General features: G+C 75.0%; 51 protein-coding genes (1 of these 51 running past the window's edge). 15 read left to right on the top strand and 36 right to left on the bottom strand.

The window, feature by feature from the left end:
• Window positions 1-88 precede the first annotated feature (88 nt).
• Both mycP and ACH4B3_RS08995 read right to left on the bottom strand, forming a co-directional pair.
• Window positions 89-1393, bottom strand: a complete 1305-nt coding sequence (gene mycP / locus ACH4B3_RS09000) for a type VII secretion-associated serine protease mycosin (RefSeq protein ID WP_398462077.1) — start codon at window positions 1391-1393, stop codon at window positions 89-91.
• A gap of 241 nt (window positions 1394-1634) precedes the next feature.
• Entirely contained in the window at window positions 1635-2408 is a 774-nt protein-coding gene (locus ACH4B3_RS08995; protein ID WP_398462076.1) for a hypothetical protein, read from the bottom strand.
• Window positions 2409-4236: 1828 nt separating this feature from the next.
• Between ACH4B3_RS08995 and ACH4B3_RS08990 the strand changes: the two genes are divergently transcribed.
• On the top strand, window positions 4237-5433 hold the full coding sequence (locus tag ACH4B3_RS08990) for an amino acid deaminase/aldolase (protein ID WP_398462075.1): 1197 nt from the start codon (window positions 4237-4239) through the stop codon (window positions 5431-5433).
• A gap of 54 nt (window positions 5434-5487) precedes the next feature.
• Here ACH4B3_RS08990 and ACH4B3_RS08985 read toward each other — a convergent pair whose 3' ends face one another.
• The 4 genes from ACH4B3_RS08985 to ACH4B3_RS08970 all read right to left on the bottom strand — a co-directional run bounded on the left by ACH4B3_RS08985 (window position 5488) and on the right by ACH4B3_RS08970 (window position 10198).
• Window positions 5488-6534: a DUF2510 domain-containing protein gene (locus tag ACH4B3_RS08985; protein ID WP_398462335.1), complete on the bottom strand. Its 1047-nt coding sequence runs from the start codon at window positions 6532-6534 to the stop codon at window positions 5488-5490.
• A 79-nt stretch (window positions 6535-6613) separates the two neighbouring features.
• Entirely contained in the window at window positions 6614-7432 is an 819-nt protein-coding gene (locus ACH4B3_RS08980; RefSeq protein ID WP_398462074.1) for a 3-oxoacyl-ACP reductase, read from the bottom strand.
• A 5-nt stretch (window positions 7433-7437) separates the two neighbouring features.
• On the bottom strand, window positions 7438-8820 hold the full coding sequence (locus ACH4B3_RS08975) for an aldehyde dehydrogenase family protein (protein ID WP_398462073.1): 1383 nt from the start codon (window positions 8818-8820) through the stop codon (window positions 7438-7440).
• 10 nt (window positions 8821-8830) lie between these two features.
• Window positions 8831-10198 carry a glutamine synthetase family protein gene (locus ACH4B3_RS08970; RefSeq protein WP_398462072.1) on the bottom strand — a complete coding sequence of 456 codons (1368 nt, stop codon included), beginning with the start codon at window positions 10196-10198 and terminating at the stop codon, window positions 8831-8833.
• Between the two features lie 83 nt (window positions 10199-10281).
• Between ACH4B3_RS08970 and ACH4B3_RS08965 the strand changes: the two genes are divergently transcribed.
• The 5 genes from ACH4B3_RS08965 (at window position 10282) to ACH4B3_RS08945 (ending at window position 15510) form a co-directional block, all read left to right on the top strand.
• Window positions 10282-11049 carry a FadR/GntR family transcriptional regulator gene (locus tag ACH4B3_RS08965; protein ID WP_398462071.1) on the top strand — a complete coding sequence of 256 codons (768 nt, stop codon included), beginning with the start codon at window positions 10282-10284 and terminating at the stop codon, window positions 11047-11049.
• A 339-nt stretch (window positions 11050-11388) separates the two neighbouring features.
• Window positions 11389-12870, top strand: coding sequence for an ethanolamine permease (gene eat, locus ACH4B3_RS08960; protein ID WP_398462070.1), 1482 nt, complete (start codon window positions 11389-11391; stop codon window positions 12868-12870).
• Window positions 12871-12903: 33 nt separating this feature from the next.
• Window positions 12904-13596, top strand: a complete 693-nt coding sequence (locus ACH4B3_RS08955) for a gamma-glutamyl-gamma-aminobutyrate hydrolase family protein (protein ID WP_398462069.1) — start codon at window positions 12904-12906, stop codon at window positions 13594-13596.
• 168 nt (window positions 13597-13764) lie between these two features.
• Entirely contained in the window at window positions 13765-14952 is a 1188-nt protein-coding gene (locus tag ACH4B3_RS08950; protein ID WP_398462068.1) for a helix-turn-helix domain-containing protein, read from the top strand.
• 78 nt (window positions 14953-15030) lie between these two features.
• Window positions 15031-15510 carry a hypothetical protein gene (locus ACH4B3_RS08945; protein WP_398462067.1) on the top strand — a complete coding sequence of 160 codons (480 nt, stop codon included), beginning with the start codon at window positions 15031-15033 and terminating at the stop codon, window positions 15508-15510.
• Window positions 15511-15824: 314 nt separating this feature from the next.
• On the opposite strand, the gene ACH4B3_RS08940 is transcribed toward ACH4B3_RS08945, so the two are convergent.
• The 6 genes from ACH4B3_RS08940 to ACH4B3_RS08915 all read right to left on the bottom strand — a co-directional run bounded on the left by ACH4B3_RS08940 (window position 15825) and on the right by ACH4B3_RS08915 (window position 21748).
• On the bottom strand, window positions 15825-17048 hold the full coding sequence (locus tag ACH4B3_RS08940) for an MBL fold metallo-hydrolase (protein WP_398462066.1): 1224 nt from the start codon (window positions 17046-17048) through the stop codon (window positions 15825-15827).
• A 107-nt stretch (window positions 17049-17155) separates the two neighbouring features.
• Window positions 17156-18370 carry a DUF6745 domain-containing protein gene (locus ACH4B3_RS08935; protein ID WP_398462065.1) on the bottom strand — a complete coding sequence of 405 codons (1215 nt, stop codon included), beginning with the start codon at window positions 18368-18370 and terminating at the stop codon, window positions 17156-17158.
• 20 nt (window positions 18371-18390) lie between these two features.
• Window positions 18391-18717: a hypothetical protein gene (locus ACH4B3_RS08930; RefSeq protein ID WP_398462064.1), complete on the bottom strand. Its 327-nt coding sequence runs from the start codon at window positions 18715-18717 to the stop codon at window positions 18391-18393.
• Between the two features lie 200 nt (window positions 18718-18917).
• Window positions 18918-19874, bottom strand: coding sequence for a glycosyltransferase family 2 protein (locus ACH4B3_RS08925; protein WP_398462063.1), 957 nt, complete (start codon window positions 19872-19874; stop codon window positions 18918-18920).
• A 231-nt stretch (window positions 19875-20105) separates the two neighbouring features.
• Window positions 20106-21188 carry a CU044_5270 family protein gene (locus ACH4B3_RS08920; RefSeq protein WP_398462062.1) on the bottom strand — a complete coding sequence of 361 codons (1083 nt, stop codon included), beginning with the start codon at window positions 21186-21188 and terminating at the stop codon, window positions 20106-20108.
• Window positions 21185-21748: an RNA polymerase sigma factor gene (locus ACH4B3_RS08915; protein WP_398462061.1), complete on the bottom strand. Its 564-nt coding sequence runs from the start codon at window positions 21746-21748 to the stop codon at window positions 21185-21187. Before ACH4B3_RS08915 ends, ACH4B3_RS08920 begins: the two co-directional genes overlap by 4 nt.
• Window positions 21749-21973: 225 nt before the next feature.
• Here ACH4B3_RS08915 and ACH4B3_RS08910 point away from each other — a divergent pair, with 225 nt between their 5' ends.
• The 6 genes from ACH4B3_RS08910 (at window position 21974) to ACH4B3_RS08885 (ending at window position 28330) form a co-directional block, all read left to right on the top strand.
• Window positions 21974-22930, top strand: coding sequence for an STM4015 family protein (locus tag ACH4B3_RS08910; protein WP_398462060.1), 957 nt, complete (start codon window positions 21974-21976; stop codon window positions 22928-22930).
• Window positions 22931-23042: 112 nt separating this feature from the next.
• Window positions 23043-24023, top strand: coding sequence for an STM4015 family protein (locus ACH4B3_RS08905; protein WP_398462059.1), 981 nt, complete (start codon window positions 23043-23045; stop codon window positions 24021-24023).
• Complete coding sequence (locus ACH4B3_RS08900) at window positions 24004-25209, top strand: STM4014 family protein (RefSeq protein WP_398462058.1); 1206 nt, start codon at window positions 24004-24006, stop codon at window positions 25207-25209. The genes ACH4B3_RS08905 and ACH4B3_RS08900 overlap by 20 nt, the downstream gene beginning before the upstream one ends.
• Before the next feature lie 31 nt (window positions 25210-25240).
• Window positions 25241-26047, top strand: a complete 807-nt coding sequence (locus ACH4B3_RS08895; RefSeq protein ID WP_398462334.1) for an STM4013/SEN3800 family hydrolase — start codon at window positions 25241-25243, stop codon at window positions 26045-26047.
• Window positions 26048-26052: 5 nt separating this feature from the next.
• A complete protein-coding gene (locus ACH4B3_RS08890) occupies window positions 26053-27447 on the top strand; it encodes an STM4012 family radical SAM protein (protein ID WP_398462057.1) in 1395 nt (464 codons plus the stop codon).
• Between the two features lie 10 nt (window positions 27448-27457).
• Complete coding sequence (locus ACH4B3_RS08885) at window positions 27458-28330, top strand: STM4011 family radical SAM protein (RefSeq protein ID WP_398462056.1); 873 nt, start codon at window positions 27458-27460, stop codon at window positions 28328-28330.
• On the opposite strand, the gene ACH4B3_RS08880 is transcribed toward ACH4B3_RS08885, so the two are convergent.
• From ACH4B3_RS08880 to ACH4B3_RS08870, 3 genes are read right to left on the bottom strand one after another with little or no spacing between them, the layout of a single operon-like run.
• The gene (locus ACH4B3_RS08880; protein ID WP_398462055.1) at window positions 28303-29109 is read right to left on the bottom strand and encodes an SAM-dependent methyltransferase; all 807 of its coding nucleotides are present in this window, start codon (window positions 29107-29109) and stop codon (window positions 28303-28305) included. The two genes, ACH4B3_RS08885 and ACH4B3_RS08880, sit on opposite strands and share 28 nt — an antisense overlap.
• Before the next feature lie 32 nt (window positions 29110-29141).
• The gene (locus ACH4B3_RS08875) at window positions 29142-29399 is read right to left on the bottom strand and encodes a DUF397 domain-containing protein (RefSeq protein WP_398462054.1); all 258 of its coding nucleotides are present in this window, start codon (window positions 29397-29399) and stop codon (window positions 29142-29144) included.
• A gap of 3 nt (window positions 29400-29402) precedes the next feature.
• On the bottom strand, window positions 29403-30269 hold the full coding sequence (locus ACH4B3_RS08870; RefSeq protein ID WP_398462053.1) for a helix-turn-helix domain-containing protein: 867 nt from the start codon (window positions 30267-30269) through the stop codon (window positions 29403-29405).
• Window positions 30270-30406: 137 nt separating this feature from the next.
• On the opposite strand from ACH4B3_RS08870, the gene ACH4B3_RS08865 reads away from it, so the two are divergent.
• Window positions 30407-30844: an ATP-binding protein gene (locus tag ACH4B3_RS08865; protein ID WP_398462052.1), complete on the top strand. Its 438-nt coding sequence runs from the start codon at window positions 30407-30409 to the stop codon at window positions 30842-30844.
• A 109-nt stretch (window positions 30845-30953) separates the two neighbouring features.
• Here ACH4B3_RS08865 and ACH4B3_RS08860 read toward each other — a convergent pair whose 3' ends face one another.
• The gene (locus ACH4B3_RS08860; RefSeq protein WP_398462051.1) at window positions 30954-31832 is read right to left on the bottom strand and encodes an SGNH/GDSL hydrolase family protein; all 879 of its coding nucleotides are present in this window, start codon (window positions 31830-31832) and stop codon (window positions 30954-30956) included.
• A 375-nt stretch (window positions 31833-32207) separates the two neighbouring features.
• Between ACH4B3_RS08860 and ACH4B3_RS08855 the strand changes: the two genes are divergently transcribed.
• Window positions 32208-32978, top strand: coding sequence for a tyrosine-protein phosphatase (locus ACH4B3_RS08855; RefSeq protein WP_398462333.1), 771 nt, complete (start codon window positions 32208-32210; stop codon window positions 32976-32978).
• A gap of 120 nt (window positions 32979-33098) precedes the next feature.
• Here the strand turns inward: ACH4B3_RS08855 and ACH4B3_RS08850 are convergent, their stop codons facing one another.
• From ACH4B3_RS08850 to ACH4B3_RS08805, 10 genes are all read right to left on the bottom strand, one after another.
• Window positions 33099-34520: an aspartate aminotransferase family protein gene (locus ACH4B3_RS08850; protein WP_398462050.1), complete on the bottom strand. Its 1422-nt coding sequence runs from the start codon at window positions 34518-34520 to the stop codon at window positions 33099-33101.
• Window positions 34517-36421, bottom strand: a complete 1905-nt coding sequence (dxs, locus tag ACH4B3_RS08845) for a 1-deoxy-D-xylulose-5-phosphate synthase (protein WP_398462049.1) — start codon at window positions 36419-36421, stop codon at window positions 34517-34519. Before dxs ends, ACH4B3_RS08850 begins: the two co-directional genes overlap by 4 nt.
• A gap of 31 nt (window positions 36422-36452) precedes the next feature.
• The gene (gene hpnH / locus ACH4B3_RS08840) at window positions 36453-37478 is read right to left on the bottom strand and encodes an adenosyl-hopene transferase HpnH (protein ID WP_398462048.1); all 1026 of its coding nucleotides are present in this window, start codon (window positions 37476-37478) and stop codon (window positions 36453-36455) included.
• Window positions 37479-38150: a 1-hydroxy-2-methyl-2-butenyl 4-diphosphate reductase gene (locus tag ACH4B3_RS08835; RefSeq protein WP_398462047.1), complete on the bottom strand. Its 672-nt coding sequence runs from the start codon at window positions 38148-38150 to the stop codon at window positions 37479-37481.
• The gene (gene shc / locus ACH4B3_RS08830) at window positions 38150-40177 is read right to left on the bottom strand and encodes a squalene--hopene cyclase (protein ID WP_398462046.1); all 2028 of its coding nucleotides are present in this window, start codon (window positions 40175-40177) and stop codon (window positions 38150-38152) included. The genes ACH4B3_RS08835 and shc overlap by 1 nt, the downstream gene beginning before the upstream one ends.
• A 127-nt stretch (window positions 40178-40304) precedes the next feature.
• Entirely contained in the window at window positions 40305-41402 is a 1098-nt protein-coding gene (locus tag ACH4B3_RS08825; RefSeq protein WP_398462045.1) for a polyprenyl synthetase family protein, read from the bottom strand.
• On the bottom strand, window positions 41399-42889 hold the full coding sequence (gene hpnE / locus ACH4B3_RS08820) for a hydroxysqualene dehydroxylase HpnE (protein ID WP_398462044.1): 1491 nt from the start codon (window positions 42887-42889) through the stop codon (window positions 41399-41401). Before hpnE ends, ACH4B3_RS08825 begins: the two co-directional genes overlap by 4 nt.
• Window positions 42890-42967: 78 nt before the next feature.
• Complete coding sequence (gene hpnD / locus ACH4B3_RS08815) at window positions 42968-43891, bottom strand: presqualene diphosphate synthase HpnD (protein ID WP_398462332.1); 924 nt, start codon at window positions 43889-43891, stop codon at window positions 42968-42970.
• Between the two features lie 27 nt (window positions 43892-43918).
• On the bottom strand, window positions 43919-44812 hold the full coding sequence (gene hpnC, locus ACH4B3_RS08810; RefSeq protein WP_398462331.1) for a squalene synthase HpnC: 894 nt from the start codon (window positions 44810-44812) through the stop codon (window positions 43919-43921).
• 432 nt (window positions 44813-45244) lie between these two features.
• On the bottom strand, window positions 45245-46009 hold the full coding sequence (locus ACH4B3_RS08805) for a TetR/AcrR family transcriptional regulator (RefSeq protein WP_398462043.1): 765 nt from the start codon (window positions 46007-46009) through the stop codon (window positions 45245-45247).
• Between the two features lie 326 nt (window positions 46010-46335).
• On the opposite strand from ACH4B3_RS08805, the gene ACH4B3_RS08800 reads away from it, so the two are divergent.
• Window positions 46336-46971, top strand: coding sequence for an RNA polymerase sigma factor (locus tag ACH4B3_RS08800; RefSeq protein ID WP_398462042.1), 636 nt, complete (start codon window positions 46336-46338; stop codon window positions 46969-46971).
• A 27-nt stretch (window positions 46972-46998) separates the two neighbouring features.
• Here the strand turns inward: ACH4B3_RS08800 and ACH4B3_RS08795 are convergent, their stop codons facing one another.
• The 10 genes from ACH4B3_RS08795 to ACH4B3_RS08750 form a co-directional block, all read right to left on the bottom strand.
• Window positions 46999-47193, bottom strand: coding sequence for a hypothetical protein (locus tag ACH4B3_RS08795; protein ID WP_398462041.1), 195 nt, complete (start codon window positions 47191-47193; stop codon window positions 46999-47001).
• Between the two features lie 63 nt (window positions 47194-47256).
• On the bottom strand, window positions 47257-48207 hold the full coding sequence (gene fabD, locus ACH4B3_RS08790) for an ACP S-malonyltransferase (RefSeq protein ID WP_398462040.1): 951 nt from the start codon (window positions 48205-48207) through the stop codon (window positions 47257-47259).
• 68 nt (window positions 48208-48275) lie between these two features.
• Window positions 48276-48797 (bottom strand): flavin reductase family protein, encoded by a 522-nt coding sequence (locus ACH4B3_RS08785; protein ID WP_398462039.1) that lies wholly within the window; start codon window positions 48795-48797, stop codon window positions 48276-48278.
• A 119-nt stretch (window positions 48798-48916) separates the two neighbouring features.
• On the bottom strand, window positions 48917-49996 hold the full coding sequence (locus tag ACH4B3_RS08780) for a 3-oxoacyl-ACP synthase III family protein (protein WP_398462038.1): 1080 nt from the start codon (window positions 49994-49996) through the stop codon (window positions 48917-48919).
• Between the two features lie 12 nt (window positions 49997-50008).
• Window positions 50009-50419, bottom strand: coding sequence for an acyl carrier protein (locus ACH4B3_RS08775; RefSeq protein ID WP_398462037.1), 411 nt, complete (start codon window positions 50417-50419; stop codon window positions 50009-50011).
• A gap of 159 nt (window positions 50420-50578) precedes the next feature.
• Window positions 50579-51358 carry an SDR family NAD(P)-dependent oxidoreductase gene (locus ACH4B3_RS08770; protein ID WP_398462036.1) on the bottom strand — a complete coding sequence of 260 codons (780 nt, stop codon included), beginning with the start codon at window positions 51356-51358 and terminating at the stop codon, window positions 50579-50581.
• Window positions 51359-51362: 4 nt separating this feature from the next.
• A complete protein-coding gene (locus ACH4B3_RS08765) occupies window positions 51363-53846 on the bottom strand; it encodes a beta-ketoacyl synthase N-terminal-like domain-containing protein (protein ID WP_398462035.1) in 2484 nt (827 codons plus the stop codon).
• Entirely contained in the window at window positions 53846-55132 is a 1287-nt protein-coding gene (locus tag ACH4B3_RS08760) for a beta-ketoacyl-[acyl-carrier-protein] synthase family protein (RefSeq protein ID WP_398462034.1), read from the bottom strand. The genes ACH4B3_RS08765 and ACH4B3_RS08760 overlap by 1 nt, the downstream gene beginning before the upstream one ends.
• Window positions 55129-55647 (bottom strand): 3-hydroxyacyl-ACP dehydratase FabZ family protein, encoded by a 519-nt coding sequence (locus ACH4B3_RS08755; protein ID WP_398462033.1) that lies wholly within the window; start codon window positions 55645-55647, stop codon window positions 55129-55131. The genes ACH4B3_RS08760 and ACH4B3_RS08755 overlap by 4 nt, the downstream gene beginning before the upstream one ends.
• Window positions 55644-56091, bottom strand: the end of a protein-coding gene (locus ACH4B3_RS08750; protein WP_398462032.1) for a beta-ketoacyl-[acyl-carrier-protein] synthase family protein. The gene runs 821 nt beyond the window's last position; the window shows 448 of its 1269 coding nt (coding positions 822-1269); its start codon lies off the right edge, out of view; it ends in the stop codon at window positions 55644-55646. Before ACH4B3_RS08750 ends, ACH4B3_RS08755 begins: the two co-directional genes overlap by 4 nt.

The raw sequence follows: 56091 nt of genomic DNA, 5'->3' as shown, positions 1-56091 counted from the left end.
CGGACGCGGGACACGCCCGGGGCGGCCCGAACGCCCGGTGCCGGGCGCGGCACCGCGGCAGGGCGCCCCGGCGGCCCCCCGGGCACGGTCAGGGGGAGTCCGGCCGCCGGCCCGGGAAGGTGCGGGCCCGCAGCGCGCGCAGCGGGGCGAGGGATCCGGCACCGCGCCAGACGGCCACCGCGCCGACCAGCAGCCCGGCCCCCGCCACCCCGGCGACCAGGGCCAGCCTGCCCGGCCCGCCGTCCTCCGGCGGGGCGGCGGCGGGCACCGGGCCGGGGCCGAAGTACCGCCCCGGGTAGCCCGCCGCGGCGGGCCGCTGGGGCCGCGGCCGCAGCTTCGCCCCGGCCTTGACGGCCGCCGCCGGGTCCACCAGGCCGGCGCCCAGCTCCTCGCTGTGCCCGCCTCGCGGCCGGTCCTGGGCGGTGTCCGCGAGCAGCCGTTTGACCTGCGCCGGGCTGAGGTCGGGGTGGGCGGAGCGGACCAGCGCGGCGGCGCCGGACACGAACGCGGCGGCGGCGCTGGTCCCCCACCCGTTGTAGTAGCGGCGGTCGGGGTTGGCCACCACCACGTCCACGCCCGGCGCGCAGACCGTGGCGTACCAGCGGCGCGTGGAGAAGGCGGCCCGGTTGCCGAAGCGGTCCACGGCGGTGGCCGCGATCACCCCGGGGTAGGCGGCCGGGTAGGAGACCCGGTCGCCCTTCTCCCCCGCGTTGCCCGCCGAGGCCACCACGATCACGCCCTTGCTCAGCGCGTACTTGACGGCCGCGTCCTCGGCGGCTTCCGGGTGCGCGGACTCGCTGTCGTCCCCGAGGGAGAGGTTGATGACGTCCGCGCCGTGGTCGGTGGCCCACCGGATGCCTTCGGCGAGGGCGCTGCCGCGCACGCCGCGGGCCTCCTTGCGGGCGGGGTCGGTGTCCTCCAGGATCACCCGTACCGGCAGGATCTTCGCCTCCGGGGCGACCCCGAGCACCCCGTCGCCGTCCGCCGCCCCGTGCCCGCGGCCCGCGATGATGCCGGCCATCGCGGTGCCGTGCCGGGCCCACGGCTTGTCGCCGGGGCCGGCGCCGAAACCGACCAGGTCCTTCCCCGGGAGCACCTGGCCCCGCAGGTCCGGGTGGTCCGGGTCGACTCCGGTGTCGAGTACCGCGACGGTGACCCCGGCGCCCTTGGTGGTCTGCCACGCCTCCCGGGCGTGGATGGCGTCCAGGGCCCATTCCTGGGCACGTATCCCGTCCGCCCGGGCGGGCACCGCGGGCAGCAGGACCAGACCTGCCGCGGCCCACACGGCGGCGGTGCGGCGAGCCCGGGTGCGGGTCCGGGTCCGGGTCCGGCGGTTCCTCCCGGCGCCGGGGGTCCCCACGCGCGGCTGCCCGTGGAACGGTCGGACGGTCATCGGCGGGCCTCCGTCGGTCGGCTACGGGCGGTTCGGCTGCCGCCGCCGGCCCCGCGCACCCGGGCCGGCCCGGTGCCGCGGGCCGAGCGGGCGCCACGGGCCGGTCTGGCGCCACGGGCCGGGCGCGGGCCGGGGCGGGCCGGCGCGGGAACGGTGGTGGTGGCGGGGGCCGGGGCCGCGCCGGTGGGATCCGGCCCGGGAGCGGGGACCGGCCCGGGAGCGGTGGCGGCCGGGGCGGTCGTCATGAGCCCGCGCCGCGCGCGGGGTCGGCCGCCGCGCGGAAGGCACGCTCGGCTCCGGCGGCGATCCCCCGGGCGTCGTGGCCCACGCCGGACAGCGCCACGTCGGTGCTCGCGCCGTCCGCGGTCGCCGCCGGGGCGGCCTGCGGCTCGGTGACCTCCCGGCCGTCGGCGAAGCCGGTCACCGCGTACACGACGGCCGGGATGTCGGTGCGGACGTGGATCTGCCAGCTGGCGCGCTGAGCGTCACCGAAACCGGCGGCCTCGGTGCCCTTCGCCGGGTACGTACGGGGTATCAGGTCCGCCCGGCGGTCCAGCTTCTCGGCCGCGAACCGGTCCCGCAGGGCGCGCATGCCGTCCGCGTCCGCCTCGGCCACCAGGATGCCGACGGTGGTGACGCTGGTTCGGGTCTCGTCGGTGTAGGTGGCGCGCAGCAGCCGCTCGCAGCCCACCGGCGACAGGGCCCGGTCGAGCAGCGGGTCGAATCCGCCGCCGCAGCTGCTGTCCGGGGCGACCGCGATCCGTGTCCAGGTGCGGTCGGCTCCGCCCGGGCCCGCCCCCTTGCCGTGCAGCGTGCGCGGGAAGAGGTCGTCCACCGGAACGCTGTGCCAGGCGGTGCGGGCCTCGGCGTACCGGGCGGCCGCCGACGGCCGGCCGTCGGAGTCGCCGGTCAGCCAACTGCCCGCCGCCGCCCCGCCGAGCAGTCCGAGGCCCAGCACCAGGCAGCCGGCGGCGGTCGCGACACGGGCCGCGGTGCGGCGGGGCCGGTCCGCCACCGAGCGGGCGGTGGCCGGCGGGTGCGCCGGAGGTGGCCCGGCGGGTGCGTCACCGGTGCCGCCGGGCGTCGCGGAGCGGTACCAGGGTGCCGCGTCGCCGGTCTCCGGCCCGCGCTCGCCGGACTCGGGTCGGGTGGCGGCGGCCGGTTCGCGGGCCGGCGCCGCGGCGGGCGCCACCGGGACCGGCGCCGGCCCGGCGGGCCGGGGCGGGGCAGCGGGCCGGGCCGCGCCGGCGGGACGGGAGGGGGCGGCGGAACGGGGCGGAGCGCCCGGGGCGGCGGGGCGGGCCGGGGTCGCCGGCCGAGCGTCGGCCGGTGCCGGACCGGCCGCGGGCACAACAGCGGGTGCGGGCCCGGGAGTCGACGGCCGGTCCGTGGTCACCGGGCGGACGGCACCGGCCGGACGCGGATCCGCCGGGCGCAAGTCCGCACCGCCGGAGCCGGGCCCGGCGGCGGCAGAGGAAGCCCCGGCGGAGGCGGACGCCGGGGTGGACGTCGAAGCCGGAGCGCCCGGGGCCGCCCGGCCGGGGGCGGCGGGACGGACCGGGGCGGCCGGCCGACCGTCGGCCGGGGCCGGACCGGCAGCGGGCTCAACGGCGTTTGTGGCACCGGAGGTTGACAGCTGGGCAGGCGACGGCCGGTCCGTGGTCACCGGGCGGACGGCACCGGCCGGACGCGGATCCGCCGGGCGCAAGTCCGCCGGGCGCGCGCCCGCATCCCCGGAACCGGGCCCGGCGGTCGGGGCAGGGGCAGGGGCAGGGGCAGCGGCAGCCGCGGTGGGAGGCGAGACGGAAGCGGTCGCCGGGGTGGACGCGTCCGGCGCCGGGGCGTTCGGGCCGGCCGTCGGGCGACCGCCCGCAGCGCCGGGACCGGGCCCGGCAGGCGCGGCAGGCGCGGCAGGCGCGGCAGGGGCAACCACGGCAGCGGCAGGCGCGGCGGAACCGGGGGCAGCCACGGCGGAGGGGGGCGTGGCGGAACCGGGGAGAGCCGCGGCGGCAGCAGAGGGAGCCGCGGCTGCGGCGGACGCCGGGGTGGACGCGTCCGGCGCCGGGGCGTTCGGGCCGGCCGTCGGGCGACCGCCCGCACCGCCGGAGCCGGGCCCGGCAGAAGCGGCGGGAGCGGCAGGCGCGGTGGGAGCGGTGGGCCCGGCAGGCGCGGCGGTACCCGGGGCCGCTCCGCTCGGAGCGCCCGGACCGGCGGCGTCCGGGGCGGGTGCGCCGGGAGCGGTGGCGCTGGGGGTGCCGCGGGCCGGGGCGGGCGCCGGGGCCCGTCCCGCGCCGGGCGGCGGGACGATCCGTTCCCCGCCCGGAGCCGCGGCCGGGGACACCCAGGGGCTCGTGGGGCTCGTGGGGCGCTGCCGCGGCACCGGCGGGACGGCCGGCGGGCGGCGGCCGGGGTGGCGTCCCGGGGGCGTCCCGGGCGCCGGCGGCGCGGTGGCGGGTATCGCGTCCGTCGCGGCGCCGTGCCGGGTCCGGGCGGCCGGGCGGGACACCCGGCGGGGCAGTACCGGGGTGGGGTCGTCGGCGACCGGCACGGAGGTGCGGGGCGGCGCGGCGGGCACGGGCGGCACGCGGGGAGGCGGCGGGACGGGGCGGGGCCCGTCGGCGTACTCCGCGTCGGTGCTCACCTGCACCCCTCTCGCGCCTTCGGGACCCGGTCCAGCTGGTGTCACGCCGTCGAGCCGCTTTCCGGGCAGCCGACGTATATACGGACATCACGCCGCTGACCTGCCGGTCCCGGCGTGCGCGACACTCTACGGGGGTTCGGGCGGGCCGTGCACCGGCCCGCCCCTCTACCGGCCGGTGATCGTCTTCTGGCAAGCTGCCGTCATGCCCGCCGCCGCTAACGACCGGGTCCGCTACAACCGGGCCACCGCTCATCTCGACGCGCCCGTGGCCATCGTGGACTTGTCCGCGTTCGACGCCAACGCCCGCGATCTCGTCAGGCGCGCCGGGGGGAAGCCCGTCCGGGTCGCGTCCAAGTCGGTGCGCTGCCGGGCGTTGCTGGAGCGGGCGCTGGCGACGGACGGTTTCGCCGGGGTCATGAGCTTCACCCTGGCCGAGTCGCTGTGGCTGGCGCGATCCGGCTTCTCCGACGTGCTGCTGGCGTATCCGTCCGTGGACCGGGCCGGGTTCGCCGCGCTGACCGGGGACCCGGAGCTGGCGTCCGCGGTGACCGTGATGGTGGACGACCCGGCCCAGCTGGATCTCATCGATGCGGCGCGGAGCGGCGGCGAGGAGGTCCGGGTCTGCCTGGAACTGGACACCTCGCTGCGGATGCTGGGCGGCCGGGTGCGGATAGGGGCGCGGCGTTCGCCGCTGCGGAGCCCGGGCGGGCTGGCGCAGTTGGCCCGGATCGTCGTCCGGCGGCCGGGCTTCCGGCTGGTGGGGCTGATGGCGTACGAGGGCCATGTGGCCGGGGTGGGCGACGCGCCGGCGGGCAGGCCGGTGCGGTCGCGGGCGATCCGGCTGATGCAGTCGGCGGCGCGCCGGGAGCTCGCGGAGCGGCGGGCCGCGGCGGTCCGGGCGGTCCGGGCGGTGGCGGAGCTGGAGTTCGTCAACGGCGGTGGCACCGGGAGCGTGCAGCAGACCGCGGCCGAGGACGCGGTGACCGAGGTCGCGGCCGGCTCGGGCCTGTACCAGCCGCGGCTGTTCGACGACTACACGTCCTTCCACGGGCGGCCGGCCGCGCTGTTCGCCCAGCCGGTGGTCCGCAAGCCGGGGGCCGGGGTGGTGACCGTGCTGGGTGGTGGCTACCCGGCGTCCGGGCCCGCCGGATCGGACCGGCTGCCGGTGCCGTACCTGCCGGCGGGGCTGCGGTACGACGGCAGCGAGGGTCCGGGCGAGGTGCAGACGCCGCTGCTGGGCCCGCCCGTGGACGATCTGCTCATCGGCGACAAGGTCTGGTTCCGGCACGCGAAGGCCGGGGAGATGTGCGAACGCTTCGACGAGTTGCACCTGGTCGAGGGCGACCGGGTGGTGGAGACGGTGCCGACGTACCGGGGCGAGGGCCGCACGTTCCTCTGAGCGGGCGGCCCGCCCGGCCGGGTGCCGTCCGGCCCGCCCGGCCGGGCCCGCCGGTCAGACCGCTTCGTTGTCGCCGGGGTCGCTGATCGGCTTGATGCCCTTCACGATCCTGTCCATGTCGGCGAGGGAGGGCGCCTCGTCGTTCACGTCGAAGCCGAACCGCACCACGACGATGGTGCCGGGCACGGACGGGGAGGGGAAGGCGAGCGTCTGGACGTAGCCGTCGTCCCCCTTCCTGGTGTCGACCTTCCAGCGGACCAGGTAGCCCTTCTCCCCCGCGACGGTCACCGCCTCGGACTTGAGCTGCTTGTGCGAGCCGATCCCGCCGTAGCTCTTCTGCTTGGTGTTCGGGTCGGTGCCGTAGGAGTCTTCGGCGTTCGCCGCTATGTCCTCCTTGGCGATGCCTTCCGCGGTCTTGGCCCGGTAGCCCGAGGCGGGGTAGGAGAACGCGCCGCCGCGCACGCAGTTGGCGGAGGGGGCGCCGGGGCAGGGGTAGCGGTCCAGGGTGGTGACGCCGGCGCCGCCGCTGGGGTTGGCGGGGCTGGCCCGCCACCCGTCGAGCACCGGCAGGCTGATGCCGCTGGCCATGTCCTCGGCGGCCCGCGGGTCGTCGGGCGGCGCGGTCGGGGCGTCGGTGGTCGGCTCGTCGGTGGCGTCCGGCGGCTCGTCGCCGCCGGGGCCCTGGTCCTGCGGCGTGCCGGGGCCGGGCGCCGGGGCGGTGGCCGACGGCCCGGTCTTGGCGCTGTCGTCCTTCTTGTCGTCGTCGGTGAGCAGCACCACGCCGCCGACGATCGCGGCGACGACGACCACCGCGGCGGCGGTCACGGCCGCGATCTTCGGGCCGCGTCCGCGCGGTGTCCCGCCGGGCCCCGGCGGGTGGCCCGGGTAGTGGCCGGGCATCTGGCCCGGCGGGTAGCCGGGGGCGGCGGGCGCGAAGGACTGGTCCGCCGGGCCCGGTGTGCCGATCATGGTCGGCGCACTGTGCACGGCCTGGGCGTCCCGGCGGTGGTCGGTCCAGGCCGACCCGTCCCACCAGCGTTCCGGGGCGGGGCCGGGGCCCTGGTGCGTGGGATCGGGGTACCAGCCTGGCGGCGTCGACATGCTCACGGCGACAGCCTAGGGCCGGTACCCGGCTCCGTACACACCCGGCCCGGCTCCGTCCGGCCCGGGGCGGCAGTCGTTAAAGGGGCGTTACATAAGCGCCCGCGATGCCGCCGTCGACGAGGAACTCGGCGGCGTTGACGAACGAGGAGTCGTCGCTGGCGAGGAAGGCCACCGCGGCGGCGATCTCCTCCGGCTCGGCGAACCGGCCGACCGGCACGTGCACCAGGCGGCGGGCGGCCCGCTCCGGGTCCTTGGCGAAGAGTTCCTTGAGCAGCGGGGTGTTGACCGGCCCGGGGCACAGGGCGTTGACCCGGATGCCCTCGCGGGCGAACTGCACGCCCAGTTCGCGGGACATGGCCAGCACGCCGCCCTTGGACGCGGTGTAGCTGATCTGCGAGGTGGCGGCGCCCATCTTCGCCACGAAGGAGGCGGTGTTGATGATCGAGCCCCTGCCCTGCCGCTGCATGTAGGGGATCGCAGCCTTGCAGCACAGGTAGACGGAGGTGAGGTTGACCTCCTGGACCCGCTTCCAGGCGTCCAGGCCGGTGGTGAGGATGGAGTCGTCGTCGGGCGGGGAGATGCCCGCGTTGTTGAAGGCGACGTCGACCGAGCCGTAGGTGTCGTACGCGGTCCTGAACAGCGCCTCCACCTGTTCGGCGTCGGTGACGTCCACCTGGACGAAGAGCCCGCCGACCTCCTCGGCGGCGGCCTTGCCGGCCGTGGCGTCGACGTCGGCGCACACCACCCGGGCGCCCTCGGAGGCCAGCCGGCGGGCGGTGGCCAGGCCGATGCCGCTGCCGGCTCCGGTGACGACGGCGGTACGGCCGACCAGCCGGCGGCAGACCGGGGCGGCCTCCGGCGCGGAGGCGGGGACGTTCTCGTCGGTCGTGGTCATGGTGCTCAGTCCTCCGTGCTGATGAAGACGTTCTTGGTTTCGGTGAAGGCGTGGAGCGCGTCCGGGCCGAGTTCCCGGCCCAGGCCGGACTGGCGGAACCCGCCGAACGGGGTCCAGTAGCGGACGCTGCTGTGCGAGTTGACGGACAGGTTCCCGGCGGCGACGGCGCGCGAGACGCGGATGGCACGGGCCACGTCGCGGGTCCACAGGGAGCCCGACAGCCCGTAGTCGGTGGCGTTGGCCAGCCGTACCGCCTCGGCCTCGTCGGTGAAGGGGATGACGACGGCCACCGGACCGAAGATCTCCTCGACGGCGGTACGGTCCTCCGGCCTGCCCTCCAGGACGGTCGCCGGGTACCAGAAGCCCTTGCCGGCGGGGGCGTCGCCCCGGATGGCGGCGGGGGCGGACTCGGGCACGTAGGACCGCACCCGCTCCCGCTGGGCGGCGGAGATCAGCGGGCCCATCCGGGTGGCGGGGTCCGCCGGGTCGCCCGCGGTGAACGACCGCACCGCGGGTTCCAGCAGTTCCAGGAAGCGGTCGTAGACCGGTGCCTGCACCAGGATGCGGCTGCGGGCGCAGCAGTCCTGGCCGGTGTTGTCCAGGAAGGAGCCCGGGGCGGCGGCCGCGGCGGCCTCGACGTCGGCGTCGGCGAAGACGATGTTGGGGCTCTTGCCGCCGAGTTCCAGGGTGACCCGCTTCACCGTCGTGGCGCACTTGGCCATGATCGCCTTGCCGACCGCGGTGGACCCGGTGAACACCACCTTGGCGACGCCGGGGTGTTCCACCAGGGCGGCACCGGTGACCGGGCCCGGTCCGGGCAGCACCTGGAACAGCCCTTCGGGCAGCCCGGCCTCCAGGGCGAGCGCGGCCAGCCGCAGCGCGGTGAGCGGGGTGGTCTCGGCGGGTTTGAGGAGGACCGCGTTGCCCGCGGCGAGGGCGGGCGCGGTGCCCCAGGCGGCGATGGGCATCGGGAAGTTCCACGGGGCGATGACGGCGACCACGCCGAGCGGTTCGTGGAAGGTCACGTCGAGCCCGCCGGGGACCGGGATCTGGCTGCCGGTGAGCCGCTCCACTCCCCCGGCCGCGTACTCCAGCAGGTCGCGGACGTTGCCGGCTTCCCAGCGGGCGTTGCCGATCGGGTGCCCGGCCTCCCTGACCTCCAGGCCGGCGAGCTCCTCGAGGTGGTCGTCGACGGCGGCGGCGAAGCGGCGCAGCAGCCGGGCACGGTCGCCGGGGGCGAGGGCGGCCCAGCCGGCCTGGGCCGCGGCGGCCCGGGCGACGGCCGCGCCGACCTCGGCGGGGCCGGTCACCGGGACGGTGGCGATGACCTCCTCCGTCGACGGGTCGGTGACGTCGAGGTGGGTGATGTCGGGTGGGTGCACGGTCACGCTGCGGTCCTCACATCCGCTCGAAGGAGCGGTAGCGCTCCCAGTCGGTGACGGCGCTGTCGAAGGCGGCCTGCTCGACCCGCGCCATGTTCAGGTAGTGCTCCACGACCTCGTCGCCGAAGGCGTCGCGCGCCATGCCGCTGGCGCCCCACAGTTCGGCGGCCTCCCGCAGGGTGGCGGGGACGTGCCGGGCGTCGCCGGTGTAGGCGTTGCCGGTGCAGGGCTCGGGCAGTTCGAGTTCGTGTTCCACGCCGTGCAGACCGGCGGCGATCATGCCGGCGACGGCGAGGTAGGGGTTGACGTCGCCGCCGGGCAGCCGGTTCTCCAGCCGGTGGGCGTGGCCGTGGCCGATGACGCGCAGGGCGCAGGTGCGGTTGTCCGGTCCCCAGGCGACGGCGGTCGGGGCGAAGGAGCCGGGGCGGAACCGCTTGTAGGAGTTGATGTTGGGGGCGTAGAGGAGGGTGAGGTCGCGCATCGCGGCGAGCTGCCCGGCCAGGAAGTGCCGCATGGTCGGGGACATGCCGTACGGGGCGGTGTCGTCGGCGAGCACCGGGCGTCCGGCCTCGTCGCGCAGCGACAGGTGGATGTGGCAGGAGTTGCCCTCGCGCTCGTCGTACTTGGCCATGAAGGTGAGCGCCATCCCCTCCTGGGCGGCTATCTCCTTGGCGCCGGTCTTGTAGACGGCGTGCTGGTCGCAGGTGGTGAGGGCGTCGGCGTAGCGGAACGCGATCTCGTGCTGGCCGAGGTTGCACTCGCCCTTGGCCGACTCCACGGTCATCCCGGCGGCGCCCATCTCGTTGCGGATGCGGCGCAGCAGGGGTTCGACGCGGCCGGTGCCGAGGACGGAGTAGTCGACGTTGTACTGGTTGGCCGGGTTCATCTCCCGGTAGCCGCGCGACCAGGCACTCTCGTAGGTGTCCCGGAAGACCATGAACTCCAGCTCGGTGCCCGCGTAGGCGGTCCAGCCGCGCTCGGCGAGCCGGTCCAGCTGGCGGCGGAGGATCTGCCGCGGGGAGGCCAGGACGGGTGAGCCGTCGTGCCAGGCGAGATCCGCGGTGATCAGTGCGGTGCCCGGGTTCCAAGGGGTGCGGCGCAGGGTGCCGGGGTCGCCGTGCATGGCGAAGTCCCCGTAGCCGCGTTCCCAGGAGGACATCGCGTAGCCGTCGACGGTGTTCATGTCGGCGTCCACGGCGAGGAGGTAGTTGCACCCCTCGGTGCCGTGGTCCAGTACGTCGTCGAGGAAGAAGCGCGCGGCGAACCGCTTGCCCTGGAGTCGGCCCTGCATATCGGTGAAGGCCAGGACGACGGTGTCGATCTCCCCGGAGTCGACGAGCCTTTTCAGCTCCCCGGTGGAGAGCGGGGGCGTGCGGTCTGACACGGTGTTGCCTCCTGTGTGGATGCGACCGGGGTCATAAGGTAGGCACACAGACCATTGGTTGGGAAGTAGCGGCGGAGGGTTCGATGAACAGCGACCCGGGTACGGAGGCCGGCCCGACGGCGGAGGAGGACCGGCTGGCGGCGGTGCTCCGGCCGGTGCGGGCCGGCAACGGGTTCGAGGAGGCGCTGGAGCAGATACTCCAGATCGTGCGGCTCGGACTGGTGGCGGAGGGCGGGCGGCTGCCCGCCGAGCGGGACCTGGCGGAGCGGTTGCAGATCAGCCGGGTGACACTGCGCGAGGTGCTGAAGGTGCTCCAGGACCAGGGCCTGGTGGTGAGCCGGCGCGGCCGGTACGGCGGCACCTTCGTGTGCGCCCGGCCCGAGCCGGAGCGCGGCGAGGACGAACTGCGCCGCCGGGTGGCCGGGGTGGACGTGGAGGACGTGCTGCGGTTCCGCGAGGTGCTGGAGGTGGGGGCGGCCGGGCTGTGCGCGGCGCACGGGCTCGACGCCGGGCAGGAGGCGCGGCTGCGGGCGGCGCTGGAGGCCACCGGCGCGGCCCCGCTGCCGGAGTACCGCCGCCAGGACACCCTGCTCCACCTGACGCTGGCGGAGCTGTCCGGCTCGCCGTCGCTGGCCGCGCAGTACGCGGCGGTCCGGGCCACCGTCAACGACCTGCTGGACTGCATCCCGCTGCTGGTGCGGAACCTGGAGCATTCCCAGCACCAGCACACCGCGCTGGTGGAGGCGGTGCTGGACGGGGACGCGGACGGCGCGCGCGAGGTGATGCGGGAGCACTGCGCGGGGACGGCGGCGCTGCTGCGCGGCTTCCTGACCGGGCCGGCGGCCGTCTGAACCCGGCAGCCGCGCACCCGCCCGGCCCCCGCGCCGCGAGGCGCCCGGACCCGGGGGGCCCGCGGACACGCCTCCCCCGCCCGGCCCCGGCCCCGGCTCCGGCCCCGCGACGCGCCGCACACCCGCCCGGTCGCCGCCTCGCGACGCGCCTCACCACCGCCCGGAAGCGGCCTCGCGAGACGCCTCACCCCGGCCGGAGGCGGTCCGGCGGCGGGCCGCTGTGAGGTTCCGGTAACCACGGTTTTACGCACGGGGCTTGCGTAGCGCGGCCAGGCACGGCAAAGGTATGGCCCCACACCATTGCCCACTTGCCCTCTCGGGTGGAGCCAGGAGCGTCCCATGGCCGATGGAACCCAGTCCCGCACCCCCGCCGGTGCCGCCCCGCCGGGCGCCGCCCCGTCCCCCGACGCCGCCACCGACGCCTATCTGGAGCGGCGCACGCTGCGCCGCGGCAGCGCCGGACCGCTGCTGCTGACCGGGCTGGGCGTCGCCTACGTGGTCTCCGGCGACTTCTCCGGCTGGGACGCCGGCCTGGCCGAGGGCGGCTTCGGCGGCCTCGCCATCGCCGCCGCCCTCATGGGGCTGATGTACACCTGTCTGGTGTTCTCGCTCGCCGAGATGGCCGCGGTCCTGCCGACGGCGGGCGGCGGCTACGGATTCGCGCGGCGCGCGCTGGGCACCTGGGGCGGCTTCCTCACCGGCACCGCGATCCTCATCGAGTACGTCCTGGCGCCCGCCGCCATCTCGCTGTTCATCGGCGACTACGTCGAGTCCCTCAACCTGTTCGGCCTGGAGTCCGGCTGGCCGGTCCTCCTCGCCTGCTTCGTGATCTTCATCGGTATCCATCTGTGGGGCGTGGGCGAGGCCCTGCGCTTCAGCCTGGTGGTGACCGCGATCGCCGTGGTCGCGCTGCTCATCTTCGCCGGAGCCGCGTTCACCGAGTTCAGCGCGGGCTCGCTGGACGACATCCCGGTGGACCACGACGCGTTCGGCGCCAACTCCTGGCTGCCCTTCGGCATCCTGGGCATCTGGGCCGCGTTCCCGTTCGGCATGTGGTTCTTCCTGGGGGTCGAAGGCGTACCGCTGGCCGCCGAGGAGACGAAGGACCCGGCCCGCACGCTGCCGAAGGCCATGGCCGCCGCGATGGCCGTGCTGCTGCTGCTCGCCCTGGTCACCTTCGTCGCCGCCTGCGGCGCGCGCGGCTCGGCCGCCGTCAACTCGGTGGGCGACCCGCTGGTGCAGGCGCTGCAACCGGACGGCGAGCCGACCGTGTGGTCGCGCATCGTCAACTACGCGGGGCTGGCCGGCCTGGTCGCCTCCTTCTTCTCGCTGATCTACGCGGGCTCCCGGCAGCTCTTCGCCCTCTCCCGCGCCGGATACCTGCCCCGCTTCCTCTCCCTCACCAGCCGCCGCAAGGCGCCCTACCTGGGGCTCGTGGTCCCCGGCGCGCTCGGCTTCACGCTCGCGGCATGGAGCGGCGACGGCGCCCGGATGCTCAACGTCGCCGTCTTCGGCGCGACCATCTCCTACGCCCTGATGGCGCTCTCGCACATCGTGCTGCGGCGCCGCGAGCCGCAGCTGCACCGGCCCTACCGCACCCCGGGCGGCGTGCTGACCTCGTCGGTCGCCCTGGTGCTGGCATGCTCGGCGCTGGTGGCCACGTTCCTGGTGGACCGGGACGCGGCGTTCATCGCGCTCGGCGTGTACGCGGTGGCCCTCGGCTACTTCGCCGTCTACAGCCGTCACCGCCTCGTCGCCGCCGCGCCCGAGGAGGAGTTCGCGGCACTCGCCGCGGCCGAGGCGGAACTGTCCCGCGACTGAACACCGCAGCCTGACGAACCGTTGGAGGAACCCTTGACCGGGCGACCACCGCTGATCGGCATCAGCACCTACCTGGAGTCCTCCGCCCGCTGGGGCGTGTGGGACCTGCCCGCGGCGCTGCTGCCCGCCGGGTACCACCGGCTCGTGCAGCGCACCGGGGGACTCGCGGCGCAGCTGCCGCCGGACGACCCGCGGGCCGCCGCCGCGGTGGTGTCCCGGCTGGACGGGCTGGTGATCGCGGGCGGGCCCGACGTGGAACCGGTGCGGTACGGCTGCGCCCCGCACCCCCGCACCGGCCCGCCCGCCCGGGAGCGCGACACCTGGGAACTCGCCCTGATCGAGGCCGCACTGGCCGCGGGCCTGCCGCTGCTGGGCGTGTGCCGCGGCATGCAACTGCTCAACGTGGCGCTCGGCGGCACGCTCGTCCAGCACCTGGAGGGACACGGCGGTCCGCCCGGTGTCTTCGCCCACCACGAGGTGAAGCCGGTGCCGGGCACCCTGCTGGCCCGGCTGCTCCCCGAACCGGTGACGGTGCCGACCTACCACCACCAGGCGCTCGACCGCCTCGGCAGCGGCCTGGTGCCCGCCGCCTACGCGGACGACGGCACGGTGGAGGCGGTGGAGCTCCCGGACGCGGCGGCCTTCACACTGGGCGTCCAGTGGCACCCGGAAGCGGGCGACGACCCGAGGGTGATGGCGGCCCTGGTGGCGGCCGCACGAGCCTGAACGCGAAACCTGCGGTGCTTCCCGGTCACCTCGTCCGGCTGCGGGAGGTTCACGCGGCTCCCCGCGATGGTCCTGAGGAGGCCACCGCCGGGTGGACGCCGGGTCCCGCGTGATCGGACGGAGCACGGACGCCCGGGCGGGGGTACCGTTCCGAGTGTCGAGTTCGGAATGGGGGCAACCATGCCCGAAAGCACGTCCTTTGGCGACCGTCTGCGGGAGATCCGGAAGCGTCGGGGGCTGACCCAACGGGCCTTGGCCGACGCTGCCGGAGTGTCCGTCTCCACCATCCGGGTGCTGGAGCAGGGGGAGCATTCCGCGCCCCGTATGGAGACCGCCCGGCGACTGGCCGTTGCCCTCGGGGTTCCCACCATGCGACTGGTCTCCCAGCCGCGCGCGCAGTCCGCGGACACCGACACGACGGACCTGTGGGAACCGGTACGCCGCGCCTTGCTGGCGCCCACCGCAGCCGACGCACCACAGGAGCCGCCGACCGTCACGGGGGTGGGTGCCGCTGTCGACGCCATCACCCCCCTGTTCTCCGGCGATCGCTTCGCGGACCTTTCGGCCGCGCTGCCCGCGCTGTTGCGCGATGCTGCCGCGCTCGGGCAGGAGGGGCGTGCGACCCGGACACGGCTGCTGCAACTGACCGGATGGGTACTCACCCAGACCCGGCAGTTCGACGCGGCTTCCGCAGCCCTCACCACTGCCCTCGACAACGCCACGGACCAGCTCGACGGGGCAGCCACGGTGAACACCCTGTGCTGGCTTCGGCTGCGTCAGGGCCGCTTGTCGGACGCGCGTGAACTGGCCGTCCGGTGGGCGGACGACATCGAGCCACGGATGTCTCGGGCCGCACCGGCGGAGCTGGCGACGTGGGGGTGGATGCTGCTGCGCGTCTCGGCCGCCACCATCCGCGACGCCTGCCCCGACGAGGCGGAGAAGGCCATCCGGCTGGCTCACGCGGCAGCGGTGGCGCTGGGCCGCGAGTACTCCCCCGAGGGTGACTTCCTGAGGCGGTTCGGCCCCGTCACGGTGAAGCTGAAGCGGGTGGAGAACGCGGCGGTGGCGGGCAAGCCGGATCACGTCCTGCGTCTGGCAGGCCGGGTCCGTACCGACGGTATGCGGCCGACGTCGAACAATCGGAATCGCCACCTGCTCGACGTCGCGGACGCTCATGCCCGGATGCGGGACTACACCGAAGCCGTGCGTCTACTGACCGGGATCAACGCCTCGAGTCCTGAGTGGCTGCCGCAGCAGAGGTACGCCCGAGACATCCTCGGCCGGATCGTCGTGCGGCGCCGCACCCTGACGCCGGATATCCGGGCCCTCGCGGACGCCGTGCGACTGCCGATGTGAGTCACGCTGGTACTTCGGCGGGGCGCCCGGCCCGACTACCATTGAGCACCCTTTTCGAACGCGCCTACCGTCGCCGGCATGGGCAGTGAACAGCGCAGCTCCACGCACGACTACGCAACCGAAACACCGTGGACACCTCCCGCCGGGCCGGACGTCACGCTCGTCCCGGCGGGACGGTGGTGGGACGCGATCAAGGTCCCCACCTTCGTGGGGATACCGGCTCTGGACCGGCTCGCGAGGACCGGTGCCGTCATCCACGACGGCTTCGCGGCACGCATGTACTGGTTCATCCCGCCCGGTACCGGCCGCGCCTGGGACTGGCCCGCGCTCCAGCAGGTCGAGCTGCACAGCACCACCACGTACGTCGCCGTACCGGCCGCGCACCACACCTGCCCGCCCGGACTGCACTGGCACGTCCCGCCGACCGGCGGCTGTCTCACCGACCCGGCCGGGCTCCAGCGGGCCCTCCGGGAGGTGGTGGACACGGCGCTCGGGCCCCGGCCCGCCACCGTCGACGTGCTCACCCGCCGGACCCGGCAGCAGCGGGCCTGCCGGTGAGCGGCGAGCGGCACCTGGCTCCTGCCTGCCGGCTCGCCACCGAGCGGCCGGAGTACGCGGACGCCCACGCGGAGTGCCGGGGCCCGCGCGAGGTCCGGCTGCCCCCGCTGCCCGGCCGGGGCCCCGGCCCGCTCGTCCTGACGGTCCGGTGCGACTGCGACTGCCATCGTCCGCCGGGGGCCCGTGGACCCGGGGACCGGGCGGACGGCGTGCCCCTTGCGGCACCGCCGCCGGAGACGGACGGCAGCAGGCCGGAAGCCACCCGGCCGGGGCCCGCGCCGGACGCCGGGGACCGGGCCGGTCCGGCCGATGGGCTACAGGTGCGCCTGGGCCTGCTTCCGGGGGACCGCGACCGTGCTGTCCCGCACCCCGGCGGTGAGTCCGGCCTCGCGTCCGCCGCCCTCCGGGCGGGCGGCCACCGCCCGCCACCACAGTTCCAGCGGCAGCCCTGCCGCCGGCTCGAACGGCTCGCCGGGGCGGGGTATCACCACAGTGGCACCGGCGGTCTCCGCGGCGGTCACCGAACCCTCGGCGGGCTCCTCCCACGGGTGCGGGGCGAGGTTGAACGTGCCCCAGTGGATCGGCAGCATGATTCCGCTCGGCGCGCCACCCTGGAGGTCCAGATGGGCCCGCATGCCTTCGTCCGGCGTCATGTGGATGTCCGGCCACAGCTCGCTGTAGGCGCCGATCTGGATCATCGTCGCGTCGAACGGCCCGTGGGCGGCGCCGATGTCGGCGAAGCCGGGGAAGTAGCCGGTGTCGCCACTGTGGAAGATCCGGTGCTCCGGCCCGGCCACCACCCAGGAGGCCCACAGGGTGTGCTGGGTGTTGCGCAGCGCGCGCCCGCAGAAGTGCCGGGCCGGTGTCGCGGTCAGGGTGACCCCGGCGATCTCGGTGGACTCGTGCCAGTCCAGTTCGGTGATCCGGCCCGGCGGCACGCCCCAGTGTTCCAGATGGGCCCCGACGCCGAGCGGGACGACGAACGCCGCCCCGGTGCCGACCAGCGCCTGGATGGTGGGCATGTCCAGGTGGTCGTAGTGGTCGTGGGAGATCACCACGGCGTCCAGCGGGCCCACCTCGGACAGCGGCACCGGGACCGGGTGGAGCCGCCGGGGGCCGGCGAAGGTGAACGGCGAACAGCGCTCGCCCCAGACCGGGTCGAACAGCACCCGCCGCCCGTCGATCTCCGCCAGCACGCTGGAGTGCCCCATCCAGGTCAGCCGGAGCCCGGAGGCGGGCGCCGCGGCCAGGTCGGCGAGGGTCGTGGGGTGGACCGGCACGGTGCCGGCGGGCGCCCTGCGGATCCGGTCCTCCTTGCGGAAGTAGGTCGGCAGGAACTTGAGCAGCGAACCCGACGGGGTGATCCGGGAGGCCACCGGATTGGTGAACACCCCGTCCGCGAAGTGCGGCGACCTCCGGATGCGCGCCATCCGCTCCCCCGTCGGGTCCGCTCCGAAGGCGGCCGGGCGCGGCAGGCCCGGCAGCCTCCCGAGCGGCCTGCGGCGGGTCTGCGGCTCCGTCGAGTCAGAAGCGGTCACGGCACCTCCAGAGGGCGGGAGCAGGTCACCTCATTATCTGCTGAATTCCCGCGCACGGCTGATGATCTTCCGTTCCGCCGCTCCGGCCGGGCCGGGCCGCCCGGCGCTCAGGTCTCCCGGCGCGGGTGGTAGTCCTCGGCATCCAGCCCGAAGGTCCAGGCGACGCCCTCGCGGGCGGTGCGGGTGCGCGGGGGTACCCGCAGCCAGTAGGTGCGGTGGGTGCCGTCCGGCTCGGGAGTGGAGTTGATCACCTCCACCATCACCACCGGCTCGTCGTCGGGCAGTTCGATCCGCCACAGCACCCCGGTGTCGTCCCGGTGCACCGGCTGGGCCCCGGATTCGGCGAGGTAGCGCTCGTATCCGTAGTGCTCCAGCATCACCCGCCGCAGTTCGGCGTTCTCCTCGCCGCGGATCCGGGCGGGGGTGAGCCCGGACAGCTGCCGCAGGAAGTCCGCGGGCACCGGCATGCCCCGCCACGCGTACAGCGCGAAGCCGTCGGGGTAGGCGAGTGCGGGGCCGTCGCCCCGGTCCAGCCGCCCCGCCTCGTCCCGGTGCAGTTCCACCGGACGCTCCGAGATGATCACCAGGCGCTCGTAGGGCCACCACCAGCCGGCCGCGCGCGCCACCTGGGCAGGGCCGGCCGGCGGGCCGGCGGCCGGGTCCGCGTCCGCCGCGCCGTCCGGCACCGGCTCCGCCGCGCCGTCGACGGCCGCCAGCCAGGGGGCGTCGTGCTGTCCGAGCACGGCGTGGAGCAGGGCCAGCCGGACGGTCAGCTCCTCGCCGGGGTCCGACGCCAGTTCCTCCACCACCCCCGTGCGGACCCGCTCGGTGAGCGCCCGGGTCACGTCCCACAGGGGTGCCGCGGTCAGCGCCCAGCGCTCGGCCCAGCCCACCGGGCCCAGGTCGGTGTGGAGCCGCTCGCGCCGGGCCGCCCAGGGGCGGGTGCGCACCTCCTCCCGGACCGACCGGCCCGCCGCCTCCGGCCCCGGGGCGATCCCGGCGGCCCGCAGCAGACCGGTGGCCCGGGCCGCGACGTCCCCCGGCAGCAGGGCGCCGTCGCCGGTCAGCAGCAGGGCCGCGGCGGTGCCCTCCAGCGGGGACGCCGCCCACACCACCCGGGCGGGTTCGTCGAGCCCGGCCTGCCGGTAGGCGAGCCGGACGCCCGCCTCCGCCGCCGCCCGGTCGGCGGGGCCGGTCGCCGCGGCCACCGCCCGCCAGTCGGTCCGCCCGCCGGTGGCCCCGGCCGTGCCCGGCCCGGTCCGTCCGCCCGCCGCCGGCTCCGCCGTCCCGGCGCCCCGGCCTTCGCTCACCACTGTCGTCATGTCCTCGTCCCCCGTCCGTCTCAGTCCGCCACGACGCGCACGGCGCCCGGCGCGTACTCCCGCTGCCGCACCACCCGGTACCACCCCTTGGGCAGCGGTATCGCGGCGTGCTCCTCGTGCACCACCCGTCCGCCGTCCGGCAGTTGCAGGTAGGAGACCCCGAACGGGCCCGGCTCCCGCATCAGCTCCCCCGGTCCGACCACCGCGTGCGCGTGCCCGGTGACCTCGCCGAGCGCCAGCACCAGGCGTCCGCGTGCGTCCCTGGGCTGCCGCGGCAGCGCGGTGGTGCCCGGCGGCAGCGCCTCCTCACCCACCGGCACGATGAGCACGTCCCCCTGTCGGTACATGTCTTTCCCCTTCGCCCCTTCCCCTGGGGCGTACGCGCCGTCCGGTCGTACGCACCCTCGCGGGGACCGGCCGCGGAACGGCGGCCGGTCGATGTCCACGACGCTACGCGGGGGGTCCGACAGGGAGGGTGCGGGCGGCTTCGGCGGGGTCTGCCTCCGGGGCTGACCGGTAGCGGCTGGGGGCGCCTTGGGCCGCGGTCTCAGCGGCGGGCGCGCCGCGCCCGCCGCAGGACGCCGGCCCGCTCGGGGTCCATCCCGGCCAGGGTGCGGTCCAGCAGGTCCTGCGGCATGTTCCGCAGCGCCTCGCCGGCCCGCTTCCGCAGCTCCCCGGCCACCGGGGCCTCGTAGCGGCGCTGGTTCGCCAGGTGGAAGGCGATCATCGCGCAGTAGGTGCGTACCGCCTTGGGGAGGAAGCGGTCCGCCTCGGGGTCGGCGGCCACCTCGGCGAGCAGCCGGTCGTGGGCGGCGATGAAGTCCAGCTGCCGGGCGTCGGGTATCCGGGTCAGGGAGGTCGGCACCCCGCGCCGGTAGAACACCCCGAGCAGGCCCGCCACCGCGCAGGAGGCGGCCGTCAGGTGCAGCCGCCAGGTCCACAGCCGGTCCTCGGCGGTGCGCAGGTCCTCGGCGAACCGCATCCTGCCGTCGTCGAAGAGGTGGCGGCGGTAGATCCCCGCCCAGACGAACGGGTAGTCCACCATCGAGGTCGCGGCGGGCGGGCCGATCAGCGCGCGCGGGTCGCGGACCGTGCCGCGCGGCCCGGGGGCCCGCCGGATCTCCCGCTTCTTCCCGGTGCTCTGCACATGGTCGGTCCGGACGAAGTCGCAGTCGTACTCCTCGATGGCGCGGACGAGTTCGGCGAGGTACCCGGGCGCGTACCAGTCGTCGCCGTCGAGGAAGGTGAGGTACCGGCCGCCGGCCGCGTCGATGCCGCTGTTGCGGCTGCGGGCGATGCCCCGGTTGGTCTCGTGCCGGATGAGGGTGGCGCCCGGCAGGGCGGGCAGCCACCGGTCGATGATCTCGCCGGTGGCGTCCGTGGAGCAGTCGTCGACCAGGACGAACTCGGTCGTCGGAGTCGCGTTGCGGGCCAGGCCGCGCAGGGCGTCCTCGGCGTACTGCTGCACGTTGTGGAAGGGAACGATCACGGAGAGTGTCGGCATGGGTGATCCCGTGGGTGGTGCGGGGCGGGCCGGCCGTCGGCGGATGCCGGGCGGCCCGCGCGGACTCGGGGCCGGCCGGCGGTGGACGGCCCGTCAGGGCGGTGGGTCCCGCGGGCGGGGCGCGCCCGCGGGACGGAAGCGGCGAGGGGGTCAGGGCCCGGCACGGGCGGTGGGGTCAGGGCCCGGTACGGGCTGGGGGGTCAGGGGCAGGCCCGGGTGCGGACGGCGGGGTCAGGGCTCGGTGCGGGCGGTGGCGCGCTGCGCGTCCTTCCGGGATCCCGGGTCGGGGGTGCCGGACCCGCCCCGGAGGTCCGGCCCCTCGCCGGGCAGCGGGATCCCGTTCGCGGGCCCCGCTTCGAGGTAGGTGGTACGGCGGACGAGCGCGCCGCGCTCCACCGTGTCGAAGGCCAGCACCCGCGAGGTCCGCGGGTCGAGGACCATGCGGAGGACGCTCGTCGCCGACCGGTCCAGCTCCACCCCGGTGCCCACCCGCCCGGCCCCGTCCTCGACGTCGCCCACCAGGCGGACGCCGGGGATGCCGGCGAGGACCCGGAACAGCCCGGCGCGCAGCTCCGGGCCCGCCGGGGAGGTCGCGAGCAGGCGGTCGATGGTGGTGAACGCCTCGGCCCGGGCCGATGGCGAGGCGGACCGGCGGACGATCCGCTCGCGGAGTTCGTCCGGGGCGGTCGGCAGGCTCGCCACGTTCTTCCAGGACATCCGCTTTCCGAACAGGACCCAGTTGACGGGCGCGTCCGCGGCGTCGTACGGCCGGTGGCTGACCTTGCCGTCCCGGACCAGTGCCGCCGTCCCGTCGCGGGTCACCCAGGCCGTGGTGTCCGACGCCTCGCGGCCGTCGGCCCACACCCGGGTGCGGACCCTCCAGACGGCCGCGTCGTTCGGCGCGCCGGGCCGCTCGGCGGCGACGGCCGCCATATGGCGGAGAAAGGTGCCGGCGCCGCTCGCGACCGTCGAGGTGACGGTGCGGTCCGGGTCGCCGTCCGGGCGCAGACCCGGGAGCACGGCGGCCGCGGTGATGACGGCGGCGGCCGCCACGGCGGCGACGGCGGCCGGCCGGAGCCGGCCCGCGCGGCGACGGCCGGGCGCGGCCGGGGCCAGCACCACCACGGCGCCGTCCGCCGGGGCGTCCTCGGCGGAGCGTTCCGCCGCGGCACGTTCCGCCGCGGCGGCCGCGCGGACCGCCCGCAGCGCCGCGTCGACGGCGGCGCCGCTCGGCGGGGCGACGTCACCCGCGGCCCGCAGCCGGTCGGCCCCGGGGAAGTCGAGGGTGCCGGGGTCCGGAGAGTCCTGGTTCACGCGGGGCCTCCTGCCATGCGCAGTGTGCGGGGTGGTTCGGGGGGTGCGAGTGCGGTGCGCAGCCGGGACCGGGCGCGGTGCAGCCGCGACCGGGCGGTGCCCGCCGGGATGCCCACCACGGCCGCCGCCTCCGTCGGGGTGAGCTGCTCCCAGGCGACCAGGAGCAGCAACTCCCGCTCCACCGACGGGAGCTCGGCCAGGGTGCGGCGGATCAGTGGCGCCACCGCCGCGGCGTCCAGCCGCTGGTCGACCGCGTGCCACGGGTCGCTGCTCTCCTCGCCGCCGCCCGGGTGCGGGGCGCGGCCGCGGTGGCGCCAGTGCGCGGCCAGGACGTTGCGGGCCACGCCGAACAGCCAGGTGCGCACCGTGCCGCGGGCCGGGTCGTAGCCGGCCCGGCCGGCGTAGGACCGCAGCCACACCTCGGCCAGCAGATCGTCCGCCGCGTCCGGTGCGCGGCGCGCCAGGTACCCGTGCAGTGCGGCCGAGTGCCGTGTCACCAACGGCTCGAACGCCTCCGCGTCCGTGACCGAACGGATGAGGAGATCGTCATCCGTTGCCATCTCATCCCCCATCTCCCCGTGACCGCGCAGACCGCGGCCCCCTGCCCGGTACTTGTGCGCCGGGCGGCGAAGCGTTCGCGGGACGGGTGTGACCTTCGCGACACCGGTGACGCCACCGGTGACCCGGTCGGGGCCGGCACCAGCGGGCCGGGGGCCGCGGTGTCGGTGGCCCTTGGTACAAATCCCTTCGTACACCAGCCCGCATCCGCGTCAGGAGTCCGTCTCATGTCCGCTGTCGAGCACTTGCAGGAACTGCACGGCCTCCCGGCCTTCGACTTCCCCGTCGAGGGCGCGGCCGGGCTGCCCGAGCCGGACGCCGTGGCCTGGCGGATCTCGGTGAACCCCTACGAGGACGAGGACACGGAGTTCGCGGACGTCTGGGCGCGCTTCCTGGACACGGTCGACCCCGCCCGGGTGCGGGCGGTGATCCTCGGTCAGTGGGGTGAGGCGTACGACAACGACTCGGGCGTCCTGGTCGAGCTGCTGGTGGCGGCCCGGGACCGGCTGACCGCGCTGCAGGCGGTGTTCCTCGGCGACATCGTCCCCGAGCAGCAGGAGATCTCCTGGATCGAGCAGTCGGACGTCACCCCGGTGCTCGACGCCTACCCCGCGCTGGAGGAGTTCGGGGTGCGCGGCGGCAGCAAGCTCGAGTTCCCCGCGGTGCGCCACGAGAAGCTGCGGACCCTGTCCTTCGAGACGGGTGGGCTGCCCGGCGGCGTGGTGCGCGGGGTGGCCGCCAGCGAACTGCCCGCGCTGGAGTACCTGGAGCTGTGGCTGGGGGTGGACGAGTACGGCGGTGACACCACCGTCGCGGACCTCGCCCCGATCCTGTCCTCCGGCCGCTTCCCCCGGCTGCACCACCTGGGCCTGCGCAACAGCGAGATCCAGGACGAGATCGCCGCCGCCGTCGCCGGTGCCCCGGTGGTGGCCCAGCTGCGGTCGCTGGACCTGTCGATGGGCGTGCTCACCGACGCGGGCGCGGAGGCGCTGCTGGCCGGGCAGCCGCTCAGCCACCTGGAGTGGCTGGACCTGCACCACAACTACTTCAGTGACGAGGTGTCGGCCCGGCTGAGCGACGCGCTGGAGGGGGCCGGGGTGGAACTCGACCTCTCCGAGCGCGGTGACGAGTGGGAGGACGAGGAGGAGGGCACGGTCGAGCGCTACACGGCCGTCGCCGAATGATCCCGGCCGGGCCGCGCGCGCGGCGCCGACCGGCCGCCCGCCGGCCCGCCCCCGGACCCCGCGGCCCCGCCCGGACCGCCACCTCGCCGACCGTACGACGGGAGCACACCTCGTGATCAGCGACTACCTCGGTTCCTTCGGGGACCTGCCGGTGACCGATTTCCTGCACTGCGTCGAGAACGACCCCGCCGCCCTGCCCGCCGCGGACGCGGTGGCCTGGCGGATCGCCATCGACTACGACACCGAGCGGCCGTTCGCCGAGGTGTGGCGGCAGTTCCTGGACACCGTCGCCCCCGAGGAGGTCCGGGCGCTGGTGATCGGGGCGTGGTGGGACGACGAGTACGTCCCCATCCAGCCGGTGCTGGACCTGCTGGTGGCCGCCGCGCCGCGGCTGCCCGCCCTGCGCGCGCTGTTCCTCGCCGACGTCACCGCCGAGGAGTGCGAGGTCTCCTGGCTCCAGATGTCCGACGTCACGCCCGTGCTGGAGGCGTTCCCGGAGCTGACCGAGTTCGTGGCACGCGGCTGCGGCTACAACGAGCCGGGCGAGAACCTGGCGCTGCGGCCGGTGCGCCACGAGCGGCTGCGCACCCTGCGGCTGGAGTCCGGCGGCCTGCCCGGCGAGGTCGTGCGGGCCGTGTCGGCCAGCGATCTCCCGGCGCTGGAGTACCTGGAGCTGTGGCTGGGCGTCGACCAGTACGGCGGGGACGCGACGGTCGCCGATCTCGCCCCGGTCCTCGCCGGAGCCCGGCTCCCCGCGCTGCGCCGACTGGGGCTGATGAACAGTGAGATCCAGGACGAGATCGCGGCGGCGGTGGCCGCCGCCCCGGTGGTCGCCCGGCTCGACGTCCTCGACCTGTCGATGGGCATCCTCACCGACACCGGGGCGGAGGCCCTGCTGGCGGGCCAGCCGCTGACCCATCTGTCCCGGCTGGACCTGCGGCACCACTACCTGTCCGACGCGATGATGGCGCGGCTCCGCGAGGCGCTGGAGCCGGCCGGGGTCGAGGTGGAGCTGTCCGGGCAGGAGAAGCCGCACACCTGGGAGTTCCGGGGTGAGGTCCGGGAGAGCCGGTATGTCGCGGTCTCCGAGTGATCCGGCGCCGCCCGCGCCGCCGGAGGCGCCGGCCCGCGGCCCGGCGGGCGGCGCGGCCGGCCCGCGGTTCGCGGTCGTCGGCAACCCGGAGAACCGCCGGGTGACGCTGTTCGCCGCCGCCGTACGGGCGGCCGGGCTGCCCGCCCCCCGGGTGCTGCCCTGGCGGGAGGTGCTGGACGGCGGGGCCGCGTTCCGGCGGGGCGAGACCGTGCGGGTCGACTCCCCCGGCGAGGAGCCGGAGGTCGAGCGCCGGCTGCGCGGGGTCGCCGATCCGACCCGGGTGGAGGGCACCGCCCGCTGGTACGCCCGGTTCACCGGGGCCGTGCGCGGTGTCGCCGCGGCCGCGCACACGTCCGGCGCGCGGCTGCTGGACGACCCGGCCGAGCTGGCCGTGCTGTTCGACAAGCGGCTGTGCCACGCGGTGCTGGAACGGGCGGGCGTCACGGTGCCGCCCTCCCCCACCTCGGGGCCGGACGGTGTGCCGGTACGCGGCTGGGAGGACGTCCGCGCCCTGCTGGGCACCGCCGGACTGCGCCGGGCGTTCGTGAAGCTCGCGCACGGTTCGTCGGCGTCCGGGGTGCTGGCCGTCGAGCGGTCCGGGCCGGGCCGGGTCCAGGCCGCCACCTCGGTGGAGCGGGCCCCGGACGGCGCGCTGTTCAACTCGCTGCGGGTGCGCCGGTACACCTCCGAGGCGGAGGTCGGCGCCATCGTCGACGCGCTGGCCCCGGACGGCCTGCACGTGGAGCGCTGGCTGCCCAAGGCGTCCCTGGGCGGCCGGGCCGCCGATCTGCGGGTCGTGGTGACCGGCGGGCGGGCCACCCACGCGGTGGTGCGCACCAGCCGCTCCCCCATGACCAACCTGCACCTGGGCGGGGCGCGCGGCGATCTGGCCGCGGCCCGGGCCGCGGCGGAGGCGGCCGGGGTGCCCTTCGCCGCGGTGCTCGGGCTGTGCGAACGGGCCGCGGCCTGCTTCCCCGGCACCCTGTGCGTCGGGGTGGACCTGCTGCCCGGCACCGGCTGGCGGCGCTTCGCCGTCGGCGAGGTCAACGCGTTCGGCGATCTGCTGCCGGGGCTGACCGGCCTGCCGGGCAGCGGCGCGGAGGGCCTGGACACCTATGGCGCGCAGGTCGCCGCCGCGGCGCTGCACGCCCCACACGAGGAGCACCACCACGATGCCGTTGCCTGAGCCCGGCCCCGCGCAGCTCGAACTGCCGGACATGAACGAGGTCGTGGGCAGCCACGACCTGCTGCTGGTCACCCTGGACACCCTCCGCCACGACGTGGCGGCCGAACTGGCCGCGGCCGGCCGGATCCCGAACCTGGCCCGCCGGCTGCCCGGTGGCCGCTGGGCCGAGCACCACGCGCCCGGCAGCTTCACCTACGCCTCCCACCAGGCGATCTTCGCCGGGTTCCTGCCGACGCCGGCCGCCCCGGGTCCGCACCGGCGGCTGTTCGCGGCCCGGTTCGCGGGCAGCGAGACCACCGCCGGGGGCACCTATGTGTTCGACACCCCGGACCTGGTGTCCGGGCTGGCGGCGGCCGGGTACCACACGGTGTGCGTGGGCGGCGTGGGGTTCTTCAACAAGCAGGGCGCGCTCGGTTCGGTGCTGCCCGGTCTGTTCCGGGAGAGCCACTGGGAGCCGGAGTTCGGCGTCGCCTCGCCGACGTCCTTCGAGGCCCAGGTGGCGTGCGCCGAACGGGCGGTGGACCGGGTGCCGCGCGAGCGGCCGCTGTTCCTCTTCGTCAACGTCTCCGCGCTGCACCAGCCCAACTGGTTCCACCTGCCCGGTGCCACCCGCGAGGCGGGGGACTCCCGGGCCACCCACGCGGCGGCCCTGGAGTACGTCGACCGGCACATCGGGCGGCTGTTCGCGGCGGCGAGCGGCCGTGGCAGGCCCTGTTTCGCGATCGTCTGCTCGGACCACGGCACGGCCTATGACGACGACGGCTACACCGGCCACCGCATCGGCCACCCGGTCGTGTGGACCGTGCCGTACACCCACTTCTTCCTCGAGGCCCGTTGATCCCGATGCCCAGCACCACCACCCAGAGCACCAGCGCAGGCCCCACCCCCGGCAGCGGTACGGCCGGGGCCGTGCCCCGGCCGTACCAGAGCTATGTGTACGCCTATCCGCACAAGACGGCCTACCGCAGGCTGCCGGACCGTCCGGCACTGGCCGGGCTGTGGGAGCGGGAGCCGACCGACGCCCTCTCGCTCTACCTGCACGTCCCGTTCTGCGAAGTGCGGTGCGGCTTCTGCAACCTGTTCACCCGGATCGGCGCGCCGGACGGGCTGACCACCGCCTACCTCGACGCGCTGGAGCGGCAGGCGGGCCCGGTGCGCGCCGCGCTCGGCGACCGGCCGCGGTTCGCCGCGGCCGCGTTCGGCGGCGGTACCCCGACCTTCCTGACGGCGGCGGAGCTGACCCGGCTGTGCGACATCGCCGAGCACCGGATGGGCGCGGATCTGCGGGCGGTGCCGCTGTCGGTGGAGGCGTCCCCGGCGACCGCGACCGCCGACCGGCTCGCGGTACTCGCCGAACGCGGCACCACCCGGCTGAGTCTGGGGGTGCAGAGCTTCGTGGAGGCCGAGGCGCGGGCCGCGGTGCGCCCGCAGCGGCGGGCCGACGTCGAGGCGGCGCTCGGCCGGGTGCGGGACGCCGGGATACCGGTGCTCAACATCGACCTCATCTACGGCATCGACGGGCAGACCCCGGACAGCTGGCGCCGGTCGCTGGACGCGGCCCTCGCCTGGCGTCCCGAGGAGCTGTACCTGTACCCGCTCTACGTGCGCCCGCTGACCGGGCTGGGCCGGCTGGGCGCGGGCGCGGACCGGGCCTGGGACGAGCAGCGCCTGGCGCTGTACCGGCAGGGGCGCGACCATCTGCTGGCCGCCGGCTACCGGCAGGTGTCGATGCGGATGTTCCGGCGGGCCGACGCCCCGGCGGTCGTCGCCGAGGGCGGGGTGGACCACGCCTGTCAGACGGACGGGATGATCGGGCTGGGCTGCGGCGCCCGGTCCTACACCTCGGCGCTGCACTACTCGTTCGACTACGCGGTGGACATGCGGGAGATCCGCGCCATCGTCGACGACTACGTGTCCCGGCCCGCGGCGGACTTCGCCCGTGCCGAGTACGGGCGGTGGATGGACGCCGGCGAGGCCCGGCGGCGGCATCTGCTCCAGTCGCTGCTACAGGCGGAGGGGCTGGCGGTGGAGGAGTACCGGGCCCGGTTCGGCACCGGGCCGGCGGACGACTTCCCCCGGGAACTGGCGCGGTTCGCCGGGTTCGGCTGGCTGGACGAGGCGGCGGGCCCCGGGCACCTGCGGCTGTCGGCCGAGGGGCTGGCCCACTCCGACGCCCTGGGCCCGGAGCTGTTCTCACCCGCCGTGCGTGCCGACATGGCCGCGTACGAACTCAAGTGACGGTGATCCGATGGACCTGACGATCCTGTACCGGGGGCCGCTCGCCTCCTGCGACTACGACTGCCCCTACTGCCCGTTCGCCAAGCGCCGGGACAGCCGGGAGCAGCTGCGCGCCGACCGGGCGGCGCTGGAGCGGTTCGCCGACTGGGCGGCGGCGCGGACCGAGGACCGGCTGTCGGTGCTGTTCACACCGTGGGGCGAGGGGCTGGTGCGCTCCTGGTACCGGCGTGCCCTCACCGAGTTGTCCCGGCTGCCGCACATCCGGCGGGTGGCGATCCAGACGAACCTCAGCTGCCGCACGGACTGGGTCGCCGGGGCGGACCCGGAGACGCTCGCGCTGTGGTGCACCTACCATCCGGGGCAGACGCCGTACGACCGGTTCATGGCCAAGTGCCGGGAGCTGGACGGGCGCGGTGTGCGGTTCAGCGTGGGCGTCGTGGGCCTGCCGGAGCACCTGGAGCAGGCCCGCCGGCTCCGCGCCGAGCTGCCGGAGCGCGTGTACCTGTGGGTGAACGCCGCCGAGGGCCGGACCTACACCGATGCGGAGGCGGCGGTGTGGACGGAGCTGGACCCGCTGTTCGAGTACAGCCGCCACCCGCACCGAAGCGCCGGTCTCCCCTGCCGGACCGGCGCTTCGGTGGTCTCGGTGGACGGCGACGGTACGGTCCGCCGCTGCCACTTCGTCCGGGACGAACTGGGCAATCTCTACGACGGTTCCTACCGTGCCGCCCTGCGGCCCCGCCCCTGCCCGCTCGCGGTGTGCGACTGCCACATCGGCTATGTGCACCTGGAGTCGCTGCCGTTGTACGACGTCTTCGCGGGCGGTGTGCTGGAGCGGATTCCGCGGACCGGAGGTCAGCTCTTGCGGCCCACCCCCGCGTAGAAGCCGATCCGGCGCAGTTCCTCCGGCGTGGGCGGGGTGCCGTCCGGCCGCCACGCCGGGAGCTGCACCACGCCGGGGTCGAGGAGCTCGAAGCCGTCGAAGAGGCGCTCCACCCCGCGGTGCGAGCGGACCGTCAGCGGCGCCGTGGATCCGCGGTAGGCGCGGAAGGTGTCGTCGTGGTCGCCGGGGTGGAAGTCCGAGGTGGCGTGCGAGAGCACCAGGAAGCTGCCGCTGGGCATGGCCTCCCGCAGGGTCGCCACGATGGCCCGCGGGTCCTCCTCCTCGGAGACGAAGTGCAGTACCGCGACGAGCAGTACGGCCACCGGCTGGTCGAAGTCGATGAACTCGGCGATCGCCGGGGAGTGCAGGATCTTCTCGGGGTCGCGCACGTCGCCCAGCGCGAAGCTGGTGTTGGGGGCGCTGGTCAGGCGGGCCCCGGCATGGGTGGCGACGATGGGGTCGTTGTCGACGTAGGCCACCCGCACCCGCGGGTCCTCGGCATGCGCCACCTCGTGGGTGTTGGGCGAGGTGGGGATGCCGGTGCCGATGTCGACGATCTGGCGCACGCCGTTGCGCACCACGTGGCGGACCGACCGGGCGAGGAAGGCCCGGTTCTCCCGGGCGGTGACCCGGATGTCGGGGAGTTCCCCGATGACCAGCTCCGCGGCCTCCCGGTCGACCTCGTAGTTGTCCCGGCCGCCCAGGAAGTAGTCGTACATGCGGGCCGGGTGCGCTCTGCTGGTGTCTATCTCCTTGGGGGAGAAGCTCTGGTCGGTCACACCGTTCTCCTCAGAAACGTCGTGGTCGGGCCCTAGGCGAGCAGGAAGTCCGCGTCGCCCGCCTTGGCGCCCTGGATGAAGCTTCTCATCTCATGGCGGCTGTAGATGAGAGCCGGGCCGTCCGGATCGGTCGACTGGCGCAGCGCCACCCGTCCGTCTCCCAGCTTCATGGCCTCGACGCAACTCCCCCCGTTGCCGCCGCTCCACGGCTTGTGCCAGCCTTCCGTGCCGAGATCTCTGGCCGGCATGCCGTTGTAGATCCGCTCGCGGTCCCCGTGTATGCGATCCATGGTTCAGATCTCCTTGCGAATGCCACCCAGAAGGGCCTGGGTGGTCTGTGCGGGCGCGGCCTGCGCGCACATCCGGTCCAGTGCCTCCAGGAACACGGACACGTCATCGCGCTGGTCGATGTACACCGAGCCCACCAGGCTTTCGCTGTACGCGATGTCCGGGAGTTCCGGGATGGGGAACCGGAAGATATGGAAGGGACCGTACATCGCCGGGTGCGGTCCGGCGGCGAACGGCATGACCTGGAGCCGCACGTTCGGGGCCGCCGACGTCTCGACGAGCCGGTCGATCTGCTCGCGCATGGTCTCCGCGCCGCCGATGGGCCGTCGCAGGACCGTTTCGTCCATCACCACCCAGAGCAGTGGCGCGTCCGGCCGGGTGAGCAGCGCCTGGCGCTCCATGCGCAGGGCGACCCCGCGCTCGATCTCCGCCTCCGAGGCGTGCGGCATCCCGGCGCGCAGTACGGCGCGGGCGTAGCTCTCGGTCTGCAGCAGACCGGGGACGTAGTGCGGTTCGTAGGCACGGATGATGCTGGCCGCGCCCTCCAGGCTGACGAAGGCGCTGAACCATTCCGGCAGCACGTCCCGGAACCGGTGCCACCAGCCGCGCTGGTTGGCCTCCCGGGCCAGGCCGAGGAAGCTGTCGATCTCGGAGGGTTCGGTGACCCCGTAGGTCGTCAGCAGTTTCTCGACGTACGGGATCTTCAGGCCGACCTCGGCCTTCTCCATCCGCCGGATCGTCGCGTGGGTGACGTCGAGGGCGGCACCGGCCTGTTCGAAGGACAGGCCCGCCTTCTCCCGGAGGTCCTGCAGCCGCTTGCCGAGCACGACGCGCAGGACGGTGGGAGCGCCGCCCGGCCGGATGTCCGCCACTACCGCTCCCCTCCAACTCCGCTGTGTCGTCCGCAGTCTGGCATGCGATCAGTCTCGGGAACAGTCTGTGCGATGTGATTCTGTAAATTACAGATTGCTCCTTGCCAGGAGTAAGCAACGGGGCGCATAGTGGCGACGTGGCTCCTTCCCATGAGGCTCTCCGGTCAGGGCACGGGGGCGGTTCCCTCGCCCAGTGCCTTCAGGACGCGTTCCACCTCCCGGCGTCGAGCACCGCCGTCGGAGAGGCCAGAAGGCTCGTCCTGGCACGGCTGCGGGAATGGGAAGTCGGCGAAGAGGTCCGGGACAACGCGGAGTTGGTGGTCTCGGAACTGTTCACCAACGCGGTCCGCCACACCACCAGCGCGCGGGTCCGCTGTGACCTGCGCATGGTGGGTGGGCGCCTGCGACTCGAGGTGGCCGACCAGGGCTGTGCCCGGTCGGTGCCGCGAGCCAGGACGCCCGGGGCCGACCAGGAAGGCGGTCGAGGGTTGATGCTGGTGGACGCTGTTTCGCACGCATGGGGGGTGCGTCCCCGCGACGGGGGCCTCGGCCGCACCGTATGGGCGTATCTGTGACGCCCTGGGACCGTGCCGCTCAGGCGGCGCGGGCCCGCACACAGGCCCGTGTCCGGACCAATCACGGGGTGGTCCGGGCACGGGCCTGTCCGTGCGCTCCGCCGGACGGCTACCGCAGCGGCAGCAGGTCCGGCCGCTTGGGCTCGACGTGGTCGCCGGAGGACGCGCCCCGCAGCCGGCGGCCGATCCACGGCACCAGGTGCTCCCGCGCCCAGTGGAGGTTGTCACGGCGCACCTCGGCGGCGGTCCGCACGCCCTCCGACGGCCACGGCTGATCGGGGTCGGCGGGCACCTCCAGACCGAGCACCTGGGCGGCGCGCAGCGCGACCCGGGTGTGTCCGTCCGGCGACAGATGCAGCCGGTCCTCGCTCCAGGCGCGCCGGTCCTGCACCGAACGGAGCGACCACAGGTCCAGCACCGGGCAGTTGTGCCGGTCGGCGATGGCGCGTACGTGCGCCGTGTAGGTGGCGATCTTGCCGCGCAGGTGGCGCAGCACCGGAACGCCCCGGGTGTCGAAGCCGGTGCACACCAGCACGGTGCCCACCACGCCGGTGAGGTCGGCCACCGCCGCCTCGTACCGCTCGGCGATCGCGTCGGGGTCGCTGCCGGGACGCAGGATGTCGTTGCCGCCCGCACAGAAGCTCACCAGATCGGGGGCGAGCTCCTTTGCGCGCGGCACCTGCTCCGCCACGATCTGGTCGAGGAGGCGTCCGCGCACGGCGAGGTTGGCGTAGCGGAACTCGGCGGCGGCCGGCCCGGTGGGCGGCGCACCGCCGGGATCGTCGCCGAACCGGGCGGAGTCGGAGGGGTACGGGGTCGCGGGATCGGAAGCCGGCCGCCGGTCCGACAGGAGTACGGCGAGCCGGTCCGCCCAGCCGAGGAATCGGCCGTCGGGCCCGGGGTCGCCGACGCCTTCGGTGAAGCTGTCCCCGACGGCTGCGTACGACCCGATCGTGTCTTCGTTCAAGCTCTTCGAATCGTCTGCCACGTCGGCACATCATCCTCTCCGGGAAGTGACTTACGCCACCGTAACCGGGGGTTGACGAGGGGTGATCTATCCCACCTGCCGGATTTCACCGAACCGGAATACGGCAGCGGTCCCCTGGCGGCGGACCGGCGCGACCGCCGGCCGCCGCGCCCCGCGCGGCGCCCGGCGCGCCGGAGCACACCCCCCGTCGCCCCCCGGTGGTTCCCCACGTCCGCCACCCTCACCTGCGGCTCCCGGTGCCGTATGGTCGTGACAGCCGTGCCCGTCGCCGGCTGCGGCCGGCGCGCGCGCCCGACCCCGACGCCCCACCCCGACGAGCGACCTCGAGGAGCGCCCGTGACGCAGCAGATACCGCAGGTCCCGTCGGCCGAGCCCATGCTGACCGGGGTCCGGAACTTCCGGGACGTGGGCGGGCTGCCCACCGCCGACGGGCGCCGGGTGCGGCCGGGCGTGCTCTTCCGCAGCGGCCACCTGGCGCACGCCACCCCGGAGGACGCGGCCTTCCTGGACACCCTCGGTCTGCACACCGTCTTCGACTTCCGCAACGCCGCCGACATCAGGCTCGAGGGCCCGGACGTGACGCTGACCGGGGTGCGCAACCTCAACCTGCCGCTCAGCGACCCGGCGGACGGCGCGGGCTTCTGGACCATGGTCCGCGAGGGCGACCTGCCCACCCTGCGAAGCCTGCTGGACGAAGGGCGGGCGGCGAACCGGATGATCGCCTCCTACCGGGAGATCATCCGCGGCCGGACCGCCGAGCACGCCCGGCTGCTCACCGAGATCGCCGACGACAGCCACCCGGCGCTGCTGCACTGCTCCGCGGGGAAGGACCGGGCGGGGCTGTCCATCGCGGTCATCCTGATCGCCCTCGGGGTGGAGCCGGAGGCCATCGAGGCGGACTACCTGGAGTCCGCCGCGGCCCACCGCCGCTACAAGGTGTGGCGCAAGTCCACCTCCGCCGAGGCCATGTCGCCCGAGGTGATGGCGCTGCTCAGCCCGCTGTTCGACGCCCGGGCCGAGTACCTCGCCGCGGCCTACGCGGCGATCGAGGAGTTCTGGGGCGGCACCGAGAACTACCTCTCCCGCGGACTCGGCGTGGACGCGGCGCACCGCGAACGGCTGCGGGAGCGGCTGCTCACCGACTGACCCGCCGGACCCCGGCCCGCCCGGAGCGGAGCCCCGCCCGGGCCCGGGGTCCCCGACCGCCCCGGGCCCGGCGGGCCGTCGTCGCGGACCGCCGGGCGCGGGACCGGGCGCGCCGGCCGGTCAGCGGCCCGCCACCGCCTGCTTCATCAGGGTGCGGCCGAACTCCCAGATCAGACCGCTGCCCGAGTGCGCGTCGTCCATCACGGAGGTGAACGCGCCGACGAACCGGTCCACCTCGCGTTCCCCGATGATCAGCGGCGGGATCAGCTTGATGACCTCCAGGTGGTCACCGGAGACCTGAGTGAGGATCCGGTGGCGCTGCAGCAGCGGTGCCACCACCATCTGCGCGAACAGCCCCTTCCGCGCGGTCTGCAGCATCGTCCAGCGGCCGCGCAGCTTCAGCGAGGAGGGCCGGCCGAACTCGATGCCGATCATCAGGCCGCGGCCGCGCACCTCGTGCAGCAGCTCGTAGCGGGGCACCAGAGCGGCGAGGCGGCCGCGCAGCAGCTCACCGGTGTGCCGGGCGTTGACGACGATCTGCTCGTCCTCCATCACCGCGAGCACGGCGAGTCCGGCGGCCATCGCCTGGGCGTTGGAGCCGAAGCTGGCGGAGTGCACCAGCACCCGGTCCATCGAGGAGTACACCTTCTTGAAGATCCACTCCTTGCCGAGGGTGGCGCCGACCGGGACGTAGCCCCCGGAGAGCGCCTTGGCGAGGCAGACCAGGTCCGGTTCGACACCGTCCTCGTGCTGGTAGGCGAAGAAGGCACCGGTACGGCCCATACCGGTCTGCACCTCGTCGGCGATGAGCAGCGCCTTGTGCCGGTGCAGCAGTTCCTGCGCGGCGTGCAGGAAGCCCCGCGGCGGGGTGTGCACCCCCTTGCCCTGCACCGGCTCGACGACGAACGCCGCCACGTCGCCGCGCCGCAGCTCGCGCTCGAGCGCGTCCAGGTCGCCCAGCTCGATCGCCGTGTCCGGCAGCAGCGGGGCGAAGCCCTCGCGGAATCCGTCCTCGCCGTTGACCGACAGGGAACCGGTGGTGAGCCCGTGGAAGGCGTGCGAGCAGTACAGCACCCGCGGCCGGCCGGTCGCGCAGCGGGCGAACTTCAGCGCGGTCTCCACCGCCTCGGTGCCGCTGTTCCCGAAGAACACCCGGTCCAGGTGCGGGGCGTGGCGCAGCAGCCGCTCGGCGAGCAGGCCGGGCAGCGGCGGGCAGTCGAAGCGGGTGAGGTCCGGGAGCGAGGCGTCCAGGACGTCGTGCAAGGCCTGCCGTACCACCGGGTGGTGGCGGCCCAGGCCCATGACGCCGAACCCGGCGAGCATGTCGAGGTACTCCTGGCCGTCGGTGTCCCAGAAGTAGGCGCCCTCGGCCCGCTCGTAGACCTTGTCGAAGCCGATGGTGCGCAGCATGCGGGGCAGTTGGTGGTTGAGGTGGCGGGCGTGCAGCTCGTACCGTTCAGCGCCGCGCTCGGCGAGCAGCCTGCCGAGGTCGAAGGCGGTCCGCTGGTGCCGTCCGGGCCCGGACGGTGCGGTGGAGGTCATGTGCCGTTCTCCTTGCCGGCCAGGGCGGCGCCGATCCGGCCGGCCACCCCCTCGGGGGTCAGTCCGGCGTCGGCGAGCAGCTCGGCACGCCGGGCCTGGTCCAGGAACCGCTCGGGGAGGCCGAAGGTCCGTATCGGCTGGTCGACCCCGGCGTCCCGCAGCGCCTGGGCGACGGCCGCGCCGACGCCGGCGCTGCGGACGTTGTCCTCGACGACCGCCACCAGCCGGTACTCGGCGGCCAGCGCGGGCAGGGCGGGGTCGACCGGTTTCACCCACCGCGGGTCGACGACGGTGGCCTCGACGCCGCGTTCGGCCAGCAGCCCGGCGGCGCCCAGCGCGACCCCGGCCATCACCCCGACCGCCACGATCAGCACCTCGCCGGCCGGGGCGGAGGCGTCGCTGCCGCGGCCCGCTCGCAGCACGTCCAGACCGCCGATCCGGGCCGCGGCCGGGAGCGGCTCGCCCACCGTGTCCTTGGGGAAGCGCACCACGGTGGGGCCGTCGCCGACCGCGACGGCCTCCCGCAGCTGGGCGCGCAGCTGGTCGGCGTCGCGCGGCGCGGCGATCCGCAGCCCGGGCACCACCTGCAGGACGGACAGGTCCCACATGCCGTTGTGGCTGGGGCCGTCGGTTCCGGTGACGCCCGCCCGGTCCAGCACGAAGGTCACCGGGCAGCGGTGCAGGGCGACGTCCATGAGCAGCTGGTCGAAGGCGCGGTTGAGGAAGGTGGCGTAGACGGCGACGACCGGGTGCAGGCCGGCGGTGGCCAGGCCGGCCGCGGAGACCGCGGCGTGCTGCTCGGCGATGCCCACGTCCCACACCCGGTCGGGGAACTTCTCGGCGAACCCGCCGAGCCCCACCGGCTGGAGCATCGCCGCGGTGACCGCCACCACGTCCGGCCGCTCGTCGCCGATGCGGACCATCTCGTCGCCGAAGACCGAGGTCCAGGACTGGCCGCCGGGGGGCAGCAGCGGCTCGCCGGTGACCGGGTCCATCGCGCCGACGGCGTGGAACCGGTCCGCCTCGTCCTCCAGGGCGGGCCGGTAGCCGCGGCCCTTGTCGGTGATGCAGTGGACGAGCACCGGCCCGTGGAACTGCTTGGCGCGGCGCAGCGCCGACTCCACGGCCGCGATGTCATGGCCGTCGACCGGCCCGAGGTACTTCAGCCCCAGGTCCTCGAAGAGGCCCTGGGGGGCGAAGGCGTCCTTGAACCCCTTCTTCGCGCCGTGCAGCGATCCGTACAGCGGTCCGCCGACCACGGGGGTGCGCCGGAGCACGTCCCTGCCCCAGGCCAGCACCCGTTCGTAGCCGTCGGTGGCGCGCAGCGCGGCGAGGTGGTCGGCGAGCCCGCCGATGGTGGGGGCGTAGGACCGCTCGTTGTCGTTGACCACGATGATCAGCGGGCGGTCGCGGGCGGCGGCGATGTTGTTCAGCGCCTCCCAGGCCATGCCGCCGGTCAGCGCGCCGTCCCCGATGACCGCGACCACATGGCGGTCGGTGCGGCCGAGCAGCTCGTCGGCCTTGGCGAGGCCGTCCGCCCAGCCCAGCACGGTGGAGGCGTGGCTGTTCTCGATGACATCGTGCGCGGACTCGGCGCGCGAGGGGTAGCCGGACAGTCCGCCCCGGGACCGCAGCCCGGAGAAGTCCTGCCGGCCGGTGAGCAGCTTGTGGACGTAGGACTGGTGGCCGGTGTCCCACAGGACGCGGTCGACGGGTGACTCGAAGACCCGGTGCAGGGCGATGGTCAGCTCGACGACCCCGAGGTTGGGGCCGAGGTGCCCGCCGGTCCTGGACACCGCGTGGACGAGGAACGCGCGGATCTCCTCGGCGAGCGGGACGAGTCGGTCCTCGGGCAGGGCCCGCAGGTCGTGCGGGCCCCGGATGTGCTCCAGCAGTGACATGATCGGCCCCCTGGTGTCGACGCGGCGCGGCTCAGCCGTTGTTGCCGCTGATGGTTTCGCGGGCGGCCCGCAGCGACTCCTTGAGCGAGCCCATGGTGGCCAGCACCGCGGTCGGTTCGTAGCCGCAGTGCGCCATGCAGTTGTCGCAGCGCGGGTCCTTGCCGCGCCCGTACTTGTCCCAGTCGGTCTCCTCCACGAGCTGGCGGTAGGTGGGGACGTAGCCGTCGGCCATCAGGTAGCAGGGCCGCTGCCAGCCGAAGAGCGAGTAGTTCGGGATGCCCCAGGCGGTGCACGGGAAGTCGGTCCGGCCCTCCAGGAAGTCCAGGAACAGCGGGCTGTGGTTGAGCCGCCAGCGCCGCCGGTTGCCGCCCGCGAAGGAGGTGCGGAACAGCTCCCGGGTCTGCTCCACCCCGAGGAAGTGGTCCTGGTCGGGGGCCTTCTCGTAGGCGTAGGCGGGCGAGATCATCATCTCGTCCACCTTCAGCTCGTCGTTGAGGAAGTCGAGTACCTCGATCACCGTCTGCGGGGTGTCGGTGTTGAAGAAGGTGGAGTTGGTGGTGACCCGGAAGCCGCGCCGCTTGGCCTCCTTGATGGCCGCCACCGCCTCGTCGAAGACCCCCTCCTTCGCCACCGACTCGTCGTGCCGCTCGCGCAGCCCGTCGATGTGCACGGCGAACGCGAAGTACGGGGAGGGGGTGAACTGGTCCATCTTCTTGCGCAGCAGCATCGCGTTGGTGCAGAGGAAGACGTAGCGCCGCCGCGCCACCAGCTGGCGCACGATCTCGTCGATCTGCGGGTGCATCAGCGGTTCGCCGCCGGCGATGGAGACCATCGGCGCCCCGCACTCCAGCACCGCGCCGACCGCCTGGGCCACCGGCATGCGCTGCTTGAGCACACCCGCCGGATGCTGGATCTTCCCGCAGCCCTCGCACTTGAGGTTGCAGGCGTAGAGCGGTTCCAGCTCCACGATCAGCGGGAACTTGGCGCGCCGACGGATCACCTTCTGGTCGAAGAGATACGTCGCGACCCTGATGGACTGACGGAGCGGCATGGCCATCTAGCTCACCTCCTGGGGAGCGGCTTCAGAACGGTGCCATTCGAAAAAGGCCGGGAGCACTGCGCGCAGCACACGGAAAGCCGATATTCCACCGCGGAGCGTGCCGATCCGGACGAGTTCGTGTTCGGGAGCGTCCACGACCACCCGGACGGCCGCAACCGGACGGGGGCCCGCGGCCGCCGCGGCGCGCAGCGTCGCGGCGGACTCCATGTCCACCGCGATCGCGCCGGTGGCCCGCAGCTCGGCCCGCTCGGCGCCGCGCACCACATGGCCGGAGCCGGCCACCGGCCCGGTGTGGATGGCGCGCCGGGGGTGGCCGCGCACCAGCTCGGCGAGGGCGGCGGTGAGCACCGCGCCGCCGGTGCAGCGGGTGCTGCCGTGGCCGTCGCGGGTCTCGTCGGCGACCACCAGGTCGCCCGGGTGCATCCCCCGGGCCAGACCGGCGCAGAACCCGGTGGCGATGACGGCGGTGGCCGGACCGGCCGGGCCGCCGGCCAGGGCCCGGGCCACCGCCCGCTCGGCGGCCTGCGGCCCCATGCCGGTGCGCAGCACGGTGACCGGCACGGACGGCGCGGCACGGCCGCCGCCGCGCAGGGCGAGCCGTTCGATGCCGAGCGCACAGGCGATCAGCAGCGGTGCGGCACCGCTCCGCGGGGCGGGGTCCGCGGGCATCAGGATCTCCGGGGCCGGACCGGGCCCGGTTCGCCGTGTACGTAGCGGCCGAGTGCGGTGACCGGGAAGACCTGGCGGTACAGGTGGTAGTTGATGGAGAAGTCCCAGGGGAAGCCGGTGCCGGTGAAGTACGGCTCGTCCCAGGTGCCGTCGGCGGTCTGGGTCTCGGCGAGCCAGGTCACGCCCCGCTCCACGGCCTTGCTGTCCCGCTCCCCGGCCGCCAGCAGGGCCAGCAGGGCCCAGGCGGTCTGGGAGGCGGTGGAGGCGCCGCGGCCGCGCCAGCCGGCCGGCTCGGGGTACGACCGCTGGTCCTCGCCCCAGCCCCCGTCGTGGTTCTGCACCCGCTCCAGCCAGCCGACGGCGCGCCGGACGGCCGGGTGGCCGGCGGGGATCCCGGCCGCGACCAGTGCGGGGACGACGGACCCGGTGCCGTAGACGTAGTTGGTGCCCCAGCGCCCGAACCAGGAACCGTCGCTCTCCTGTTCGGCCAGCAGCCAGCCGACGCCCCGCCGGGTGCGCGGGTCCCGGGCCAGGCCCTCCCAGGCGAGCATCTCCACCACATGGGCGGTCACGTCCGCCGACGGCGGGTCGATGACCTCGCCGAAGTCGCAGAACGGCAGGCGGTTGGGGAACGGGCTGGTGTTGTCCACGTCGAACGCGCCCCAGGCGCCGTTCCGCGACTGCATGCCGAGGTTCCAGCGGGTGGCGCGCCCGACGGCGCGGTCGACCCGGCCGGGGTCGGGGTGGCGGACCCGGCGCAGCGCCAGGACCACCTCGGCGGTGTCGTCGATGTCCGGGTAGTTGTCGTTGTGAAATTCGAACGCCCATCCGCCGGACGGCAGCCCGGGCCTGCGCACGGACCAGTCGCCGGGCCGGGTGATCTGTTCGTCCAGCATCCAGTCGGCGGCCCTGACCAGGGCCGGGTGGTCGGCGGGCAGCCCCGCGTCGGCGAGCGCGATGACCGCCAGACAGGTGTCCCAGACCGGGGACTGACAGGCTTCGACCATACGGACCTCTCCCGCGGACTCGCTCCGCGGCGCCTCCCCCGCCCGCCGCCCCCCACCGCTCTCGACGGGGTCGCCCGGCACGCCGGGGCCGGCGGTGGGCTCCTCGCGCCACACCGCGAAGCGGTCCAGCGACTCCAGCCCGGCGCGGAGCACCGGGTGGCCCAGGTCGTAGCCCATCAGGTGCAGGGCGATGATCGAGTACACCGCCGGCGGCTGGATGCCGCCCCAGCAGCCGTCGTTCTCCTGGCGCTCGATGATCCACCGGCTGGCGGAGCGCAGCGCGGCCCGGCGCAGCGGGCGGATGGCGACCTTGTGGTAGGCGTGCAGGGCGCGGTCCAGGCGCTGGAAGAGGGCGTCCCAGCCGGTGGCGGGGGCGCCGGCGCGGGGAGCGGCCGCGGCACGGAGTTCGTCGAGCGGGAAGGGCGCGGGCCGCACCGGCCGCTTCGCGGAGACGATCGTCAGCGGCACGATGGTCTGCCGCGCCCAGCAGCCGAAGTCGTAGATGTTGAGCGGGACCCAGGTGGGCAGGTAGATCAGCTCGGGGGGCAGTTCGGGCAGGTCCTCCCAGCGCCACCAGCCGAAGAGCGCCAGCCAGATGCGGGTGAAGACCCGGGCCCGGGCGATGCCGCCGTGCTCCCGGACCCAGGCGGAGGCGGCGGCCATGTGGGGCGCCTCGGGCGGGTCGCCGGCCAGCCGGAGGGCCACGTACGCCTCGATGGTGGCGGAGAGTTCCCCGGGGCCGTCGTGGTAGGTGGGCCAGGCGCCGTCCGCGGCCTGCCGGGAGCGGATGTGGCGGGCGGCGGCCGCCAGGACGCGGCTGTCCGGGATGCCCAGGAACTCGCGGAGCATCAGGTCCTCGGCGTCCATGGTGACGTTGGTCTCCAGGTCGCCCTTCCACCATCCGGCCGGGTCCTGGAGGGCCAGCAGGTGCGCCACCGCGCGGTCCGCGGCTGCTCTCGCCGCGGACAGCGCCGCGGGCTCGGACGGTGTCTCGGAGGGTTCGACGGTGGTCGCTGTCATGGCTTCCCCTTGCAGGTGCGATCTGCTTGTGATGGGGCTTCCGTCGGCCGGTACCCGGGCCCGGGGGTCCGGGCCGGGTGGCGCGGGTACCGGCCGGCGACTGCGAGCTATATGCGGTGTGCGGTGATCATCTCTGCCGTACCACGACGAAGTCGGCGAGCGCGGTCAGCTCCGCCCGGACCCGCTCGGGCAGGTCCACGTCGGACAGGGCGGCGACGGCGGTCGCGTGCTGCCGGCGGGCCTCCTCGGAGGTCCAGTCGCGTCCGCCCGCCTGCTCGATCAGCGCGGCCCGGGCGGCGAACTCGGCCTCGTCGAAGTCCATGAACTCCGCGTCGGTCTTCTTGGCGTCGGCGGCGAGCAGGTCGGCCAGTTTCCGGGCGGCCGGGCCGTCGTCCGCCAGGGCGGCGACCACCGGCAGCGACTTCTTGCGCTGCCGCAGGTCGCTCCAGGCCTGCTTGCCGGTGGCGACCGGGTCGCCCCAGATGCCGAGCAGGTCGTCGACGGCCTGGAAGGCCAGGCCGAGGTGGTGGCCGTAGCGCTCCAGGGTGTCGGCGGTGCGGTCGTCGGCGCCGCCGAGCACCGCGCCGATGGAGGCGGCGCAGGCCAGCAGCGCGCCGGTCTTGTTCCCCTCCATCTCCAGGCACTCCGCCACCGAGACGCGCTCGCGGTGCTCGTAGGCGATGTCCTGCGCCTGGCCGTCGATGAGCCGGAGGGTGGCGGCGGTGAGCCGCCGGGTGGCCCGGCCGGCCTCCACGGTGCCCAGTTCCAGCAGTATCTCGCCGGCCAGGGCGAACAGCGCGTCACCCACCAGGATGGCCTGGGCCGGTCCGTGCACCTTCCACACGGTGTCCCGGTGGCGGCGCTGCTCGTCACCGTCCATCAGGTCGTCGTGGAGCAGGGAGAAGTTGTGGACCAGTTCCACGGCGACCGCGCCGGGGATACCGGTCCCGGCCGGGGCGCCCGCGCCTTCCGCGGAGATCAGCGCGAGCGCGGGACGGATCGCCTTTCCGCTGTCGGCCGCGGTGGGGCGGCCTTCGGCGTCGATCCATCCGAAGTGGTAGGCGGCGACGGCGTCCATGGGCGGCGCCAGCCGGGCCACGGCGGCGCGCAACACCGGCGTGGTAAGGGTGCGTCCGCGCTCCAGCAGCGCCGCGACGCCCGCGGTGTCGACGGCCGGGGTCACCGGGGTCACAGGCTCTCCTCTGTTCTCTGCGATGGTGCTCATACCGCCTCCTGGGCGTTCCGCCCGCCGGAGGCGGACGGCGGGTTCCGGTGCCGGCGGCCGAGGCCGGAGAGCACACCGTCCGCGGCGGTGAGACCGCTGCGGACCGCGCTTTCCATGGTCGCCGGCCAGCCGGTGGCGGTCCACGCACCGGCCAGGTGGAGGCCGGGCGCGTTGGTGGCGGCGTGTGGCCTGAGCCGGCCCACGCCGGGAGTGGGGGCGAACGTCGCGGTGCGTTCGCGGGTGACGAAGAAGTCGCGCACGGCGGCGTCCCGGGCGGCCGGCAGCAGCCGCGCCAGCTCGGGCAGGTACCGGCTCCGCAGTTCGCCCACCGAGCGGTCGATGTCGTCGTGCGCGGCGGACTGGGACACCGCCAGGTACTGGCCGGCCGCGCCGTCCGGGTGGCGGTCGAGCCCGGAGGGGCGGGTGCGGTCGAAGACCCACTGGACGGGGCTGCCGATGGCCGTGAAGAAGGGGCGGTGGAGCACCTTCCGGTCGTAGACGACGTGCAGGTTGAGGATCGGCGCGGTGCCGATGCGCAGCAGCCGGCCGGGATCGTCCAGGGCGCCGTCGGGGAGCAGCCCGTGCGCCTCGCGCTGCGGCACGGCCAGCACCACGGCGTCGGCGTCCAGCCGGCCGGGGCCGTGCGGCCCGCTCTCGGTGGCGACGCTCCAGCGGCCCTCGGTGCGGGTGAGTCCGGCGGCCCGGGTGCGCAGCTCGGTGCGGACCCCGGCGCGGTCCAGGGCGGCGCGGGCCAGCGTGTGGTGGAGCTCGCCGAGCGGGACGCGGGCCCAGCCGATGTCGGCGGCGCCGGGGGCGGTGAGCAGCCCGGTGCGGAAGACCATGGCGGCCAGCCCGAGGGAGGCGTGCTCGGCGGTGGCGTTGAGGGTGGCGACGCCGACCAGGTCCCACAGTGCCTCGATCGCGCGCGGCGACTGGCCGTGGCGGCGCAGCCAGCCGGCGAAGTCCACGTCGTCCAGCGCGGGGTCGGTCGGGTCCAGGGCGCGCAGCGCGAGGGCGGCGCGCCCGGCGGCGGCGCGTTCGACCGGTGACAGGTGCCGGTAGCGGGCGAGGCTGGCGGCCAGGTGCAGCGGCACCGGCAGCGCGTTGCGCCGGATGCGGGACAGCCGCGGCCCGGCGGGGTGCCCGGCGTCGAGCACCGGTACGTCCAACGCGCGCTGCACGGGGGCGAGTCGGGTGCCGCCGACCCGGTCCAGGAACCACTGGTAGGCGGTGCAGCAGCGCAGGTGGACGTGTTGTCCGTTGTCGACGGTCAGGTCGCCGGCCGGGGAGGGGCGCCGGAAGGAGAAGGCCAGGCCGCCCAGCCGGGGCCTGCCCTCCAGCAGGGTGACGCGGACGCCCGCGTCGGCGAGGGCGAGGGCGGCGGCGGTGCCGGCCAGCCCCCCGCCGACGACCACGGCGTCCGCCGTGCCGGGGGGACCGGCCGGCCGGGTGCCGCGCCGGTCGGGGCGGGTGGTGTCCGCCGTCATGAGCTCACCTCCTCGGGCGCGGTCCGGGCCGGGTGGCGGGGGTGCCGGCCGCGTACCGCAGGACCATGTATGCCCGGATCATCGCCGCTGTCCCCTCGGGTTGCGCCGGGCGACGCTCCGGGCGTCCGCTCCGATCAGCCCGCGCGCCGCGACGTACGCCTTCTCGTGGCCCGGCAGGGACACCCGGCCGCGGAGCACGGCGGCCGGATCGCGGGCGATGCGCTCCAGCAGTCTGCGATAGATACCGGCCATGGCCGCCACACAGGCCCCGCTGCGCCGGTCGAGCATCGGCAGCAACTTGAATCCCTCGGTGAACAGGGCCTTCGCCCGGCCCACCTCGAACTGCACCAGCCCCGGGAAGTCGGCGCCGGGCGGGGTGACGGCGTCGTGGAAGAGCGGCGGGCAGCCGAATTTCGCCAGGTCCTCGGCGGGCAGATAGGTGCGCCCGTTGCGGGAGTCCTCCCGAACGTCCCTGAGAATGTTGGTGAGTTGGAGGGCCAGTCCGAGGGTATCGGCGTACTCCGGGGCGCGTCCGGCGTCGTGTGCGCCCCTCGTGGTGCCGAAGACGCCGAGGGAGAGCCGCCCGATGGCGCCCGCCACGCACCGGCAGTAGGCCCGCAGGTCCGCCCAGGTCTCGTACCGCTGTCCGGCGACGTCCATGAGCACGCCGTCGATCAGCTCGTCGAGCCCGCCGAGCGGGATCGGGTAGCGGCGGGCGGCGTCCGCCAGCGCCACCGCCACCGGGTCGGTGTGGTCCTCGGCGACGGAGCCCTCGGCGATACGGCCGAGCAGCGCGCGGGTGTCGGCCAGCCGGGCGCGCTTGGCACCGACGGCCAGTTCGCCGTCGCCGATGTCGTCGACCCGGCGCGAGAAGGCGTACAGCGCCGACATGGCGTACCGCTTGCCGGTGGGCAGGAGTCTGATGCCGTACGCGAAGTTACGGGCCTGGTGGCCGGTGACGGCCTCGCAGTAACGGTACGCCGCGAGCACCGGCGGGGACATCCGCTCGGGTCCGTGCACGATTCCGGCTCACCCCTTCCTTCGCAGTGTCGCACCCGCCGCGCGCAGCAGGCCCGGCCGGGTGGGCCTGGGCGGTCCGGGGAGTACGTCGTACCCGGCGGCCTCGATCGCGGCCAGCGCGGCGCGGCCGCCGGCCACGAATCCGGCGAGCAGCAGCCGGAGCCTGCCGTGCACGCTCCCCACCAGCGGGGCCCCCTCGTCCAGCAGCGCCCCCGCCCACCGGGCCTCGGCGGCGATCAGGGCGCGTACCGACGCGCCGCCGGTGCGGGCGGCCAGGTCGGCCTCGGTGACGCCGAAGCGCTCCAGGTCCTCGGCGGGCAGGTACACGCGGTCCCGGGCCAGGTCCTCGGCGACGTCCTGCAGGTGCTCGACGATCTGCAGCGCGGTGCAGATGAGGTCCGAACGGCGGACGCGCTCGGGGGTGGCGGTCCCGGTGATGCCGAGCACCAGCCGGCCGACCGGGTCGGCGGACAGCCGGCAGTAGCCGAGGAGGTCCTGCCGGGTGGCGTAGCGGCGGACCCGCTGGTCCTGCCGGTTGGCCTCGATGAGCCCGAGGAAGGGGTCCGGGGTCAGGCCGCGGCGGCGCACGGTGGGCAGCAGCGCGCGCAGCAGCGGGTGGCGGGGGCCCTCCGGCTCCGGGGCGAAGACCCGCCGCAGGTCGGCCTCGAAGGCGTCCAGTACCGCGAGCCGGTCGCCGGCCCGCCTCCGGTCGAGCCCGAGCAGCGCCGCGTCGGTGCCGTCCGGCGCGACGTCGCCGTCCCCGATGTCGTCGACCAGGCGGGCGTAGCCGTAGACGGCCATCAGGTCGGCGCGCCAGGCGCGGGGCAGGAAGGCCGGAGCGACCGGGAAGTTCTCGTGGGCGGCCTTGCCGAGTACGGTCCGGGTGTGCGTCCGCTCGTCCAGCGGGTGCGGCTGCCGCCCGGACGGACTCGGCGACCTGGGAGGGGACCCGCTACGCTCGTCCGCCACGCTCACCGTGGACAGCCCGGCACAGGGGCGAGGACCGCGCCCGAGCACGGGACCCGGCGACCGGGCCCTGCGGGAGTGCTGGAGGTGGGCCGTCTAGCCAATGCCGTCACATCCCCCGTTCTACACCGGTAAGCAGGATCGGCACGATCCGGACACGCCGCGCCGCCCGGTCAGGGGCGGCCTGCCCGTCGCCCCGCGGGGCGGGCCCGGGCTCGGGTCCGGCATGGTCCGCATGGGCACCGGGCCAGCTTACGCCCCCGGTCCCGGGAACGTCCGTCGAGTTCCGCCGCGCCCGGCCGGGTGTCGCGCCCCGGCCCCCCGGCGGCACCGGGGCGCCCGGGCCGGTCGGGGCCGTCCCGGCCGCGGTCAGCCCTCGTTCCGGGCGGCGTCCCGGGCCGGCCACCGGTCGATGTCGTGGATGCCGATGACCGCGAACACCTCGCGCAGCTCGCGCTCGAAGAACGCCTCGCAGTCCGGCAGCGCGAAGGACATGTAGCCCAGGGACTCCATGCAGATCAGTCCGTACAGGCGCACCCAGCAGCTGAGCAGGACGACGATGGCCGCGACCGGCATGTCGACTTCCATCTCCTCGCGGAGCACCCGGAACTGCTCGACCAGGACGGGGGCGAGCTCCTCCTCGGAGGGCACCGGGTAGGGCCGGGTCTGCCACACCTCCTGGAACAGGCCGACGATGACCTCCCCGAAGACCCAGGCCATGTCGCGCTCCGGCTGGGCCTCCTCGTAACTGAGGCCGGGCACCCAGGGTCCGAGCACCAGCCCGAACTCGTGGGGGTGCTGGAGGGCCCAGGCCCGCAGGGCGCGCACGGCGGCGACCAGACGCCGGCCGGGCTGCTCCGCGGGCAGTTCCCCGATCACCTCGCCGATGTGCCGGCCCATCTCGGCGAAGATGTCGCCGCGCAGTCCCTGGATCAGCGCGTCACGGCTGGCGAAGTAGCGGTACACGGCGGGGGCGGTCATCCCCATCTCCCGTGCGATCGCGCGGATCGTGACGTTCTCCTGGCCCTGCTGGACCAGCAGTCCCCGCGCGACGTCCTTGATCTCGCGAATGGTCGCGATCCGCAGTCTTTCGCGACGCGAGAACGGCGCCGTGTGCGCATTCTCCGGAGACACGCATCCCCCCTTCGTGGTGCCCCGCCGCCCGGTCGCACGGCGCACGGCACACGATACAACCATTCCGTTTAGTGAACACCAGCCGCTGAGGCGGTGTGCGTTCACCCGGACGGAGCTGCACATACGTTCCGGCCATCACACCCGGCGGCCGTCCGCGACCTCCACATGCTGGACCGGCAACCGGAGAACGATTGACACCCGCGCCGCGAACCGCTCTATAGTAAACACCCGTAGCCGCGGTTAAGAGCACTTTTGCTCCAAAACGCCATTCTCGGCTGCGTCACAGGCATACGGGGTACGGGGGGTTCGACTTGCCTGAAAAATCCTTGAATGAACTGGTCGAAGGCTGCCTCGCCGGCGACCAGGCGTGCTGGAACCGGATCGTCGAGCGGTATTCGCCGCTCATCTGGGCCATCGCCCGCAGTCACCGGCTGAGCCCGGCGGACTGCGGGGACGTGAGCCAGGCGACCTGGACCCGCGTGGTCCGGCATCTCGACAGCCTCCGCTCACCGGAGCGGCTGGCCCAGTGGATCTCCACCGCCGCCCGGCGGGAGAGCCTGAAACTGCTGGAGAAGTCGAAGCGGAGCGTTCCGGTCGGCGGGGCGGAGGTCTTCGACCGCCCGCTGCTCACCGCCGACCAGCCGGAGGACGTGGCACTCGCCCGGGAGCGCGACGACGCGGTGCTGACCGCCTTCCGCGCGCTCCCGCCGCGCTGCCAGGCGCTGCTCAGCCTCCTGGTGACCGAGCCTCCGATGTCGTACACGGAGGTCAGTGCCGCGCTGGACATGCCGCGCGGTTCGATCGGCCCGATCCGGGGCCGCTGCCTGGCCCATCTGAAGGGCCTGCTGGAGCGTCAGGGCAAGGTGTCGAAGGACGACGCGGCGCTCGCCGCGCGGATCAGGTCGGCCGGCCTGCGGGCCTTCGCCACCGAGCGGCACGCGCGGGCCCGTCAGGCGTCCTGACCCGCCGGCGGCGCCCCGGCACCCGCCTCAGCGGGTGGCCGGAGGCGCCGCCGGCTCCGGTGCCCCGGCATCCGGGTCGGGGGCGCCGGGATCCGCCGCGCCCTGCCCGGGCGCGATCAGGGCGAACAACGCCTGGGCTTCCGCGATCACGTGCGACGGCACCGGGCCGACCGCTTCCGCCAGCCGTTCCAGCAATTCCGGTCGCTCGTCGTCCGTGTCCATTAATTCCCTCACGCCATAAAGCCCGAGCCCGCGGATTAGCCTCTGCATAAGCAATGGTGCAATCTACAACATCGACGTGAGCGATGCCACAGCCCGGTCCAATTGTCTGCCGTCCCGGGTGGCGAATTGCGGAATGTCCGGGAGGGTGGCCCGCGCGAATCCGGTCAGTACCTTGCCCGGCCCGACTTCGACGAACGTGTCCGCCCCGTCCTCCGCGAGCCGGCGGAGGGTGGGGGTCCACCGGACCGGACCGGCCAGTTGCCGGCGGAGGCAGGCGACGGCGTCGGCCGCGTCCGCGACGTACCCGGCCGTCGCGTTGGCGACCACCGGGACCACCGGGTCCCGGAAGGCGACCGCGGCGAGATCGGCCCGGAACTCCTCCTCCACCTCGCGCATCAGGCTGCAGTGGAAGGGCGCTCCCACGTCCAGCGTCACCACCCGCCGCGCCCCCGCCTCCCTGGCCATGGCGGCCGCCAGCCGCACCGCCTCGCGGGTGCCGGAGACCACCAGTTGCTCGGGCTCGTTGTCGTTGGCGATCTCCACGGTCCCGCCGTCCTCGGCCGCGGCCTTCCCGCAGATGTCCCGCACCGCCGCCGGGTCCAGACCGATCAGCGCCGCCATGGCGCCCGGGGTGCGCTCGTTGACGGCCGCCATCAGCTCGCCCCGGCGCCGCACCAGGCGCAGCGCGTCACGCCAGTCCAGCACCCCGGCGGCCACCAGCGCGGTGTACTCCCCGAGGCTGTGCCCGGCCACGAACGAGGGCTCGAGGCCGTGGGCGCGCAGCACGTCCAGCGTCACCAGACTGGTCAGGAAGACCGCCGGCTGGGTCACTTCGGTGGGGCGCAGTTCCTCGGCGGGTCCCTCCCAGCACAGCCGGGACAGCTCGAAGCCGAGCAGTTCGTCCGCCGGACGGTAGTAGCGGTCCCACAGCTCCGGATGGCGCGTGACGAGGTCGCGCCCCATGCCGACGCGCTGGGACCCCTGTCCGGGGAAGAGGAAGGCGATGGCAGCCATGTCGTCTCCTGGTGAGCCGCTGCCGGCGGCGAAGGGCCGGCCCGGCGGAACGCCGGGCCGGTGGCCGGTCAGCGGACGGTGAGAAAGCGTCCCCGATGGAACGCGAGCGGGTGGCTCTCGGCGGGCTCCGCGACCGCGTCGAGATCGAGCACCTCGGCGATGAAGATCGTGTGGTCCCCGGCCGGCACCGTCCCGGTGACGGCGCAGTCGAGGTGGCCGAGGGTGCCCGCGAGGATCGGCGCGCCGGTCGCGCCGGTGCGGTGCGGGACGTCCGCGAAGGCCGCGGCGCCCGAGCGGCGCCCGGAGGTGGCGAAGCGGGCACCCAGCTCCGCCTGCCCCCGGCCGAGGATGTTCACGGTGAAGGCGCCGGCCGCCGAGACCACCGCCGCGGTCCGGGAACCGTCGCGCAGGCAGATGAGGATCAGCGGCGGTTCCAGCGACAGCGAGGTGAAGGAGTTCACCGTGGTGCCGTGCGGGCCGTCCTCGCCCCGGGCCGTCACCACCGTGACGCCGGTGAGGAACTGCCCCATGACGTGCCGGAACCGCTGTGTGTCGACGCGCCGGGCCGGTGCCGTGGTGGTCCTGTCCATGGAAGAGTGCGCCCCCTGGGGTGTCGTCGGTGTCCCGCGGTCGGCGGGCCGGCGCGGACCGCCGGCCGGCGCGCCGTGGAACCGGCGCGCCGCCGCGGACCGCCGGGGGACGTACCGGCTCAGGCCGGGACGTCCGCGGTCCAGTCGAGGACCATGCCGGCGTAGATCCACTTGGTGCTCTCCACCCCGATGAGCATGACCCGGTCGCCGGGCTTGATCCGGCCGTCCCGCCAGGCGTCGTCGAGGAACAGCGGCACCGCGGCGCAGCCGACCGCGCCCATGGTGGCGAGGCTGTCGATGATCTTCCCGTCGAGCGCCTGCCACTCGGCGGTGTCGAGTCCGGCCTCCCGCAGCGAGTCGAGCATCCAGCCCACGTTGCCCTCGGGCACCAGGCACAGGTCGACGGTGTCCACCCCCACCCCGGAACGTTCCAGCGTGTGGTGCACGGCCTCGGTGACCATCACCGGGGTGAAGTCGCCGGCGCCGACCACGTCGACCTTCAGGTCGACCAGCCGCTTGGCGCGCAGCTGCTCGTGGATCGGGGCGTGGGTGCCGCCGCCCACCGAGTGGATGCCGGGCTTGCGCCCGCCGCCGATGCAGGCGGACGCGCCGCCCAGCAGTCCGCCGGGGGCGTCCGTGGCGCGCAGCACCATCGCCCCGGCACCGTCACCGAACATGTACAGCGGCATCCGGTCGCGCATCCGGATCGACTCCGGCCGCTTGCCCAGGAACACCGGGGCCAGCACGGGCGAGATGGCCTCGCTGCCGATGACCAGGGCGGTGCGGTACACCCCGGCCGCCAGGTACATCCGGGCGATGTCCAGGGCCTGGACCACACCCGCGCCACCGGAGCGGATCTCCAGGGTGGCGCAGCGCTCCACCCCGAGCCGCTCCTGGACGAAGTTGACCAGCGGCGGCAGCGGGTAGTCGGGGGTGCCGGTGGCGAGGATCATCAGGTCGATGTCGCCGGCCTCCATCCCCGCGGCGTCCAGCGCCCGCACGGCCGCCTTGTAGGCCATGTCGGAGTTGTTCTCGCGGTGCTCCCCCGTCGCCGGGTCGATCATCCAGAACCGGCGCTCGATGGACAGCCCCTCCAGCACCTCCTCGGGCAGCGGCCCGGCCAGCCGGGCGATCTCGCTGGTGGGGATCGGATCGCCCGGCTGGTAGCCGCCGGTTCCGGCGATGTGGATACCGGTCATCGTGGTTCCCTCTCAGGCCGCGGCGACGGCGACGGAGTCGACCTGCGCCTGGACCAGGTCCACCAGGTTGCCGACGGTGAACAGGCCCATCACCTTGGTGGCCCGCAGGGTGCCGGACAGGGCGGCCACGTCGATCTGCGGCATCACGCGCTTGAGCTGGGCCAGCCCGCGCTCGGTGATGATCTCGTTCTCGTCGCCGAACTCCTCGTCCGGGATGCCGCCCTGGACGTACTCGGCCAGCTGCGCCGCCTGGATCTTCACGCCGAGCGAGCGCTCCAGCCGGAAGAGGATGTCGAGCAGGTCGATCGACTCGGCACCCAGCTCGTCGAGCAGGGTGACCTCGGGACGGACCTCCTCCGGTTCGGCGCCGACGGCCTCGATGACGGCCTGGTGGACGGCTTCGCTGATCTGGGTGCGATCCATGGTTTCTGACTCCGTTTCGTCGCAGTGGGTGGGTGGTGGGTGAGGTGCGGGCGGCGGGGCGCCGAGCGGGCGGGCCGCCCGCCGGGGCGCCCGGCTCACACCCCTACAGATCCGGCCGGGGCGCCCCGGGATACACCCGGGCGCCACCGGAACCCCGGTTCAGTTGGGGCGGCCCAGGCCCAGCGCGGTCGCCGCGCCGCCGTCGACGGTGAGCAGCGAGCCGGTCATGTAGCTGGACTCGGGGCCGGCCAGGAAGCGGACCGCGTCGGCGACCTGCTCGACGGTGCCGAACCGCCGCATCGGGATCTGCTTGCGGATGCCCTTGCCGGCGGCGCCCTCGGTCAGCCCGGCGACCAGGTCGGTGGGGGCGAATCCGGGCAGCACGGCGTTCACCCGGATGCCGAACCGGGCCGATTCCATGGCGCAGGAGCGGGTGAAGGCGTTGACCGCGCCCTTGGACGCGGCGTAGTTGGACTCCCCGACCCAGCCGCGCTCCCCCATGACCGAGGAGACGTTGACGATGACGCCCGCTCCCTTGGCCATGAAGTGCGGCAGCACGGCCTTGGTGCAGTTGAAGACCCCGCCGAAGTTGACCCGCATCACCTCCAGCCAGTCGTCCGGCTCCATGGTGTAGATCAGCGCGTCCTTGGCCACGCCCGCGTTGTTGACCAGCACGTCGAGGCCGCCGAGCTCCGCCATGGTCTGCCGGACCAGCTCCCGGGCCTGGGCGTGGTCGGCGACGTCGCCCTGGACGGTGACGGCCCGGCCGCCCGCCTCCTCGATCTCCCGGACCACCGCCTTGGCGGCGTCCGGTGAGGAGCGGTGGTTGACGGCGACGGCCGCGCCGTCGGCGGCGAGCCTGCGGCAGATCGCGGCACCGATGCCGCGCGATCCGCCGGTCACCAGGGCGACCTGTCCCGCGAGGGGTGCGAGTTGCATGGGATTACTCCTCCGTGTCCTGGGGGTCGTCGACCGGGCCCGGTGCGACGACCAGGCAGACGTGGCTGCCGCCGAGCGAGGAACTGTTGATGACGACCGGGGCGCCGGGGGCAGCGGTGCCCGCGGCGTCGCCGGACAGGGCGAGGGCGAGGCAGAGCGCGCCGCCCACACCCATCGGCTCGCCGAGCACCGTCTTGGGCGCTCGGCGCACCGCGCCGCGGCCGCCGGGGCCCAGGACCCGGTCCACCGCCGCGCTCTCGGCCCGGTCGGCACGGGTGAGGCCGGCGGCGGACAACCACACCGAGCCGACCTCGTCGGCGGCCACCCCGGCGTCGGCCAGCGCCGCGCGCAGCGCCCGTTCCATGCCGTCGCCGTTCGGGTCCCACCGCCGGAAGCGGCCGGAGTCGCAGGCCATGCCGTGGCCGATCACCTCGCCGAGCACCGTGGCGCCGCGGGCCCGGGCGGCCGACAGCCGCTCGAGTACCAGCGCGGTGCTGCCCTCGGCCAGGGTGAAGCGGCCGTCGGCGGGGGCGCCCGGCTCCCGGGTGGAGGCGGCGCCGGTGGCGGCGTAGGCGCGGGCCACCTGGTCGGTGAGGGTGTCGGTGACGACACAGACGATCGCGTCGGCGTGCCCGGCGGCCAGCAGGTCCGCGGTGCAGGCCACCGCGGCGGCGCCGGTGGCGTGGCCGGCCGAGAGGGTGGAGGTGGGGCCGCGCAGGCCGAGGTGGGTGGCGACCTGTCCGGCGGCCTGGTTGTAGACGGTGTTGGGGAAGACGCTGGGGTCGGCCGCGGCGGGGCCTTCGTCCAGCAGCGGGGTGACGAACTTCTCCATCGCCTCCATCGGCCCGGTACCGGTGCCGAAGACCACGCCGATGCGCTCGTCGGCGGGCAGCCCCGCCTCGGCGAGCGCCTGGGCGGCCGTCATGATGCTGAGCTGGGTCAGCCGGTCCATCCGGCGCCGCTCCCGCTTCGTCAGATACGGGTCGGGGTCGGCCTCCACCCGGCCCAGCCGCAGCCCGTCCCGGTGGGTGCACGGCTCCCGGCCGTCCCGGACCGCGCGGTGTGCCGCCGCGGTGCCGGGTCCCGCCGGGCCCAGCAACGCGATCCCGGTGATCACCACCCGGTCGCGGTCGGGCTCCGGCGGGGTGACGGTTCCCGGGCGGGAGAGCACCAGGGCGGCATTGGCGCCGGCGAAGGCGAAGTTGTTGGAGAGGGCGGCGTCGGTGTGCAGGCGTCGGGCCGCGTCCGGCACGTAGTCGAGCGGGCAGTCGGCGGCCGGACCGGTGAACCCGGCGGTGGGCGGTGCGAGTTGGGCGTCCAGCGCGTAGGCGGTGACGATCGCCTCGGCCGCGCCCGCCGCGCCGAGCAGATGCCCGATCACCGACTTGGTGCTGCTGACCGGGGTGCGCGCGGCGCTCTCCCCCAGCGCCCGGGCGATGGCGTTGGACTCGGCCGGGTCGTTCTTGGGGGTCCCGGTGCCGTGCCCGTTGACGTAGCCGACGCGCTCGGCCGGGATGCCGGCGAAGCGCAGGGCCGCGCCGATGGCCCGGGCCGCCCCGACGCCGTCCGGATGCGGGGCGGTGACGTGGTATCCGTCGGCCGACAGGCCGTAGCCCGCGACCTCGGCCAGCGGCCGCAGCCCGTGGCGCTCGGCGAACTCGGTGGACACCAGCAGCACCATGCCGCTGCCCTCGCCGAGCGAGAGCCCCTGGCGTTTCCCGGAGTAGGGCGCGGCGGGCTCCGGGGACAGCGACTCCAGGGCGTTGAAGCCGGCGAAGACGACGTCGGAGAAGGCGTCGGTGCCGCCGGCGAGCACCGCCTCCGCCCGGCCCCGGCGGACCAGGTCGGCACCGAGCCCGATGGCCCCGGCCCCCGAGGCGCAGGCGGTGTTGACCGCGAGGACCGGGCCGCGCAGTCCGAACGCCGCGGCGACGCCTTCGGCGAGCGCCTGCGGGGTGGCCAGCAGCGGCAGCCGGGGGTCGGGCTCCCGGCCCGCGTGGGCCTCGGCGAGCCAGGCGCGGGCCGAGAGCAGCCCGGCGTTGCAGGTGCCGAGCACCACCCCGGTCCGGTCGTGGTCCAGCAGTCCCCGGGGGATCGCGGCCAGCGCCTCGTCGGCGGCGACCAGGGCCAGGTCGAGGGCGCGCTCGCGGTGCCCGGGCGGCGTGGCGTAGCCGGGACGCGCGGCGGGCTCCTCGGTGACCTCGCCGCCGAGTTCGGTGCGCAGTCCGCGCATGTCGACGTTCCGGACCGGGCGGATGGCCACCCGGCCGTCCCGCGCGCCCTCCCACAGGGCCGCGGCGCCGGTGCCCTGGGAGGTCAGCGCCCCGGTGCCGACGACGGCCACCCGGGTGGCGGGCGCGGTCGGCGGGTGGTCCGCGGTCTGGTTCCGCTGGTGGGAGGTCACCGGTTCCTGCCTTTCTGCCGGTGCGGTGGCCGGGATCTGGGCCGTCGGGCCGCTCGCGGCCGCCGGCGTGGGTCTGTCGGTCATCACGGTGCTCCCGGGGCGGTCAGGGCCAGGGCCACCTGCTGGCCCTCCAGGCCGCGGGCGAGGGCCAGGGCCGCGCGCACCGGCACGTCCCGGGCCTCGCCGGGCACCCAGTCCATCGCGGCGCAGCCCGGGTCGGGCCGGTCGAGGTTGAGGGTGGGCGGTACCGCGCCGCCGTCGACGGCGAGCGCGCAGACCGCCGCGTTCAGCGCTCCGGCCGCCGCCACCAGGTGGCCGGTGGCCGGTTTCACGCTGCTGGCCACTGGCGCCCGGTCCGCGGTGCCGAACACCGAGTCCAGTGCGCGGGCCTCGCTGGTGTCGCCGAGCCGGGTGGCACAGCCGTGGGTGGCCAGGTAGTCCACCCCGCCGGGCGCCAGCCGGGCCTCGTCCAGGGCGCGGCGCACGGCTGCCGCCAGCGGCGCGCCGTCCTCGCGCGGGGTGAGCAGCCGGGCGGTGTCCACGGTGGCGCCGACGCCGCGGATCTCGGCGTAGAGGTGCGCGCCCCGGGCCCGCGCGGCCTGGTACTCCTCCAGGACCAGGAACGCGGCGCCTTCGCCGAGCACCGATCCGGAGCGGTCCGCGTCGTACGGCCGGAAGGCCCCGGCGCCCAGGTCGTTGCGGTCGCTGAGCACGCCCAGGCCGTCCATCTTGGACATCACCCACCAGGAGGCCGCGTCGTCGGCGCCGCCGGCCAGCGCGACCTGGGACTCGCCCCGCAGCACCGAGCGGTAGGCGCGGCCGACGGCGGTGGCCCCGGCGTCGGCGGTGCCGTGGAAGTAGGCGTTGGCGCCCTTGAAGCCGTACGCGGAGGACAGGTGGAACAGCGCGGCCGACTGCAGGCCCTCCACGTAGTACAGGGGGTAGAAGGCGGACGAGGCGCGCTCGCCCAGCAGGGCCGGGTCGGCGGTGCCGTCCGGGCGCCGGGCGGCGAGGCTGCCGCGGAGCAGGTGCTCGGGGTTGGAGATCTCCTTGTTGCCCCCGACGAAGGCCGCGGACCGTTCCGGGTCGTAGGCGCCCTCGCCCAGTCCGGCGTCCCGCATGGCCAGCGCGGCACCGGCGATGGCGAGCTGGTCGTTGCGGGTGGTGGTGCGCAGGGCGCGCCGGGGGGCGTAGTCGGTGGGGGTGAAGCCGTCGATCTCGGCGGCCAGCCGGGTGCGGAAGGACGACGGGTCGTAGCCGGTGACGGGGCCGATCGCGGTGTCCCCGGCCAGCAGCCGCCGCCAGTTGTCCGCCGCCCCGGCGCCCAGGCCGGTGAGCAGTCCGATGCCGGTGATCACCACGCGTCTCATACCGCGCCCTCCGGTCCGTCCGCGGTGCCGCCGGACCGGACGAGCAGCAGCTCCCGGACCGTGGTGACGGTGCGGCCGTCGACCCGCGCGGTGCCGCGGCAGCGGGCGGTGTCGCCGTCGATCTCCTCGATGTCCACGGTGAGTTCGAGGCGGTCGCCGGGGGTCACGTAGTGCCGGAACCGCAGCCGCCGCGCCTCGGCCGGCGTCCACCGGCGGGCGCCGTCGGCGGGCAGCGCCAGTTCGGCGGTGTGCGCCAGGGCGTCGAGGATGAGCACTCCGGGCAGCACCGGGAAGCGCGGGAAGTGGGTGTCGAGGACGTCCAGGGTGTGGGGCACGTGGCGGACCGCGACGGCCCGCCGCCCCGGGGAGACCTCGGTGATCCGGTCGAACGGGATCCCGGCCGGCCCGGCCGTGGGCGACCCGGCCGTGGGCCCGGTCGTGACGGGCCCGGTCACGGCGGACCCGGTCAGGGCGGACCCGGTCACGGCGAACCCGGTCGTTGCGGACTCGGTCATGCGGCCTCCTCGGTCGCGGGCCCGAGCACGAAGGAGGCGTTGGTGCCGCCGAAGGCGAAGGCGTTCACCAGCGCGGCGCGCACCCGGCGGCGCCGTGCCACGTGCGGCACGTAGTCCAGATCGAGCTTCGGGTCGGGGTGGTCGAGATTGATCGTCGGCGGGACCAGTCCCTCGCGGATGGCGCCGACCGCGGCGATCAGGTTCACCCCGGCGGCCGCCGAGGTGAGGTGCCCGGTCATGGACTTGGGCGAGCTGACGGACAGTGCGTGGGCGTGGCCGCCGAACACCTTCTTGATCGCCGCGGTCTCGCTGGCGTCGTTGCCGGGGGTGCCGGTGCCGTGCGCGGCCACGTAGTCGACGGCCTCCGGCTCCAGCCCGGCCTCGGCCAGGGCGTCGCGCATCGCGCCGACGGCGCCGCCGCCGTCCGGCGGGGAGTCGGTGACG

This window comes from Streptomyces sp. NPDC018031, from assembly GCF_044327625.1.
GTDB lineage: Bacteria > Actinomycetota > Actinomycetes > Streptomycetales > Streptomycetaceae > Streptomyces.
This window is presented reverse-complemented; position numbering and strand designations above follow the sequence as displayed.

Bases quoted from the DNA above. Each gene is read 5' to 3' on its own strand.
- mycP (WP_398462077.1), bottom strand. From the start codon at position 1,393: ATGACCGTCCGACCGTTCCACGGGCAGCCGCGCGTGGGGACCCCCGGC.
- ACH4B3_RS08990 (WP_398462075.1), top strand. From the start codon at position 4,237: ATGCCCGCCGCCGCTAACGACCGGGTCCGCTACAACCGGGCCACCGCT.
- ACH4B3_RS08985 (WP_398462335.1), bottom strand. From the start codon at position 6,534: ATGTCGACGCCGCCAGGCTGGTACCCCGATCCCACGCACCAGGGCCCC.
- ACH4B3_RS08980 (WP_398462074.1), bottom strand. From the start codon at position 7,432: ATGACCACGACCGACGAGAACGTCCCCGCCTCCGCGCCGGAGGCCGCC.
- ACH4B3_RS08965 (WP_398462071.1), top strand. From the start codon at position 10,282: ATGAACAGCGACCCGGGTACGGAGGCCGGCCCGACGGCGGAGGAGGAC.
- eat (WP_398462070.1), top strand. From the start codon at position 11,389: ATGGCCGATGGAACCCAGTCCCGCACCCCCGCCGGTGCCGCCCCGCCG.
- ACH4B3_RS08950 (WP_398462068.1), top strand. From the start codon at position 13,765: ATGGGGGCAACCATGCCCGAAAGCACGTCCTTTGGCGACCGTCTGCGG.
- ACH4B3_RS08945 (WP_398462067.1), top strand. From the start codon at position 15,031: ATGGGCAGTGAACAGCGCAGCTCCACGCACGACTACGCAACCGAAACA.
- ACH4B3_RS08935 (WP_398462065.1), bottom strand. From the start codon at position 18,370: ATGACGACAGTGGTGAGCGAAGGCCGGGGCGCCGGGACGGCGGAGCCG.
- ACH4B3_RS08930 (WP_398462064.1), bottom strand. From the start codon at position 18,717: ATGTACCGACAGGGGGACGTGCTCATCGTGCCGGTGGGTGAGGAGGCG.
- ACH4B3_RS08925 (WP_398462063.1), bottom strand. From the start codon at position 19,874: ATGCCGACACTCTCCGTGATCGTTCCCTTCCACAACGTGCAGCAGTAC.
- ACH4B3_RS08915 (WP_398462061.1), bottom strand. From the start codon at position 21,748: ATGGCAACGGATGACGATCTCCTCATCCGTTCGGTCACGGACGCGGAG.
- ACH4B3_RS08910 (WP_398462060.1), top strand. From the start codon at position 21,974: ATGTCCGCTGTCGAGCACTTGCAGGAACTGCACGGCCTCCCGGCCTTC.
- ACH4B3_RS08900 (WP_398462058.1), top strand. From the start codon at position 24,004: ATGTCGCGGTCTCCGAGTGATCCGGCGCCGCCCGCGCCGCCGGAGGCG.
- ACH4B3_RS08895 (WP_398462334.1), top strand. From the start codon at position 25,241: ATGAACGAGGTCGTGGGCAGCCACGACCTGCTGCTGGTCACCCTGGAC.
- ACH4B3_RS08890 (WP_398462057.1), top strand. From the start codon at position 26,053: ATGCCCAGCACCACCACCCAGAGCACCAGCGCAGGCCCCACCCCCGGC.
- ACH4B3_RS08885 (WP_398462056.1), top strand. From the start codon at position 27,458: ATGGACCTGACGATCCTGTACCGGGGGCCGCTCGCCTCCTGCGACTAC.
- ACH4B3_RS08875 (WP_398462054.1), bottom strand. From the start codon at position 29,399: ATGGATCGCATACACGGGGACCGCGAGCGGATCTACAACGGCATGCCG.
- ACH4B3_RS08855 (WP_398462333.1), top strand. From the start codon at position 32,208: ATGCTGACCGGGGTCCGGAACTTCCGGGACGTGGGCGGGCTGCCCACC.
- ACH4B3_RS08850 (WP_398462050.1), bottom strand. From the start codon at position 34,520: ATGACCTCCACCGCACCGTCCGGGCCCGGACGGCACCAGCGGACCGCC.
- dxs (WP_398462049.1), bottom strand. From the start codon at position 36,421: ATGTCACTGCTGGAGCACATCCGGGGCCCGCACGACCTGCGGGCCCTG.
- hpnH (WP_398462048.1), bottom strand. From the start codon at position 37,478: ATGGCCATGCCGCTCCGTCAGTCCATCAGGGTCGCGACGTATCTCTTC.
- ACH4B3_RS08835 (WP_398462047.1), bottom strand. From the start codon at position 38,150: ATGCCCGCGGACCCCGCCCCGCGGAGCGGTGCCGCACCGCTGCTGATC.
- shc (WP_398462046.1), bottom strand. From the start codon at position 40,177: ATGACAGCGACCACCGTCGAACCCTCCGAGACACCGTCCGAGCCCGCG.
- ACH4B3_RS08825 (WP_398462045.1), bottom strand. From the start codon at position 41,402: ATGAGCACCATCGCAGAGAACAGAGGAGAGCCTGTGACCCCGGTGACC.
- hpnE (WP_398462044.1), bottom strand. From the start codon at position 42,889: ATGACGGCGGACACCACCCGCCCCGACCGGCGCGGCACCCGGCCGGCC.
- hpnD (WP_398462332.1), bottom strand. From the start codon at position 43,891: ATGTCCCCGCCGGTGCTCGCGGCGTACCGTTACTGCGAGGCCGTCACC.
- ACH4B3_RS08795 (WP_398462041.1), bottom strand. From the start codon at position 47,193: ATGGACACGGACGACGAGCGACCGGAATTGCTGGAACGGCTGGCGGAA.
- fabD (WP_398462040.1), bottom strand. From the start codon at position 48,207: ATGGCTGCCATCGCCTTCCTCTTCCCCGGACAGGGGTCCCAGCGCGTC.
- ACH4B3_RS08785 (WP_398462039.1), bottom strand. From the start codon at position 48,797: ATGGACAGGACCACCACGGCACCGGCCCGGCGCGTCGACACACAGCGG.
- ACH4B3_RS08780 (WP_398462038.1), bottom strand. From the start codon at position 49,996: ATGACCGGTATCCACATCGCCGGAACCGGCGGCTACCAGCCGGGCGAT.
- ACH4B3_RS08775 (WP_398462037.1), bottom strand. From the start codon at position 50,419: ATGGATCGCACCCAGATCAGCGAAGCCGTCCACCAGGCCGTCATCGAG.
- ACH4B3_RS08770 (WP_398462036.1), bottom strand. From the start codon at position 51,358: ATGCAACTCGCACCCCTCGCGGGACAGGTCGCCCTGGTGACCGGCGGA.
- ACH4B3_RS08765 (WP_398462035.1), bottom strand. From the start codon at position 53,846: ATGACCGACAGACCCACGCCGGCGGCCGCGAGCGGCCCGACGGCCCAG.
- ACH4B3_RS08760 (WP_398462034.1), bottom strand. From the start codon at position 55,132: ATGAGACGCGTGGTGATCACCGGCATCGGACTGCTCACCGGCCTGGGC.
- ACH4B3_RS08755 (WP_398462033.1), bottom strand. From the start codon at position 55,647: ATGACCGAGTCCGCAACGACCGGGTTCGCCGTGACCGGGTCCGCCCTG.